Source organism: Pseudomonas sp. NPDC087697 (assembly GCF_044743155.1).
Lineage (GTDB): Bacteria > Pseudomonadota > Gammaproteobacteria > Pseudomonadales > Pseudomonadaceae > Aquipseudomonas.
On the sequence record NZ_JBIUVW010000012.1, the window covers coordinates 61,036 to 118,494 of the forward strand.

The following is a 57,459-nucleotide window of genomic DNA, read 5'->3' on the forward strand; positions in this document are numbered from 1 at the left end:
TGAACCAGTAGCACGCGGGCTCCGCGCCTTCGTCCCCAACGGCACGCAGCGCATTAAATACCCACCCGGCGATGGGCCCCCCCCCGTGCTGACGATCGAAAAGCGGGATGACTTCCTGGTGGTTGATCGCAGTGGCACAGGCAATAACTGCGATGAGCATTTTTTCAAAGAGGATGAGCGTTTGATCCTCGCCCCCCACCAATAAGAGAAGGTCTGATCACTCGACTACAGAGTGACAGGCGAGAGGTAAAGACTGTGGAAGCACATTTGATGGAATGGCTGAACCTGAGCATACGCTGGGTTCATATGATCACTGGCGTGGCCTGGATCGGCGCGTCGTTCTACTTTGTCTGGCTGGAAAACAACCTCAATCGGGTCAACCCGAAAAACGGTCTGGCCGGCGATCTCTGGGCAATTCACGGTGGCGGGATCTACCACCTGGAGAAATACAAACTGGCCCCACCGACCATGCCGGACAACCTGCACTGGTTCAAATGGGAAGCCTATTTCACCTGGATGTCGGGGATCGCGCTGCTGTGCGTGGTGTTCTACTCCAACCCGACGCTGTACCTGCTGGCACCTGGCAGCACCTTGAGCGGACCTGAAGGTGTGGCCATCGGCCTCGGCTCGCTGTTCATCGGCTGGTTCATCTACTCCTTCCTGTGCGACTCGGCCCTGGGCAAACGCCCTGCCCTGCTCGGCTTCATCCTGTTCGTGCTGATCATTGGCGCCGCTTACGGCTTCAGTAAAGTGTTCAGCGGTCGCGGTGCATACCTGCACGTGGGCGCCATCATCGGCACCATCATGGTCGGTAACGTGTTCCGCATCATCATGCCGGCCCAACGGGCACTGGTAGCGGCCATCGCCGAGAACCGCACGCCGGATCCGGCACTGCCAGCCAAAGGCTTGCTGCGTTCGCGTCACAACAACTACTTCACCTTGCCGGTGCTGTTCATCATGATCAGCAACCACTTCCCGAGCACTTATGGCAGCCAGTACAACTGGTTGATCCTGGCCGGGATTGCGGTACTGGCGGTATTGGTGCGTCACTACTTCAACACTCGCCACGAAAGCCACAAGTTCGCCTGGACCCTGCCCGTCGCGGCAGTGGGCATGATCTGCCTGGCCTACGTCACCGGCCCTGCGCCGATGAACACTCCGGAAGTGGCCAAGGCACCGGCGAAGATAGAGTACCAACCGTTGCCGGAAACCGCCCTCGGTGGTGGTGCCAAACCCGCTGAAGCAGCCCCTGCTGCGCCATCCGCCCCTGCTGCACCGGCGCAAGCCTCGACAGCAAGCGGCCCGGACTTCAGCAAGGTACACAGCGTGATTCAGGAACGTTGCGCGGTCTGCCATTCGGCCAAACCGACCAGCCCGCTGTTCAGCGCAGCACCGGCCGGCGTGATGTTCGATACACCAGAACAGATCCGCCAAAACGCCCCGCGTATCCAGGCTCAGGCCGTCGCCAGCCAGATCATGCCGTTGGGCAACATCACGCAGATGACCCAGCAGGAACGCGACCTGATCGGCGCCTGGATCAACCAGGGAGCCCGTACCAACTGAGTCGCCGTTGAAAAGCATCGCGGGCAAGCCTTGCTCCTACGGATCTGTGTCGACTGCATAATTGGTGAACGACACAAAACCTGTAGGAGCAAGGCTTGCCCGCGATCAACCGCGAAGCGGTTGCCATAGAGCTACAAAAACAACTGCCGCCACCGATGCAGCTGTTCAATCACAAGAATAAAAAAGATCCGAGGTGTTGCATGTCCGTGTCATCCGAAGCACGCATCCCCGACGCACCCGCCATTCAACGACTGCCCCTGTTGCAACTGATCCTGGTCGGTCTGCAACACGTTCTGCTGATGTACGGCGGGGCCATCGCGGTGCCGCTGATCATCGGCCAGGCCGCGGGCCTGAGCCGTGAAGAAACCGCCTTCCTGATCAACGCCGACCTGCTGGTCGCCGGCATTGCAACCGTCGTGCAATCGCTGGGCATCGGTCCCATGGGCATTCGCATGCCGGTGATGATGGGCGCCAGTTTCGCGGCGGTCGGCAGTATGGTGGCCATGGCCGGCATGCCTGGCATCGGCCTCCAAGGGATTTTCGGCGCGACCATCGCCGCCGGGTTCTTTGGCATGCTCATCGCGCCGTTCATGTCCAAGGTGGTGCGCTTCTTCCCGCCGCTGGTGACCGGCACCGTCATCACCTCGATCGGTTTATCGCTGTTCCCCGTGGCCGTGAACTGGGCCGGCGGTGGCAACGGCGCTGCACAATTCGGATCCCCTGTTTACCTGACCATCGCCGCTCTGGTGCTGGGTACGATCCTGCTGATCCATCGCTTCATGCGCGGTTTCTGGGTCAACATTTCAGTACTGATCGGCATGGGCCTGGGTTACATCCTCTGCGGCCTGATCGGCATGGTCGACCTCAGCGGCATGGCGCAGGCGCCGTGGGTGCAGATCGTCACCCCGCTGCACTTCGGTATGCCGCAATTCCATCTCGCGCCAATCCTTTCGATGTGCCTGGTGGTGGTGATCATCTTCGTCGAGTCCACCGGAATGTTCCTGGCGCTGGGCAAGATCACCGGCCAGGAAGTCTGCCCACGGATGCTCCGTCGCGGCTTGTTGTGTGATGCCGGCGCATCGTTCTTCGCCGGGTTCTTCAACACCTTCACCCACTCCTCGTTCGCCCAGAATATCGGTCTGGTGCAGATGACCGGCGTGCGCTGCCGCTCGGTGACCATCGTTGCCGGCGGTTTGCTGGTGATGTTGAGCCTGCTGCCCAAAGCGGCATTTCTGGTGGCGTCGATTCCGCCGGCAGTGCTCGGCGGCGCGGCGATTGCGATGTTCGGGATGGTCGCGGCTACCGGGATCAAGATCCTCCAGGAAGCCGACATCGCCGACCGTCGCAACCAGTTGCTGGTAGCGGTGAGTATCGGCATGAGCCTGATCCCGGTGGTTCGCCCGGAATTCTTCGCCCACTTGCCATTGTGGATGAGCCCGATCACCCACAGCGGCATTGCCATGGCGACCCTCAGCGCCCTCTCGTTGAACCTGCTGTTCAATATTCTCGGCGGCGCAGAACGGGCCGCCAACAATGACTGCCACGCTCATCAGCACTGACGGATAACAGGACGGCCCACCCGCCCTTTCATCGTTATCCGGTTTCACCCGTGACACGAAGTACACACATGACAGGCCGACCGGCGATACGACCGGTCGCCGTCAGCGGCTGTCTGCGCCTTAACAATAAGAACAATCGAGGAGCAACACGATGACAGACTTGATAGCGGTGCTCCGTTGCGGGGCGCTTGAGCCATGGCGCGGGAGCCAGTATTTTCCACGGCCGCCTGAATCCGGTCTAAAAAAAAGCCTGGATTTAATTCCTGACCAGACAGCCAACTTACCCCGGCTCTGGACGGTCACAAGGCACATCCCAATAAAAACCGAATGGACGCTTGATCGACTGTTTTCCAGCAGCCGAATGGGCGTTCTTTTGCTTTTTAAAAGCCTTGGCTCAGCTCTTTCTTTGGGATGGCCTGAAAAAGTCCTCACCCTAAAAAGTGCCCCAGTAATTAGGCACATTACAGGCCATTGATTTCATAAAAACCGGGCTTTTTTCAGAGTTTTCCTAGCTGTGACAGGGATGAGTACGCTCTGAATTCGAGTAGGGAAATGGGGGTTTGAACCTACTCAGACTATTTGTACAACTGCGAAATTTTCTCGGCAAATATAAAAACAGTCCCTTTAGCCGAAAGGGACGACTACTCAAGGAAATAGAAGATGCAGAACCGCAAGTTGCTTGTCCGCCAGACCTTTGCCTTCAGTGCTCTGGTATTGAGTGCGGCCACTTCAGTGCAAGCCGCCGATTGGAGCGACAACTCTATTAGTTACTTGTATGGCACCCGCTTCGCTGAGCCGGGTATCGATGGTCCGATAGCCAAGAATATAGTCGAGTTCACGCATGTTGATGGGTACAAATACGGCAGCAACTTCCTCGACGTACAGGTGCTGTTTTCCGATAAACACGATCCGGCCGACGGTGGCGGCAACGGCGCTACCGAGGTGTATGCGATATATCGCCATCAACTTTCACTCAACAAAATTTCCGGCCATGACTTCAAGTGGGGACCCGTTCGGGACTGGTCACTCTCGGGTGGCCTCGACTGGAACACCAAAAACACTGCTTTCGCGCCGGCAAAACGCATGCTCGTCATCGGTCCGACTATCAATTTCGATGTCCCAGGTTTCTGGGACTTGAGTGTGATGTACCGCTCCGAGAGCAACCACAATGGCTTGTCGTTCGCCCAGGAGCACGATGTCCGCTTCAACGACACTTACTACCTGGAAACCGCCTGGGGCATTCCATTCCAGCTCGGTTCGGTACCGCTCAAGTTCAAGGGCTTTGCCAACTTCATCCCCCCCAAGGGTAAGGACGGCTTTGGTAACGACACCGTGAGCGAGACGCTCGTGCACGCCAGCTTACTGGTGGATGTGGGCCAGCTCACTTTCGGCAAGAAAGATACTTTCTTTGCCGGGGTGGGTTACGAATATTGGAATAACAAGTTCGGTAACAACTCTGCATACACACCTGGCACCGAGGCCAATACGCCGTTTCTGAACCTGGAATGGCATCTGTAAGCCTCCAATCAGAAGGCACACTGTCTTACACAGGCAATTGCATACAGCTTATCCACTCCATGGATAATAACCGCACCGATGCGTGGGTCTCCACGCATCGGCATTGCATATGTAAAGTGCGCCAACCTCGAAGTACGCCATCCAGGACACGCAGGACTTCACAACCAATCAGAGCGCCACGAGCTTGCTGCTGAAGTACCACTTCTGATCCAAAGTTAAAAGATCGCAGACCTCGCCAGCACCTACGCAAGCGCATCGAGTGTAGGGCCCGGCGCCATCTGCGATCTTTTGCTTCACCGCAAACACATCGAACAACCCGATCAAACCCTCGAAAAATTCGCAACCATTGATCAATCTGTCTGGCATAGCATGGCGCCATTCCACTCTGATCAAGGAGTTGCACCGATGACTCAATTTCGCAAAGTGCTAAGCCTGCATACCGGCCAACCCGCGTCCGACGGCGCCGGGGTCAAGTTGACCCGCGTATTCGGCGGTGCGGGCGTCGAACGCTTCGACCCGTTCCTGATGCTCGACGAGTTCGGTTCGGAAAATCCCGACGACTACATCGCAGGCTTCCCGCCACACCCGCACCGAGGCTTCGAAACCGTGACCTACATGCTCGAAGGCCGCATGCGCCATGAAGACCATCTGGGTAACGTCGGTTTGCTGGAAGGCGGTGGCGTGCAATGGATGACCGCCGCCAAGGGCATCATCCACAGCGAAATGCCGGAGCAGGAAGAAGGCGTGATGCGCGGCTTCCAGCTGTGGCTGAACCTGCCGGGCAAGCACAAACTCGATCCGGCCAGTTATCGGGACATTCAGCCGGCAGACATTCCACGACTGAAAACCGCGCAAGGCGTCGAGGTGGTGGTGATTGCCGGTCTATTCGACGACGGTGCGGTTAAACAGGTTGGCGCGGTGCAACGGCCGGATACGGAACCGTATTACTTCGACTTCCATCTGCCCGCAGGCACCAGCATCACGCCGAAACTGCCTGATGGGCATCGGGCGCTGCTCTATGTGTATGACGGCAGCGTGGAGTTGCCGGGGCAAATCCAGAGCGTCGGCACCCGCAAACTGGTCCGCCTGTCGGATGAAGGTGAGCTGCAACTGAGCAGCGAGTCCGGGGCCAGGGTGTTGTTGATCGCTGGTAAACCGCTGGGTGAGCCAATCGTGCAGTACGGGCCGTTCGTGATGAACACCCGGGACGAGATCGAACAGGCGCTGCGTGATTTTCGCGATGATCGGTTGACCGCCTGAGTTTTGCGTCGTCTGCAAGGACGCCTTCGCGAGCAAGCCCGCTCCCACACTTGATCGGTGTAACGCCGCTAATAATCGGCACGACATAGATTAAATGTGGGAGCGAGCTTGCTCGCGATGGCCGCGCCGCAGTCCTCAAGCCAGGACTGCAGGCTCCTCCAACCCCAGAAACCGACACAACTCTTCGCGCTTGGCCAACGCATCGCGCCGGCCAAGCTCGATCAATTCGCTGCAATACCCCGCCTCGAACAGCAAATAACTCAACACCCCGGCACCGCTGGTCCTGGTCGCACCCGGCCCGCGCAAGAACAGTCGCAACGCTGCCGGCAGTTCTTGCCGATGCCGTGCGGCAATCTCATCAATCGGCTGACTCGGCGCGATCACCAACACCTCCACCGGCGCTACGCCGAGGCTGCGGGCCGTGGTACTGGCGGGCAACAAGTGACTGAACTGGTTCAAGCGTTGCAACAGCTCGATGTCGCTCTCAAGGCTGTCAATGAAGGTACTGTTGAGCATGTGCCCGCCGATCTGCGCCAACGACGGCTGCTGACCGGTGTAGGTACGCTGCAAAGGATTCTCGGGATCAACGCCGCGCGGGTTGCCGCTGACACCCACCACCAGCACCCTGCTCGCCCCCAAGTGCAGGGCCGGGCTGATCGGCGCCGACTGACGGACCGCACCGTCGCCGAAATACTCGTTGTCGATCTTCACGGGCGCAAACAACAGCGGGATTGCCGAACTGGCGAGCAGATGGTCGACCGTCAATTGAGTCGGCACACCAATACGTCGATGGCGCAGCCAGGCATCAATGCTTCGGCCGCCCTGATAGAACGTCACGGCTTGCCCGGACTCATAACCGAATGCGGTGACGGCCACGGCGTGCAGTTGCTTTTGCGCAATGGCTTCATTGATTCCGGACAGGTGCAGCTTGTCGCTCAACAAATCGCGCAGCGGTGAGCTGTTGAGCAGTGCCACCGGCACTTTTGCGCCAATCCCCAGCAGGCTGTGGCTGACAAAGCGGCTAGCCTGGCTGATCACCCCCGGCCAATCGCTGCGCAGCACCAAATGGCTGCGAAAGCCCTGCCAGAACGCGGTCAGCCGCTCGATGGCCCCGGTAAAGTCCATCGCCCCACTGGCCAGGCTCACCGCATTGATCGCCCCGGCCGAGGTGCCGACGATCACCGGAAACGGATTGGCAGCACCTGCCGGCAGCAGCTCGGCAATCGCCGCCAGCACCCCGACCTGATACGCCGCCCGAGCCCCGCCGCCGGAAAGAATCAAACCTGTAACCGGCTCAGCTGAACTCATCGCAACACTCCATGGTGCTCGGGGGTTTTCAATTCGGCGGGGTGGGTTCAACCGCGCTTGGCATACAGTTTCGGCTCGCCGGGCGGACGGCTCTTGAAGCGTCGATGGGTCCAGAGGTATTGCTCAGGGCAATCACGCACGCAATCTTCGACCCACTGGTTAATCCGGATGCAGTCAACCTCGTCGCTTTCACCCGGAAAATCGCTCAGCGGCGCATGGATCACCAGACGGTAGCCACTGCCATCGGCCAGGCGCTCCTGAGTGAATGGCACCACCAACGCCTTGCCCAACTTGGCAAACTTGCTGGTGGCTGGAACGGTCGCGGCCAGAATGCCGAACAACGGCACGAAGATACTTTGCTTGGCGCCGTAGTCCTGATCCGGTGCATACCAGATCGCCCGGCCTGCGCGCAGCAATTTGAGCATGCCGCGTACGTCGTCGCGCTCCACCGCCAGCGAATCGAGGTTATGCCTTTCACGACCGCGCCGCTGAATGTAATCGAACAGCGGGTTTTTATGTTCGCGGTACATGCCGTCGATGGTGTGCTGCTGGCCGAGCAACGCCGCGCCGATTTCCAGCGTGGTGAAGTGCAACGCCATCAGAATCACGCCCTTGCCGTCGCGCTGAGCCTGTTTGAGGTGCTCCAGCCCTTCGACATGGGCCAGGCGCGCCAGACGCGCCCGGGACCACCACCAGCTCATGGCCATCTCGAAGAAGGCTATGCCGGTCGAGACGAAGTTTTCCTTGAGCAGACGCTTGCGCTCGGCAGGCGTTTTTTCCGGAAAACACAGTTCCAGGTTGAGCTTGGCAATGCGCCGACGGTCGGTGGCGACCTGATACATGCCGCCGCCCAGCAGGCGACCAAGGCGCACCAGCAGCGGATACGGCAGCTGAACGACCAGCCACAGCAGCCCTAGACCGCACCATAGCGGCCAAAAGCGCGGAAGAAAAAATGCAGCTCGAAATTGCGGGCGATCCATTGACGATTCCGGACAGACAACAAGGCCGCGCATTCTACATCGGTTCGACCCGGCTTGCGGCTCGCGGGCGTTCTCGTTATAAGTCTCGGCACTTTTAGTGACAAGCCGTTTTATGCCGACCATGAGCCAAACCGAACCGCTAGACCAAGATCCCGTGTTCCAGTTGAAGGGCAGCATGCTCGCCATTACGGTGCTGGAACTGGCCCGCAATGACCTCGAAAGCCTCGACCGACAACTGGCTGCGAAGGTCGCCCTGGCGCCAAACTTTTTCAGCAATGCGCCGCTGGTGCTGGCCCTGGACAAACTCCCGGCCACTGAAGGCGCTGTCGACCTGCCCGCGCTGATGCGTGTTTGCCGCCATCATGGCTTGCGCACCCTGGCCATCCGCGCCAACCGCATCGAAGACATCGCCGCCGCCATTGCCGTCGATCTGCCGGTACTGCCGCCGTCTGGCGCGCGCGAGCGTGCAATCGATCCGCACGAAGGCGAAGTCAGGAAAAAGCCGGAAAAACCGCCTGAACCGACCATCAAACCGACCCGAATAATCACTTCGCCAGTACGTGGTGGCCAGCAGATTTATGCCCAGGGTGGCGATTTGATAGTGATTTCTTCGGTCAGCCCGGGGGCGGAACTTCTCGCCGATGGCAACATCCATGTATACGGACCGATGCGCGGTCGTGCGTTGGCGGGTGTAAAGGGTGACACCAAGGCACGGATTTTCTGTCAGCAATTGAGCGCTGAACTACTCTCCATCGCCGGTCACTACAAGGTTTCCGAAGATCTGCGCCGCGACCCTCTGTGGGGGGCCGGCGTACAAGTCAGCCTGTCGGGCGACGTGTTGAACATCATTCGGCTTTAACGGATACTGCCGCATTTTCCAAGCATCTCTAAAACGTAGCGAAAACGGCTCAAACGAAGTAGGAAAAAGGCATAAGGCAGCGTTTACCGGAGGTAAACCCCGCCCAAGGCCGGATTCCAGCCAAGGCTGTCCGACTGCAGTAGTTTTCAAGAGATGTTTTTCAGGGGCTAAAAGTCCTTTTTCCTTAGGGGTGAAACACCTTGGCCAAGATTCTCGTGGTTACATCCGGCAAGGGTGGTGTGGGTAAGACCACCACCAGCGCCGCTATCGGTACCGGCCTCGCTTTGCGCGGTCACAAAACAGTCATCGTCGATTTCGACGTCGGCCTGCGTAACCTCGACTTGATCATGGGTTGCGAGCGTCGCGTGGTGTATGACTTCGTCAACGTGGTCAACGGCGAAGCCAACCTGCAGCAAGCCCTGATCAAAGACAAGCGTCTGGAAAACCTCTACGTGCTGGCCGCCAGTCAGACGCGCGACAAAGACGCGCTGACCGTAGAAGGCGTGGAAAAAGTGCTCATGGCACTTAAAGAAGACTTCGAATTCGTGGTCTGCGACTCTCCGGCGGGCATCGAGAAAGGCGCTCACCTGGCCATGTACTTCGCTGACGAAGCGATTGTCGTGACCAACCCGGAAGTGTCCTCGGTACGTGACTCGGACCGCATGCTGGGCCTGCTGGCGAGCAAGTCGCGTCGCGCCGAAAACGGCGAAGACCCGATCAAGGAACACCTGCTGCTGACCCGCTACAACCCAGAGCGCGTGAGCAACGGCGAAATGCTCGGCGTCGAAGACGTCAAAGAGATTCTGGCGGTCACCCTGCTGGGCGTGATTCCGGAATCGCAAGCCGTACTCAAGGCTTCCAACCAAGGCGTGCCGGTGATTCTCGACGACCAGAGCGACGCCGGTCAGGCGTACAGCGATGCCGTCGATCGTCTGCTGGGCAAAACCGTGCAACACCGGTTCCTTGACGTTGAGAAGAAGGGATTCTTCGAGCGCCTGTTTGGAGGTAGATAATGAATCTTTTTGACTTCTTTCGTGCCAACAAAAAAGTAAGCACCGCGTCGGTAGCGAAAGAGCGTCTACAGATCATCGTGGCGCATGAACGCGGCCAGCGCAGTACCCCTGATTACTTGCCAGCCTTGCAAAAGGAACTGGTCGAAGTGATCCGCAAGTACGTCAATATCGGGTCCGATGACGTGCACGTCGCACTGGAAAACCAGGGCAGCTGCTCGATTCTGGAACTCAATATCACCCTGCCTGATCGCTGAGTCGATCCGGCTGGGAACCACGGCAGTCAGAACACCTGCCGGTCTAATGTGGGAGCGGGCTTGCTCGCGAAGGCGTCGGTACAATCAACAGTGATGTTGGATGTTCCGGCCTCTTCGCGAGCAAGCCCGCTCCCACACGTTTGTTACGAGGCTGTTTTAATGCCGCTGTCGAATATCCGCATCATCCATCAGGACGCCGCCGTACTGGTGGTGGACAAGCCTACCCTGCTGCTCTCCGTGCCCGGTCGCGCCGATGACAACAAGGATTGCCTGATCACCCGTCTGCAAGAAAACGGCTACCCGGAAGCACGCATCGTCCATCGACTGGACTGGGAAACCTCCGGGATCATCCTGTTGGCCCGCGACCCGGATACCCATCGCGAACTGTCCCGGCAGTTTCACGACCGCGAAACCGAAAAAGCCTACACCGCACTCTGCTGGGGCCAGCCGGAACTGGACAGCGGCAGCATCGACTTACCGCTGCGCTACGACCCGCCGACCAAACCCCGCCACGTCGTGGACCATGAATTTGGCAAACATGCGCTGACCTTCTGGCGCGTACTGGAACGTTGCGGCGACTGGTGCCGGGTGGAACTGACGCCAATCACCGGTCGCTCGCACCAGCTGCGCGTGCACATGTTGTCCATCGGCCATCCGCTGCTGGGCGACGGGCTTTACGCCCACCCGCAAGCCCTGGCCGCCTGGCCGCGCTTGTGCCTGCACGCCAGCATGCTGAGCTTCACCCACCCACAAAGTGGCGAGCGCCTGCGCTTCGAGTGCCCGGCACCGTTCTGAGCCATCCTCTGTACCTGTAGGAGCTGCCGAAGGCTGCGATCTTTACCCTCAGCACTTCGATTCTCTGTGGCTGCCTGAAAGCGAAAGATCAACAGATCGCAGCCTTCGGCAGCTCCTACAAATTTCCGCACAACGCCAAACCTGCGATCAATACGGTAAACTCCCGGCACTGCTGTCTGGAGCTACTTATGCGCGAAGAGTTGAACCAAGGCCTGATCGACTTCCTCAAGGCCTCCCCTACCCCATTCCATGCCACCGCCAGCCTTGTTCAGCGTCTGGAAGCGGCGGGTTATCAGCGCCTTGACGAGCGCGAGCCCTGGACCACCGAAGCCAACGGTCGTTACTACGTCACCCGCAACGACTCTGCGATCGTCGCCATCAAGATGGGCCGCAATTCCCCGCTACATGACGGTATCCGTCTGGTCGGCGCCCACACCGACAGCCCGTGCCTGCGGGTCAAGCCACAACCTGAACTGCAACGTCAGGGTTTCTGGCAGCTGGGCGTCGAAGTCTATGGCGGCGCACTGCTCGCCCCGTGGTTTGACCGCGACTTGTCGTTGGCCGGCCGCGTGACCTTCCGCCGCGACGGCAAGGTCGAAAGCCAGTTGATCGACTTCAAGGCACCGATCGCCACCATTCCCAACCTGGCCATTCACCTCAACCGTGAAGCCAACATGGGCTGGGCGATCAACGCGCAGACCGAGCTGCCACCAATCCTTGCGCAATTTGCCGGTGACGAGCGTGTGGACTTCCGCGCCGTGCTCACTGATCAGTTGGCCCGGGAACACGGCTTGAACGCCGACGTGGTGCTCGATTACGAGTTGAGTTTCTACGACACCCAAAGCGCCGCCGTCATCGGCCTGCACGGCGACTTCATTGCCGGTGCGCGCCTGGACAATCTGCTGTCGTGCTACGCCGGCCTGCAAGCCTTGCTGACGGCTGAAACCGATGAGACGTGCGTGCTGGTGTGCAACGACCACGAAGAAGTCGGCTCCTGCTCGGCGAGCGGCGCCGACGGCCCGATGCTCGAACAGACCCTGCGTCGTCTGCTGCCTGAAGGTGACGAGTTCGTACGCACCATTCAGAAGTCGCTGCTGGTCTCGGCCGACAACGCCCACGGTGTACACCCCAACTACGCCGACAAGCACGACGCCAACCACGGCCCGAAACTCAATGCCGGCCCGGTAATCAAGGTCAACAGCAACCAGCGCTACGCCACCAATAGCGAAACTGCCGGGTTCTTCCGTCATCTGTGCATGGCCGAAGAAGTCCCGGTACAAAGCTTTGTGGTGCGCAGCGACATGGGCTGTGGCTCGACCATCGGCCCGATCACCGCCAGCCATCTGGGCGTTCGCACCGTGGACATCGGCCTGCCAACATTTGCCATGCACTCGATCCGTGAACTGTGCGGCAGCCATGACCTGGCGCACCTGGTCAAAGTGTTGAGCGCTTTCTACGCGTGCCGCGAGTTGCCGTAACCGCTTTAAAAGATCGCAGGCTTCGCCAGCTCCTACGGGGCTTGTTTTCGTAGGAGCTGCCGCAGGCTGCGATCTTTTCAAAAGCACCACCGGGTCATTTCTGAGACACCACGTCGCACAAAAGCCACCTAGACTTACATCACCTTCTTGGACAGGGCTGTCGCCATGATCTCGATGTCTGTATTCAACTCCATGCTTATTCCCATACTCTCGGGAATGATCCTGCTGGCCATCGGCTTCAACTTTCGCGACAAGAACGCCGGGGTGTTCTCGATGTGGATCGGCATGCTGCTGATCCTCGCCACCGTGATTTACAAAATCCTCGCAAAACTGAACGAATAAAAGCGCTGACTACGCTCGCATTGGTTTTTCCCCGCTCGTACACTCGCTCGACCTGCACCTGTTGAGGTTGACCGCCTAGTGTTCGCTCGTCTTTTCGCCCTGCCGTCTACGTTGTTCATCTGCCTGTTGATGCTGCTTCCCTTGGCCCCTGCTCAGGCCGTCGGCCTGCCGAGCCTGCTCAACGGCTCACCAAAAGCCCAGCCGGAAGCGACCGAACCGCTGGGGCAATCGCTGGACGAAGTGATCAAATCGCTGGAAAACGATCAGCAACGAGGCAGGTTGCTGGCCGATCTGAAGAAACTGCGCGACGTCAGCAAAAAAGCCCAGACACCCACCGAAGAAGGCGTGCTCGGCTTGATCGGCGGCACCCTGGCCAGCCTCGAACAACAGTTTTCAGGTGCCGACAGCCCGCTCACTCGCTGGTCCGACGAGTTCGACCTGGCCAAGGACGAACTGCGCGCGCTGATGCTGCCGGCCAGCGAATGGCTGCCGATGCTCTTTGCCTTCGCCTTGATTCTGATGCTCTGGAGCCTGCTCGCCGCCGCGCTGATCTGGCTCGGTCATCGCGTACGAACGCGCTTCGGCCTTACTGAAGAATTGCCGCAACACCCCAAGACCTGGGACATGCTGCGCTTTGCCCTGCGCAAACTCGGCCCCTGGCTGATCGCCCTGCTGATTACCGTCTACATGAGCTATGCCCTGCCGTCATCGCTGGGTAAATACCTGGCCATGGTGCTGGCTTATGCACTGGTGGTCGGCACCTGTTTCTCGGCGATCTGCGTGATCGCATTTTCCGTGCTCGACGGTCCGCATCGGCATCGCGCCCTGTACATCCTGCGGCACCAGGCCTTCCGCCCGCTGTGGCTGATCGGCAGTTTTGCAGCCTTCGGTGAAGGCTTGAACGACCCACGACTGGTCACCGGTCTCGGCATTCACCTGGCCCACACCACCGCGACCATCGCCAATGTGCTGGCAGCGATTTTCACCGGTCTGTTCATCCTGCGATTCCGTCGGCCCATCGCCCACCTGATCCGCAACCAGCCATTGTCACGGCGTCTGACCCGTCGTGCACTGAGCGACACCATCGAAATTCTCGGGACTTTCTGGTACCTGCCCGCGCTGGTGCTGGTAGCGATCTCGCTGTTCGCCACCTTCGTCTCCGCCGGCGACACCAGCACCGCACTGCGCCAATCGCTGATCTGCACCGTGCTGCTGGTGTTGTGCATGGTCATCAACGGACTGGTCCGCCGCCATGCACTCAAGCCACAACGCGGGGCAAAGCGTCACGCGCTGTATTCGGATCGCCTCAAAAGCTTCTTCTATACTCTTGCGCATTTGATGGTGTGGCTGACCTTCATCGAGCTCGGCTTGCGGGTCTGGGGCATGTCGATGATCCGCTTCACCGAGGGCGAAGGCCATGAAGTCAGTGTCAAACTGTTCAGCCTGGGCGGCACGCTGATCTTCGCCTGGTTGATCTGGATCCTCAGCGACACCGCCGTGCACCATGCCCTCACCCGCTCGCGCAAAGGCTTGGCCAACGCACGCGCGCAGACCATGATGCCGCTGATCCGCAACGTGCTGTTCGTGACGATTTTCATCATTGCGCTGATCGTCGCCTTGGCCAACATGGGCATGAACGTCACGCCGCTGCTGGCTGGTGCCGGTGTGATCGGTCTGGCCATCGGTTTTGGCGCCCAGTCGCTGGTATCCGACCTGATCACCGGACTGTTCATCATCATCGAAGACTCCCTGGCCATCGACGACTACGTAGATGTCGGCGGCCACCTCGGCACCGTCGAAGGCCTGACCATCCGCACCGTGCGACTACGGGACATCGACGGCATCGTACACACCATCCCGTTCAGTGAAATCAAAAGCATCAAGAACTACTCGCGGGAATTCGGCTATGCGATCTTCCGGGTGGCGGTGCCTTACAACATGGAAATCGACGACGCGATCAAACTGATGCGCGAAGTCGGCCATAAAATGCGCACCGACCCGCTGCAACGCCGCAACATCTGGTCGCCGCTGGAGATCCAGGGTGTCGAGAGTTTCGAGTCCGGCAGCGCAATCCTGCGCGCACGGTTCAAGACCGCACCGATCAAACAATGGGAAGTGTCGCGCGCATTCAACCTGTCACTCAAACGCCATCTGGATGAAGCGGGGCTGGATCTGGCGACACCACGCATGAGCATTCAGGTGGTGACGGCAGGTGGCGGTCTAGAAAAGGAATAACGCACCGCACACTCAAAAGCAGACGCGGAGCCTCCGGGGCGGCACTCCGTTACCGCGCGTGGGAACGACGCCCCAACCACTCAGGCCGGCCGGTAGGCCGCCGTGCTGTTGCTGTTGATCTTGACCCACCCGCCCCTTCGGGAGGCCGAGTGGAGGTGTTCATCAGGGGGTTGGCGCGCAGCGCCGTACGGCGCAGCCGGACACATCGAGAGGAGGTCGTCGCGCAGCAGACCGTAGGCGATGCCCCCTGATGAATGCCGGAGCGAGGGGACGCCGAGCCTAGGCGAGGTGCCGTACGCTCGGGGCGAGACCTTTTGGTTCCTTTTGTGGCGTCTGACAAAAGGGACTCGCCGTAAGGGCGAAACCCTAAGCCGCCGTGACCGCAGCAACAGATATGTACACCAACAAGCAAGCTCAGCGCCTACAAGACATCCACCCCGACATGAATCGCATCATGCCGCCAGAACTCCAGATCACAATCAATCAACCGCTGATGCTGATCATAATTGACCCGCGCAATCCGTAACCCCGGACTCCCCACAGACACCCGAAGTGCCGCCGCCGCGTCCACCGACAACGCGGTCGGCACAATCTCGAATCGCACCCGCCCATAGTGCAAATCGTAATGCCGCGCATACAACTCGGTGATCGACTGATTCAGATCGAACTCCAGAATCCCCGGAAAGAACTGCGGATTCAAATAGTGCTCAACATACAAAACCAACCGCCCATCAATGCGCCGCGAACGGCATATCTGAATCACACTCGACAACGCCGGCAACTGCAGCCAGGCACACACCGCCGCTGACGCCGGTTGCAACCGCGCCGAAATCACTTCCGTCGACGGCACCCGCCCCTGGGCGCTGACCATCGCGTGAAAGTGGCTACGCTGCATCAGGTTGTAGGCCAGACGCGGTGGCGAAACGAACCAGCCGCGCCGCTCCTCGCGATAAATCTGCCCCTGCGCCTCCAACTGCAACAACGCCTCACGCACAGTGATCCGCGTGGTCCCGAACAACTCACTGAGTTTGCGCTCGGCCGGCAGCTTGCTCGCAGGCGCCAGCAGACCGTGATCGATCTGCTCCTGCAACACCTGACCGATGGCTGTCACCGCTTTCGTTGCCTCTTCGCGCATCAACGTTACCTATCTGGACTAGGCCAGCACTGTTTCTGGGCAGGACCGCGCCAAAAAGCGCGTCCTGAAACGTATTGCAAGCCTAGGCAATACATATGACTGATCGATGACAAAGCCGTCGAACGGTTGATCAAGAGCGCTGCAAATTAGCGGCCAAGTCCTTGCAAACCGGCCATCTGCTCATGGTCTACGCTTATCTCGCAGCCCTCACTACCGAGCGAAATAAATGCGAGCGCGCCTGATGCCGACATCAAAGTGTCATCCAGCTCACCTAAATTGGCTCAGGTATTGCTGACCTAGACCAACAAACCGCAAAACGCAGCGTTGAATACGCCCAAAGGAGCTTCGGATGAAACAGCTTTTCCTGGCATCACTGTTAGGCTCGACCATTGCCATGTGCACCGCAGCGATGGCGGCTGACACCGACTTGAAAACCCTGGAAGCCGCTGCGAAAGCGGAAGGCGCCGTCAACAGCGTCGGCATGCCCGATGACTGGGCCAACTGGAAAGGTACCTGGGAAGACCTGGCCAAGAACTACGGCCTCAAGCACATCGACACCGACATGAGCTCGGCCCAGGAAGTGGCCAAGTTCGCCGCCGAAAAAGACAACGCCAGCGCTGATATCGGTGACGTCGGTGCCGCCTTCGGCCCGATCGCGGTCAAGCAAGGTGTGGTTCAACCGTACAAGCCAAGCACTTGGGCGCAGGTCCCGGACTGGGCCAAGGACAAGGACGGTAACTGGGCACTGGCCTACACCGGCACCATCGCTTTCATCGTCAACAAGAAGCTGCTGCACGGTTCTGAAGCACCCACCAAGTGGGCTGACCTCAAGACCGGAAAATACAAGGTGTCCATCGGTGACGTGAGCACCGCCGCACAAGCCGCCAACGGTGTACTGGCCGCCGCCATCGCCAACGGTGGTGATGAAAAGAACATTCAGCCGGCACTGCTGATGTTCGCCGAAATCGCCAAGCAAGGTCGCCTGTCGCTGGCCAACCCGACGATTTCCACCATGGAAAAGGGTGAAGTCGAAGTCGGTGTGGTCTGGGACTTCAACGGACTGAGCTATAAAGCCAAGATGGCAAACCCGGATGACTACGTCGTGCTGATCCCGTCCGATGGTTCGGTGAAGTCCGGTTACACCACCATCATCAACAAATACGCCAAGCACCCGAACGCCGCCAAACTGGCGCGTGAGTACATCTTCAGCGATGCCGGTCAAATCAACCTGGCGCGCGGTAACGCCCGTCCGATTCGTGCTGAAACAGGCCTGAAACTGCCTGCTGATGTAGCGAAAAACCTGATCCCTGCAGCGCAATACGAAGCAGCCAAGCCTAAACCGATCAAAGACGCCGACGCTTGGGAAAAAACCTCCAAGGCCCTGCCGCAGAAGTGGCAGGAAGAAGTCATCATTAACATGCAATAACGCTGTAGCTCCACAGCTGGAAATCTAATGTGGGAGCGGGCTTGCTCGCGAAGACGGCGGCACATTCAACATCAATGTGGCCGACAGTCCGCTTTCGCGAGCAAGCCCGCTCCCACACTGGTCCGAGTCGAGTCTGTGTTTTTTCGAATACCTGGTACGCGGAGTCCCCTCCCCCATGAAGCACAACGTCATCCTTGTGGTGCTCGACGGCCTGAATTACGAGGTCGCCCGCCACGCCATGGGGCATCTTCAGGCTTACGTCGGTGCAGAACGTGCCGCACTCTACAAACTCGAATGCGAACTGCCGTCCCTGTCGCGCCCGCTCTACGAATGTATTCTGACTGGCGTTACGCCGATCGACAGCGGCATCGTCCACAACAACGTGTCGCGCCTGTCCAACCAGCGCAGTGTGTTCCACTACGCCACCGCCGCCGGGCTCAGCACCGCCGCTGCGGCCTACCACTGGGTCAGCGAGCTGTATAACCGTTCGCCGTTCATGGCTGCCCGCGACCGTCACACCGACAACACCGAACTGCCGATCCAGCACGCGCATTTCTACTGGTCCGATCACTACCCCGATTCGCACCTGTTCGCCGACGCCGAGAACCTGCGTCTGCGCCATGCGCCGAACTTTCTGCTGGTTCACCCCATGAACATCGACGACGCCGGGCACAAGCACGGCCTCGACACCGCGCAATACCGCAACAGCGCCCGCTCGGCCGACATCATCCTCGCCGACTACCTGCAAGGCTGGCTCGACGCCGGCTATCAGGTGCTGGTGACCGCCGACCACGGCATGAACAACGACCGTTCCCACAACGGCCTGCTCGCCGAAGAACGCGAAGTACCGCTGTTCGTCATCGGTGATGCCTTCAGCTTCAATCCCGACGCGACCCCCAAACAAACCGAACTCTGCGGCACCGTCTGCGAGTTGCTGGGTGTTGCCCATGACAAACCCGTGTGCCGGGAGCTGCTCAAGTGAATTCAATCACCCGTGGCAAATGGCTGGCGGCGTTGTGCCTGGTGCCCTTCGCCCTGTTCTTCATCGTGTTCCAGATCGCTCCGCTGGGCTGGGTACTGATCAACAGCGTGCAATCGGAAGAGTTCGGTTGGGGTCTGGCCAACTTCAGCAAGATCTTCAACTCGAAGTTCTATATGCAGGCGATCCAGTACAGCCTCGAGATCAGCTTCTGGTCCAGCGTGTTCGGCATCGTCATCGCGATCCTCGGCAGCTATTCGCTGCGCCGGGTCGATTCGAAGCTGCGCAACTTCGTCAACGCCTTCGCCAACATGACCAGCAACTTCGCCGGCGTACCGCTGGCCTTTGCGTTCATCATCCTGCTGGGGTTCAACGGCAGCTTCACCATCATGCTCAAGCAGGCGGGACTCATTCAGGACTTCAACCTGTACTCGAAAACCGGACTGATCATCCTCTACACCTACTTCCAGATTCCCCTTGGCGTGCTGCTGCTGTACCCGGCCTTCGACGCCCTGCGTGAAGACTGGCGCGAATCGGCGGCCCTGCTCGGCGCCAACGGCTGGCAGTTCTGGCGGCACATCGGCTTGCCGGTGCTGACCCCGGCCTTGCTCGGCACCTTCGTGATCCTGCTGGCCAACGCCCTCGGCGCCTACGCCACGGTTTACGCCCTGACCACCGGCAACTTCAACGTGCTGCCGATCCGCATCGCGGCGATGGTCTCAGGCGACATTTCCCTGGACCCGAACATGGCCAGCGCCCTGGCCGTTGTGCTGGTGGCGTTGATGACCCTGGTGACCGTGGTCCATCAGTTGCTGTTGAAGAGGAGCTACCATGTCTCGCGCTGAACTGGGACCCGTCGGTGTCTACCACCGGGTGGTCGTTTATCTGCTGTTTGCCATTCTGTTGCTGCCGCTGGCCGGGACGCTGATCTACTCGATTGCCAGCAGTTGGTCGGCAACCGTTCTGCCCAGCGGTTTTACCTTCAAGTGGTACATCCAGCTGTGGAGCGACCCGCGTTTCCTCAATGCCTTTGGTCAGTCGCTGCTGGTCTGCGTGGGCGCACTGATTTTGTCGGTGGTATTGATCCTGCCGTTGCTGTTCGTGGTGCATTACCATTTCCCGAAACTCGACGCGCTGATGAACATCCTGATCCTGCTGCCCTTCGCGGTGCCGCCGGTGGTGTCTTCGGTGGGGCTGTTGCAGCTCTACGGTTCGGGGCCGTTTGCGATGGTCGGCACGCCGTGGATTCTGGTCGGTTGCTACTTCACCGTGGCGCTGCCGTTCATGTACCGGGCGATCACCAACAACCTGCAAGCGATCAACCTGCGCGACCTGATGGACTCTGCCCAACTGCTCGGCGCCAGCACCTGGCAAGCGGCGTTCCTGGTGGTGCTGCCAAACCTGCGCAAAGGCTTGATGGTGGCGTTGCTGCTGTCGTTCTCGTTCCTCTTCGGTGAGTTCGTGTTCGCCAACATCCTTGTCGGCACCCGCTACGAAACCCTGCAGGTCTACCTCAACAACATGCGTAACAGCAGCGGTCACTTCACCAGCGCGCTGGTGATTTCCTATTTCTTCTTTGTGCTGGTTCTGACCTGGGCGGCCAATATCTTGAACAAGGACAAAAGCCAATGAGCTATGTCAGCGTCCAACACCTGCAAAAAAGCTACTCACAAACAGGCTCCGCCGGCACCCCGGTGTTCAGCGATATCAACTGCGAAATCCAGAAAGGCGAGTTCGTCACCCTGCTCGGCCCCTCCGGTTGTGGCAAGTCGACCCTGCTGCGCTGCATCGCCGGACTGACCGCGGTGGATGGCGGCAAGATCCTGCTCGACGGCCAGGACCTGGTGCCGCTGAGCCCGCAAAAGCGCGGGATCGGCATGGTGTTCCAGAGCTACGCGCTGTTCCCCAACATGACCGTGGAGCAGAACGTCGCCTTCGGTTTGCGCATGCAAAAGGTCAACGCCGACGACAGCCGCAAGCGCGTGCTCGAAGTGTTGCAACTGGTGGAACTGAACGACTTCGCCAGCCGTTACCCACATCAACTGTCTGGCGGCCAATGCCAGCGCGTGGCCCTCGCCCGCTCGCTGGTGACCCGACCACGCTTGCTGCTGCTCGATGAACCGCTGTCGGCACTCGATGCACGAATCCGCAAACACCTGCGTGAGCAGATCCGGCAGATCCAGCGCGAACTGGGGCTGACCACCATTTTCGTGACTCACGATCAGGAAGAAGCCCTGACCATGTCGGACCGGATCTTCCTGATGAACCAGGGCAAGATCGTTCAGAGCGGCGACGCTGAAACCCTCTACACCGCGCCGGTCGATGTGTTTGCCGCGGGCTTCATCGGCAACTACAACCTGCTCGACGCCGCCAGCGCCAGCAAACTGCTGCAACGGCCGATCAACGGCCGCATTGCGATTCGCCCGGAAGCCATAGAACTGAGCCGCAATGGCGAGCCGGATGCGCTGATCCGCAGTCACAGCCTGCTGGGCAACGTGATCCGCTATCGGGTCGAGGCTCGCGGCGTGGAATTGGTGGTGGATGTGCTGAACCGTTCGGCGGCCGACTTGCATGCCGATGGTCAACGGCTGGCACTTTCCATCGATCCGACGGCCTTGTGTGAGGTAGCCTGATGCCTTTGCTGCGCACACTGATGTTAAAGAGAGAGCTGCACTGATGGCTTTGGCAATTTTTGATCTGGACGAAACCCTCATCCATGGCGACTGCGCCTCGCTGTGGAGCGAGCAAATGGTCCGCCTCGGCTGGGTCGACGGCGAATCCTTCCTGCGTCGCGACAAGGAATTGATGGATTCCTACGGCAAGGGCCACCTGGCCATGGAGGATTACATGGCCTTCAGCCTGGAACCTATGGCCGGACGCACTCCGGAAGAAGTCGAGCACCTTGTGGCACCGTGGGTCGAGGACGTGATCGAACCGATCATCTTCAGCGAGGCCTGCAAAGCCATCGCCGAACACCGCAAGGCTGGCGATCGGATTCTGGTGATCTCCGCTTCGGGCACGCACCTGGTCAAACCGATTGCCGAACGCCTGGGCATCGACGAGATCCTCGGTATAGAGCTGGAAGTGACTCACGGGGTCTACAGCGGCAATACGGTCGGCACCCTGACCTACCGCGAAGGCAAAATCACTCGTTTGCTGGAGTGGCTCGACGCCGAAGAGGAAAACCTTGAAGGCGCGAGTTTCTATTCGGACTCACGTAACGATCTGCCGTTGCTGCTGAAAGTCGACCACCCGCATGTGGTCAACCCGGATCCGATATTGCGCGAACACGCCGAAAAGGCCGGCTGGCCGATTCACACCTGGAAGTAACCGAGAACCTGTGTGGGAGCGGGCTTGCTCGCGAAGGCGGTTAATCATTCAACATTCATGTCGACTGACACACCGCCTTCGCGAGCAAGCCCGCTCCCACAAGGGTCAAACCAGGCTTTCGTCGATCACCAGCACCAACTTGCCCGACACCTGATTGGTCGCAAGCTCGGCAAACGCCGCTTCAGCGTCCTTGATCGGGAAGGTCCTGGCCAGTTGCGGACTCAGGCGCCCTTCGGCGAACAGCGGCCAGACATGTTGGCGTAGATCACTGAACAGATCCGCCTTGAACTGCTCATCACGGCTGCGCAGGGTCGAACCCAACAACTGGATCCGCTTGGCCAGCATTTGCACCAGATCCAACTGCGCTTCACGACCGCCCATCAGGCCGATCAACACCCAGCGACCGTCGCGCGCCAGCAACTTCAGGTTCAACGCGGCATAGTTGCCGCCGACCGGATCGAGGATCACATCGAACGGCCCCAAATCACTCAAACCCTCCAGCCCATCGGTGCGTATCACCCCGCCTTGCGCACCCAGCGCCTCGCAGTAGGCCAGCCGTTCCGCCGAACCGACGCTGACCCAGCACGGGTTACCGAACGCCTTGCACAGCTGAATGGCAGCTGAACCAACTCCACTTGCCCCGGCGTGCAGGAGAACTTTCTCACCCGGTTTGAGCGCGGCCAGTTGAAACAGATTCAGCCAGGCGGTGCTGTAGACCTCTGGCAACGCGGCCGCTTCGACCAGCGACAAGCCGTCGGGCACCGGCAATACGTGACGGCCGTCGACCACGACCTCTTCGGCCATCCCGCCGCCGGCCAGCAGCGCGCAAACGCGATCACCAATCTGCCAGGACGACCCCGCGCCGACCTCGCTGATCACGCCTGAACACTCCAGACCCAGCACCTGACTGGCCCCCGGTGGCGGCGGATAGAGCCCCGCCTTCTGCAACAAATCGGCTCTATTGAGGCCCGCTGCCGCCACTCGAATGCGAACTTGTCCTACGTCACACGTCGGACGCGGCTCTTCAACCCACTCCACTTGACCCTCAACGCCTTGCAATGCCTTCACAGTGCCTCCATAGTGAGTCTGGACTGAGCCCGTTGCTGTAGCGCCGGGCTTTTTGCATTATGCGACCGGCCCGAGGGTCGTACGAAAACCCGCCGAGTGGCGATCAGCCTGTTTTTAACACAGCATGATCGACACGCAGGCAGTTTGCGTAGAACCTTGTGGAACCGGCGACTTTAAAGACGGCCTAATATGCGTTATCAATTGCCCCCGCGTCGAATCAGCATGAAGCATTTGTTCCCCAGCACCGCACTCGCTCTTTTCATTGGCCTGGGCAGCTTGTCGCTGTCGCCCACAACGTTCGCAGCCAATAGCTGGGACAACCTTCAGCCCGATCGTGACGAGGTGATTGCCAGCCTGAACGTCGTCGAGTTGCTCAAGCGCCACCATTACAGCAAGCCGCCGCTCGATAATGCGCGCTCCGTGATCATCTACGACAGCTACCTGAAGCTGCTGGATCCGGCGCGCAGTTATTTTCTGGCCAGCGACATTGCCGAATTCGACAAATGGAAAACCCAATTTGACGAGTTCCTCAAAAGTGGCGACCTGAACGCCGGGTTCACCATCTACAAGCGTTACCTGGACCGTGTCAAAGCGCGCCTGGACTTCGCCTTGGTCGAGCTGAACAAAGGCGTCGACAAGATGGACTTCACCACCAAGGAAACCTTGCTGATTGATCGCAAGGACGCCCCGTGGCTCAAGACCAGTGCAGAGCTCGATGACCTGTGGCGCAAACGCGTCAAGGACGAAGTGCTGCGCCTGAAGATCGCCGGCAAGGAACCCAAGGCCATTCAAGAGCTGCTGACCAAGCGCTACAAGAATCAGTTGTCGCGTCTGGACCAGACCCGTCCGGAAGACATTTTCCAGGCGTACATCAACAACTTCGCCATGTCCTACGACCCGCACACCAATTATCTGTCGCCGGATAGCGCGGAAAACTTCGACATCAACATGAGCCTGTCGCTGGAAGGTATCGGCGCCGTGTTGCAGAGCGATAACGACCAGGTGAAAGTTGTGCGTCTGGTGCCGGCAGGCCCGGCGGACAAGACCAAACAGGTTGCACCGGCCGACAAGATCATCGGCGTTGCCCAGGGCAATAAAGAGATGGTCGATGTGGTCGGCTGGCGTCTGGACGAAGTGGTCAAGCTGATTCGTGGCCCGAAAGGCACCGTGGTGCGCCTGGAAGTGATCCCGGCCAGCAATGCGCCAAACGACCAGACCACCAAGATCGTGCAGATCACCCGCGAAGCGGTGAAGCTTGAAGATCAGGCGGTGAAGAAGTCGATCCTCAACCTGAAACAGGATGGCAAGGACTACAAGCTCGGGGTGATTGAGATCCCGGCCTTCTACCTTGACTTCAAGGCCTTCCGCGCCGGTGATCCGGATTACAAGAGCACCACCCGCGACGTCAAGAAGCTGCTGACCGAACTGCAAAAAGACAAGGTCGACGGCGTGGTCATCGACTTGCGCAACAACGGCGGCGGCTCCCTGCAGGAAGCCACCGAGCTGACCAGTCTGTTCATCGACAAAGGTCCGACCGTGCTGGTACGTAACGCTGACGGCCGGGTCGATGTACTGGAAGACGAAAGCCCGGGCGCCTTCTACAAAGGCCCGATGGCGTTGCTGGTCAACCGCCTGTCTGCCTCGGCTTCGGAGATTTTTGCCGGCGCCATGCAGGACTACCACCGCGCGCTGATCATCGGCGGCCAGACCTTCGGTAAAGGCACTGTGCAGACCATCCAGCCGCTGAACCATGGCGAGCTGAAACTGACGCTGGCCAAGTTCTACCGGGTTTCCGGGCAGAGCACCCAGCATCAGGGCGTGCTGCCGGATGTCGATTTCCCGTCGATCATCGATACCAAGGAAATCGGCGAGAGCGCCCTGCCGGAATCCATGCCGTGGGACACCATTCGCGCGGCTATCAAGCCGGCAGTCGACCCGTTCAAACCGTATCTGGCACAGCTCAAGTCCGAGCATGACGCCCGCTCGGCCAAGGACGCGGAGTTTGTGTTCATTCGCGACAAGCTGGCGCTGGCCCAGAAGCTGATGGCGGAAAAAACCGTCAGCCTCAACGAAGCCGAACGTCGCGCGCAACACGCCGACATTGAAGCCAAGCAGCTGGTGATGGAAAACATCCGCCGCAAGGCCAAGGGCGAAGATCCGCTCAAAGAGCTGAAGAAAGAAGACGAAGACGCTATCGCGGCCGAGCCAGAAAAGACCAAACCGGAAGACGATGCCTACCTGAGCGAAACCGGGCGGATTCTGCTGGATTACTTGAAACTGAACACCGCGGTCGCCAGCAACAAAAAGTGATGGCAATTTAATGCTGACGCTCCCGGATCGTCATCAAACAGTCATCATTCTGTCGTGAAATACAGGACTGGGCGCACTCTCTAATCAAGAGCGCGCCCAGTCCTTTTTTTATCGCCAGAGATCGCCATGACCACGACCGAACAGCTGAGTGCCTTGAGTTCAATCCTGGCTCAAAGTGGTTTGCACAGTCTGTTCCAGCCGATCGTTTCCCTCTCAGAACGACGCATCCTCGGTTACGAGGCCCTCAGTCGCGGTCCCTCCAACAGCCCTCTGCATTCGCCCATCGCGTTGTTCGCCGTGGCCCGCCAGGCTGGCCGTCTCAGCGAACTGGAAATGGCCTGCCGACACAGCGCCTGTCGTCGTTTCAATGAACAACAGTTACCGGGCAAGCTCTTTCTCAACGTCTCCCCCGAATCGTTGCTCGAAGCCGGCCACCAACCCGGTAGAACCCTACAAATGCTCCAGGACTTCGGCATCCCGCCAAGTCAGGTGGTGATCGAGCTTACCGAGCAAACCCCGACCGACGATTTTCAGTTGCTGCAAAACGCATTGCATCACTATCGGGCCATGGGCTTTTCGATTGCATTGGATGACCTGGGGGCCGGTTATTCGAGCCTGCGACTCTGGTCGGAGTTGCGTCCGGAATATGTGAAGATCGACCGGCATTTCATCGACGGTATTCATCAGGACGCGCTCAAGCGCGAATTCGTCGGCTCGATCCTGCAGATCGCCAAAGCCTCTCGGGCGAAAGTCATCGCCGAAGGTATCGAACTGCCGGAAGAGCTCGCGGTGTTGACCGAGATGGGGGTCGACCTGGTGCAGGGCTATCTGTTGTGCCGTCCGCAAGAGCATCCGCCACGGGATGCCCGGACGATGATGCCCAAGCACGACAGCAGCGCAGTGGTGCTCAACGATGAAGGCAGTGACCTCAGCGCCCTGCTCAACGAACATCCGGCGGTGGGCCGCGATACACCTACCGCTGACGTGCTGGAAGCCTTCCGTCGTCAAGCCAACCTGAACTCGCTGGCAGTGCTCGACGAACTCGGTCAGCCCTGCGGCATCGTCCACCGTCATTCGCTGTCTGACGCGTTGCTCAAGCCGTTTGCCACCGACCTGTTCGCACGCAAGCCGATCAGCCGTCTGATGAGCGACGACTTCCTCGCCGTCGAGCTCAGCCAGTCGCTGCAACAGGTCAGCCGGCTGATCACCAGCCGCGCCCGGCAGCGCATCGAAGAGGACTTCATCATCACCCTCAACGGCGGTTATTTGGGCCTCGGCCGAGTAATCGACGTGCTCAAACTGATTACCGAACTGAAAATCCAGCAAGCCCGCTACGCCAACCCGCTGACCCTGTTACCGGGCAACGTACCGATCCAGCAGTGCTTGACCCGACTGTTGCAACAGAGCCGCGAGTCAGTGATCTGCTATGTCGACATCGACAGCTTCAAGCCTTTCAACGATATCTACGGCTACGGCCGCGGCGACGAAGTCCTGCTGTGTCTGGCGCAATGCCTGAACGACCGCATCGACCCCAGCCGCGACTTCGTCGGCCATATCGGCGGCGATGATTTCTTGCTGGTCCTCGGCCCGGAAGACTGGCGCAAACGCCTGAACCAACTGCTCGACGACTTCCACAGCCAAAGCCGACGCTTCTACCGCAGCGAACACCTGGAAGCCGGCTGCTTCATCGCCCCCAACCGCCAGGGCGTCCGTCAGGAATTCCCGCTGCTGTCGCTGTCGATTGGTGTGGTGCATTTACACCCGCAGGCCTGTGGACAACTCGACGCCAGTCAACTCGCGGAAATGGCCTCACAGGCCAAGCATCATGCGAAGAATGTGCAGGGGCATAGTATTCATGTGATTGATAGTTTGGGGATGAGCCCCCAACTTCATACCCCGTAGGTGTTGATGTCATCCCTAAAATGACTCTAGCCATCGCTTATAGAAATCAAACTGTTCTTTTGGATCAGATACGATATCGGAATCTTCATAGTCAAAAGTATGAACTATCTGTTCAAAAGTCGCCGACTTACCCATCGTTAGTTCGTAAGCCACAAGCCCCATACTCATTTGAGAGCACATTCTTGAGGGCATAACATTAAGTTTTGCGCCTTTACACAGAAACTTTACCTGTGGGTGATCTTCCCTAATCTTTGCCAAGCACAAATAAAAATCCTGATGTTCATATTTTTTACTTACTCCATCGGACATTAAAAAATCAATGATGGCTGTGGATCTAGCACGATCAAACCGAAGTACCGCAGTTTCTCTTTTGCCGTTGACGACAATACAAACTTCAACCCTTTCCATTACTTTCTCCTGTTCGGGTTTGGAATGGAATATCCGACATTGCTACCATCCTTCTTGAGAGGAGTCACTCCCAAAATATCTCCGCTATCAATTTTCTTGGGTATGGCTATTTCCGTCTCATCTCCAAATGGAGTGTAGTTTCTTAGTTCTTTGTTCACATCAATGCCTAGAATCTTCCTTAGCGTATACAAATACCCTTTCTGGGTTTCAAATCGAGTTCCGAACTGAACTGCCGTAAACCGCGACGGTGATGTGCTCACAAAGTTACTCGGAGGATTATCGCTGTCCATTGCGTGCAGTAGTAAATCAGTGCTATCACCTTTGCTCTTAAACCCTTTTGCAAATATTTCGTTTGGATGTTTTGCATCCCCACGATACAGATAATCACCTTCGCCCTTTGGCGTCGGCAGCTTCCCCCCCTCTTCATCAACCCCCGCCCTCCCCGCCGGATTTTCCGCCTCCCCCGGCGTCTTGCACTTACCTGCGCCTGGGCAGTCATTCAACCCTAGCGGATCCACCCACCCCGTTGGGTTCCGGGTGTACTGATACCCGTTAATCCCTCCGGCGAGCTTGCTCGGATCCGGCGTCAGGTAGCGGCCGATATCCGGATTGTAGTAGCGATGCCGGTTGTAATGCAGACCTGATTCAGCGTCGAAATACTGCCCCTGAAACCGCAACGGCTGCTCAAGCTGTTCTTCGCCAAAGCGCTGGAGGCTGGCGAGTTTGCCGTAGGCCTTGTAGGTCACGGACCAGACAATCTCGCCGCTGTAGTCGGTGAGCTCTTGCGGTGTACCGAGGTGATCGAGTTGGTAGTAGAACGGGCAAGCTTTGCGCGGGCCGTAGCCATCAAGCATGGCCAACGGGCGAAAGCTGCCAGGCTCGTAGACGTAGCTGCGGTGATGCTCGCAGCTGTTTTCGGCGATCAGTTGTTCGCCTTGCCAGAAGAATTCGGTGGTGTTGCCGGCGATGGTTTTTGCGGTGCGGCGGCCGAAGGCGTCGTAGCGGTAGGTGGCGCTGCTGCCGTCGGGCAGGGTCACAGTGATTAAGCGGTGCTGACAGTCGTAGCGGTATTCGGTGACCAGTTTGTGCGCAGTGCCGCGACGTTCGCGGATCAGGTTGCCGAAGGCGTCGTAGTCGTAGTGGCGGTCGCCTTGCAGCAGCAGGCGATTGCCTTTGATCGTCGCCAGTCCGGGGCGATCCTGCATCTGCAGGTTGCCGGCCGGATCATGGCCGAAGCTTTCCGGCTGGGGATCGCGGGAGTGGCGCACACGCACCAGGCGGTTCAGCGGATCGTAGTGATAGTTACGCTGGCCGTGGCGACTGTCGGCGATGAAGTCGAGGCTGCCGTTGGCGCTGTAGGCGTAATCGCGGCGATAGCGTGGTTGTTCAGCGTGGGAGACGGCGTGGGCGTGCAACCGACCCTGTTCGTCGTAGCGGTACTGGCTGAGCAGTTGGCCTTGTTGACGCTGCTGCTCACGGCCGTGCGTAAAGGTGTGAGTGGTGAGCCGCGTGCCGTTGAGGTCAATGGCGGTCAACGCGCCGCCCTTGGCGTGGTGGTAGTCGAGTTTGCTGTTGTCCGGCAGGCGCAGGTGATTGAGCTGACCGCAGGTGTCGTAGCCGTAGCGCAGGGTGCCCCAGCCTTGATGCTCGGTGATCAACCGGTCTTGCGCGTCGTACTCGAACTCCAGCGGCCAGTCATTACCGTCGTCGACGCAGACCAGACGACCCAATGCGTCGTAGTGATAATTGACCTTGCTGCCGTCGGCCAGGGTTTTGACCAACAGACGTCCGGCGGTATCGCGTTGATAACCGGTAATCAGCCGCGAACCATCATCACCAAACTCGGTTTTTTCCAGCAGATGGCCGGTGAGGTCATAGGCGTACGCGGTGCGCCGACCGTCAAAACCGGTCTCCTGACGGATCAGCCCACTCGGGCCGTACTCCAGCTGGTACTTCTCACCAGATTCGTTTTCGATCTCGCTAAGCAGCAACCGTACGTTGTCGTAGCGATAGCGCAGTTGGGTGCCGTCGGCGTTGATCCGACGGCTGATCAGGTGCAAGTCATCGTCATATTCGTAGCGCGTGACCCGACCCAACTCATCACGTTCGGCAGTGACCTTACCGTAGGCGTTGTAGCTGAAGGCACGAGTGGCACCGCCGGGCAAGGTGGTCTGGATCAGCCGGCCGACGACATCCCATTGGTACAGGGTTATCGCGCCATATTCATCCTGACGACGGATCTGCCGACCTAACGCATCGTAAGCAAAATACCGCCGACCACCGTCCGGCAGCTGCTCCTCAGTCAGTTGCCCGAGGCTGTTCCAGGTGAGGACGTGACAACTGTTATCCGGGTAGCGGATCGACAGCAGTCGACCCCGATCATCGTAGTGGTAATGGGTGATGTGGCCATCAGGATCGATCTGTTCGGTGATGTCGCCTTGAGTGTTTCGCTGGTACTTCCAACGCGCCCGGCCCCGACGCATCACCCGAACAAAACCGTTGTGATACTCGTAGTGGGTCGGTTCGTCCTCTGGCGGGATGACCGCAAGCAACCGCCCGGCTTCGTTATAGATGTATTGGGTGACGCCACCGAGGGGATTTTTCTCGGCCACCAGTTGACCGTTATCGTCGTAAGCCTTCAGGTATACAGCACCGCCCGGCTCGACCTTGCGTACCAGGCGTGCCTGCTGGTCGTGGACGTAAACCTCTTCGCTGCCATCGGCGTTATGCACCGTGACGCTGCCGTTATCGTCCCAAACGTAACGCGAATCCATCTGCGCAAAACTGGCCCAATGGCGCACGCATCGAGCGGCCTTGCCTTCATGCTCCCATTCCCAGAAAAAGCTCGCGCCGCCGGCCAGTTGCCGCTGGAGAATCACCGCCTGATCGTCGTAGTCGTAACGCTCGCTCTCGCCCGCCGCGTTGGTGGCTTCGATCAAGCGATTGCGTTCGTCATAGCGGTAGGTGACCAGGATTTGCTCGGTCTGCCAGGCTTCATTGGGACTCGCAGTCGCGCGATAGACCTGATAGTCGACAGCGATCAGATGTCGTCGGTCGTAACGCAATAGCAAGGCGCGACCAGCGCCGTTATCGAGTCGTTTGATGCGCTCGGAACGGTCACGGCTGATGTGCAGACGGTTGTCGTACGCGTCACTGATGGCCGTGAGGTGGCCGTCGCGGAAGTGATAAAACCGTGGTGTTTCACCGGCCTGGGCGAGGATCAGCTCATCGGCGTCGTCGCCCAGATGAATCGCTGCACGGGAAAGGCGGTTGTGAATGGCCGGACGTTCGGCGCTGGGCTTTGGAAAGCGCGTGCGACGGTTTTCGTGGTCGATCCAGACGACGTCATCGCCGTCGATTTCCAGGCGATGCGCCAGCGAATGGCTCCAGCCAAAGCCCAGTCCGCTATCGAGCTCCACCGCACTGGTGCGATACAACCGGGTGAAGGCAAATGACAGCACGCCACACAGTTCGCCGTCGGTAAGGGTCAGTAGTTCTTCGCCGGTGACCATCGACACCGGACAGTTGTGGGTGGCAGTTTTGTCTGTGGTGTCGGCGCTGGCGCCATTGGGGTTTTTCGCCTGATCCGGGGCGTTGTCGTGATGCTCCTGTTTGCTCAGGCGGGTCTTGGGCCCAGACTTGTCACGGGCGATGGCCGCTGGATTTTTCACGTAAAGGGTTGGCGCTTCACCAGGACTGATCTTCAACGGCACACGGGGTGTCGGCGAGACTGGCGCCTTGTGCGCGCTCACCATCAGCGGCTTGAGTGCATCGGCATGACTGTTGAAACGCTGGTTGCTCGATACTTGCGCCAGCCGGACGCTCAAGGCTGCCAGCCACTTTCGAGCGCGCTCCGACTTGACCTTCCCCAATACTTTGGCGCCCGCACCCGCCCCAAGGCCCATCGGCCCGGTCACGCAGGCCAGCAGCAATCCGATCAACACGCCAGTGCGAATCTCGGCCATCACCTCAGCTTCGTACTGCGGCGGCAGCATCCGCAGCCAACTGGTGATGGCCGACAGATAGATGAACAGCAACGGTTCATCGCTGAGCACCAGTAATCCATTGGCAATAGCTTCCGTGGAAGCGGTGAGCAGGGTTTCGAGTTCGACCTGGGTCAGGTACTCGAGGAGTTTTTCACTGTTGGCTTGCAGGTCGGCCAGCAGTTGATAGAGCTGCTGAACGTCATCCCAAAGGTCGAGCAAGGCGCGTTCAACGCCCCGTTGATCAGCCTGCTGCAAGGCGTGGTAGCGCTCGATAAAGCCGCTTTGCGAAAAGCTCTCCCACAACGGCTGGAACTCGTTCGTCCACTCGCTTTGCAGCCAGTCTTCAAGCTCTGCAATCGTGGTTTGATAAGAGGTGTAGAGCGCCTTGACGTGGTCTTGAGAGACGTTGGGGTAAAAGGTGATTCGGTGACGCTGGCCACGCCAGCATTCGGGGACTTCAAGGATGCCGCTGGGGCCGATAGTTGCGTGAATCGGCTCGCCGTCCACCTCATCCCCACCAGGCCCATCGATCAATGCTTCGAGCATCACCGGGGTATTTCCGATCGGCACGAAACGCGCAGCCTCGAACATGTGCACCAGAGTCAGCGATCCACCGGCCGGACAGGACGCAACGGTGGCGCTGATCGGCGTGGTCGAGTTCTTCGGTGCGCTGAGGCTGACTTCGTTGCCGACCTTGAACACCTGCTCGACATCCAGTGCTGCGCCCGTCCAGAAACTTTCTGCCCAGGACTCGTAGTCACTGAGGCAATTGCGGAAATCATTGAAGACGGCCGCAATGTCCGGGCTTTTCGGGTTCAGCGCTGCGATGACCAGATGGCCGATCGCGGTGTTCAGGGCCTGAAGTTTTTTTGGATCGAGCATTCGCAATCCTTCGCGCGGTCGCTGTGGGGCGCGAGACTTTGCGGGGATTACGCGGGGAAAGAAGTCAGGACAATATGAGGATGATGTAGGGCGTTTCGTTAAAACGAAGGGAATGAGTCAATCAATTAGAACGGGCACTGCTTCATAGGCGAATACTTCACAAACGCCTGTAGGAAAGTGGCTTACCCGCGATCGCGGGCAAACCAGCGGCCGTTAAGCGTTGCGCGACTCCAGCTCCTTGAGCTTGATCTCGGCCAACGGATGTCCGGCCTTGGCCGCCATCTGCCACCAGCGCGCCGCCTCCGCAGCGTCAGGGGCCTTGCTCGGCGTGCCGGCAAGGCTGATCACACCGACCTGATAGGCGGCTTTGCCGTCCCCCGCCAACGCTGCAAGACGCAACAACCGTACGCCCTCTTCGCGGGCACCAAGGCCTTGGCCACGGAACGTCAGGATGTGGCCATAGAAGCTTTGTGCACCGACATCACCGAGGTTCGCCATGCGCGCAAACTGGCCTTCAAGCCAGCTCCAGCCGCGTGGCTGGCGGACAAACCATGACCAATGAAACAGCCGGCGTGCCAGCCAGTAACTGGCACGGGCTTTAAGTCGCCAGAGCATTCAGGCCTCCGCTGATTCGGGGTATTCGTACTCAAACACCCGCACCACTTCCGACGCATGCCACGACGCAGCAGCTACGCCATCGGATGGACCTGAGAATCGCCCCAGTCGCTCGACACATTCGAAGAACCCGGTGCGCGGCAAACGACTTGCCCCCTGACTGATCACCAGCGAGCTGCGCAGCGGCTGTTCGGCCTTCGCGTCCAGCGCGGCCAGATGTTCAAGTGCAGCGGTCAGGGTTTGCATAGCCGGCGTAGGCAGCTGCAAACGCTCAAGCAAAGCGCGATAAGTCAGAAGATGACGCTGCCGGCGGGCCTGATCCAGCTCGCCGAGTAAACCGTCCCAATGTTGACGACTGATGCGTACGCTCACGATTCATCCCTCCATCCCGGCACCGTTAATTCCCAGGCCAGACTGCGGCGAATCGCAGCGTCAGGTTGACGCTCGCCACTTTCGATCAAGGCCAGGTAAGACGGGCTGATGCCTACCGTGCGGGCCAGCGCCTCGATGGCGATGCCCTTCCCTTCGCGCAAACTGCGTAGTTGGTCCAGACCCGGCAGAACCTGGTCTGCTGCGGCCGCGTGACGGACTGTAGCTTCACGCGGTGGTTGTTCAGTGACGCCTGCTGCTTTCAATAACGCTTGATACTGAGCCCACGGCAAAACCGCGTATTCGGGTTCCCCATCGCGTGCAATTATCTGAATATCCATGACTACCCCGTAGGACAACAACACTTAGCGAGTCGGCACTTTTCCTTAGAAGTGTAATCCTAACAGCCGCCAAGGTCGCGAGGGGGGATCAATCTGTGGGGGAACCTGAATCAACTCAGGTTTTTTTTCGGGCCTTGCAGTTGCAATTGCTCCAGCGTATCGGGGAGACGCTCAACGATTGCGAGTTTTTCCGGAGATTGACGGTCGCGCCAGGCACGGAAAGCGCTCAGTTCGTCATCGAGGGTTTTCATCACCCAGGCCAGCACCGCGATGTCATCGAGCATGCCAAATACCGGAATGAAATCCGGAATGGCATCGAGCGGGCTGAGGAAGTACATCAGCCCCGCCACCACCGTCAGCATCGACTTGCGACTGATGTCCCGATACTCGCCGCGCCAGTACGCCAGGCACAATGCCTGCAGCAATCGCAGGTCGTCTTTAAGCTTACCCAAACGGTTGCCCTGGCTCGCACCTTTTCTGGCTACGGCGAACAACAGGGCCGGTAAACGCCCACGACTGAGCAACCTTCCAGCCAGGGGTAAAAATCGAGCAAAATTCCAGGGTGCTTTCATCATCCCTCCCGCTGAAATGTTATCCACACAAATTGTGGATAACCTTGTGAACAGAGCCGCTTTTCACGCCTTAAAGCCCCGTTTTACAAGGGCTCAACTCAGATCGGGCGTTTTTTACTCACATAAAAAAACCTAACATTTCATTGACTTGGCAACCCACTGCGTTTAGCTGCAGCACCATCAATGCCATGACTCCACTCCACGGCGTCCGTTCGCCTGGATTGTCGGCCACTGAACGCCAGATGCAACAACGCCCCGGATGAACGGGGCGTTGTTTTTATACCAGACGCTGATTACTTGGCGGCGCCTTGTTTTGCCGGATCTTTGATCGCCAGCAGTTCCAGGTCGAACACCAGCACCGAGTTGGCTGGGATTGCCGGGCTAGGGCTTTGTGCGCCGTAAGCCAGATCGCTAGGGATGTACAGTTTGTACTTCTCGCCTACGTGCATCAGTTGCAGACCTTCAACCCAACCCGGGATCACGCCGCTAACCGGCAGATCGATCGGGCTGCCGCGCTCGACGGAACTGTCGAAAACGGTGCCGTTGGTCAGAGTGCCGGTGTAGTGAACAGTCACTACGTCGGTCGGCTTAGGCTGAGGGCCGTCGGCCTTCTTGATCACTTCGTACTGCAGGCCGGAAGCGGTGGTAGTCACACCGGCTTTCTTGGCGTTGTCTTCGAGGAATTTCTTGCCGGCAGCCGCCGACTCTTCGCTCATTTTGGCCAGACGCTCTTCAGCGCGCTTTTGCAGCGCAGCGAAAGCTTCGACCAGTTCGTCATCCTTCAGCTTCTGATCTTTCTTGCCGATGGCATCTTCGATGCCTTGGGCTACGGCTTTGGAATCCAGGTCATCCATACCTTCCTGAGCCAGGCTCTTGCCCATGTTCAGGCCGATACCGTAGGAAGCTTTTTGCGCCGGGGTTTTCAGCTCAACGCTGGTCTGCGAGTCACAACCCGCGAGTACCAGGCTAACCAGGGCCACCGCCGCCGCCAACCGATGCTGTTTCATGCTATTTCCTTGTTCATGCGCCTAAAGGGCAATCGAGTAAAGCCGCGAGCTTATCAGGCCGCCACGACCAATGGCTACCGGCATGAGAGCAGGAAACCTCTGATAAGTTCAGGTCTTTTAACGCATTTTGCGAGCGGTGGTCGTGAAGCTTCTGTCAGCTTCTTCTCAGTACAGCAAATGCCCGTTCCTACAACGTCTGGCGTAATGGCCACTTGCCGTGAAATCAGGGCTGAGGCATAACAAGGCTACAAATCGACAAGGATGTTTATCTTGCGCCTTTTACTCCGTGTTCTGTATCTGGTACTCGCCCTGCTGGCAGTCGCTCTGGCGGTAGTCCTGTATTACGTCGCCAACCCGAAACTGCCGGTCTATGCGCCAGTCGAGCAGGTGCATTACCTCGAGCAGTGGGACGCCGCCGACCGCCAGACCTACTACTTCACGCCACAGGGCACGCAGGTCAAAGGCCTGCGCTACAACTGGTTCACAGCACTTGAATTGCCGTTCTCGGAGCAACGTTTTGCAGCGCCCGAATACCTGGCACGTTTCGGCTTTCTGGTGGATCCCGCCCAAAAAGCCACGCCAAACAACCCAGGCAACCTGCCAGTGGGTTTCGCCCGCCATCAGAATCCAGGCAGCAAAGAAGAGTTTCTGGATGTTACCTGCGCCGCCTGCCACACCGGCGAACTGCGATTCAAAGGCCAGGCGGTACGCATCGATGGCGGCTCGGCACAGCACGTATTGCCTTCCAGCGTACCGACTCTGCGCGGCGGCAGTTTCGGTCAGGCACTGGTCGCAAGCCTCGCCTCGACCTACTACAACCCCTGGAAATTCGAACGCTTCGCACGCAACGTGCTGGGTCAGGACTACGACACCCAACACTCACAACTGCGCCTGGACTTCAAATCCTCACTGGATACCTTCCTGCGCGCTGCCTGGAACGACACCCACCGCGGCCTCTATCCCACGGAGGAAGGTCCCGGCCGTACCGACGCTTTCGGACGTATCGCCAACGCCAGCTTCGGCGACGCTATCTCGCCAGAAAACTACCGAGTAGCCAATGCCCCGGTGGACTACCCGCAGTTGTGGGATATCTGGACCTTCGACTGGGTGCAGTGGAACGGCTCAGCCCAGCAACCCATGGCGCGCAACATCGGTGAAGCCCTGGGTGTCGGCGCGACGCTAAACTTCTTCGATGCCGCTGGCCAGCCGCTCAAGGGGGATGATCGTTACCCTTCCAGCGTTCGCGTACGTGATCTGCAACTGATCGAAGAAACCCTGAAGAGACTCAAGCCACCCGCCTGGCCCGAAGCGTTGCTCGGCAGCATCGACAAGCCTCTGGCCGCCAAGGGGCGCACGCTGTTCGTCGAAAACTGCGCCGGGTGCCATGTACCGAGCGTGGCCGAAGTCAACGGTCGACCTGAGCAGAAATTGAAGATGTTGCCGGTGGAAGTCATTGGCACCGACCCGGGTGCCGCCAACAACATCGCCGACCACCGTTTCAACCTGAGCGCGCTCAAGTGGGACTTGGGCGAGCTGGCGAAACTGGACGTCAAACTGCACCCCACACCCAAGGCGCCACTGGACCTGAGCAAGCTCTCGGTCGCCAAAGGGCTGGCCTACGTGACCGCTTTCGTTGAAAACCGCGCGTACCGTGACGCCAATGTCACACCTGAAGAACGCCCGAGCATGGATGGATTTGGCCTGCCGATTGGCGTGCGTGAGCTACGCGCCTACAAAGCGCGACCGCTGGCAGGCGTCTGGGCGACGCCACCCTTTCTGCACAACGGTTCAGTACCGAACCTCTACCAACTGCTCTCGCCGCAGGATGAGCGTGCAACTACCTTCTATAGAGGCACGTTTGAATATGACCCGCAGCACCTGGGTTATCGCACTGAAGCCTTCACCAACGGTTTTGTGTTCGATACGAGCATCACTGGCAACCACAACAGTGGTCACGAATTTCGTGCCGGCGAACGTGGCAATGGGGTCATTGGCCGCTTGCTGCAACCACAAGAGCGCTGGGCGTTACTCGAATACCTGAAGGTGCTGGGTGGCCCCTTGGAATCACAACTGCCATGACCATCGCCTCTGCAAAAAGGACTCGAGCATGTTGATCACTCTTTGGCTGCGCATCGGCGTATTGCTCGGCAAGACCCTGCTGATTTTGTTGGGCCTCGGTTTGCTGGGCTGGGCAGTGGCGACGGCCTGGTTCGCCTGGCATTACAGCGGCCCGGTCTCTGCCAAAGAGCACATTCCGGCCGGTGAAGCGGCAATGACGCAGGACATCATCCAGACCGCCGTGCGCATCGTCGACCAGCATCGCGAAAACACTCGCTACCTGCGTGATGCACATGCCAAGGCTCATGGCTGTGTGAAAGCCGAGGTCCAGGTGCTGGCAGATTTGACGCCTGAACTGCGCCAGGGTGTTTTTGCTGAAGCCGGCAAGACCTGGCAAGCCACCCTGCGACTGTCCAACGGTAACGCCTATCCACAATTCGACAGTGTCCGCGATGCCCGAGGCATGGCGATTAAATTGCTTGATGTGCCGGGGACGCAGTTGCTCAAGGATCAGCAAAGCCGTGGCGAGCAGGATTTCGTGATGTTCAGCCATCCCAACTTCTTCGTCAGCAATGTCGCCGAGTACCGTCAGAACATTGCCGCCCAAGCCGATGGCAAGCAGGTCACGGCATTCTTCCCGAGTTGGGATCCGCGTAGCTGGCAGGTTCGTCACCTGTTCATTGCCTTGGCGACGCTGGCGCCAGCACCGGCCAGCCCGACCCAGTCCACCTACTTCTCCGTCTCACCGTATAAATTCGGTACGGCCAACGCCAAGTTCCGCGTCGCTCCCGATCCGGACAGCTGCCCAACCTACGACTTGCCTGAGCAGAATCAAGCGCTGCCAAACTTCTTGCGCAGTGCACTCAATCAACAGCTGTCGACGGATCGGGTACCGGCGTGTTTTGTCTTGCAGATCCAGCGCCAGGACCCGACCAAGTACATGCCGATCGAAGACACCAGCATCGAATGGCGTGAAAGCGATGCACCGTTCGAAACCGTGGCACGGATCAAGATCCCCGCCCAGGACTTCGACACGCCAGCGCTGAACCTGCAATGCGACAATCAGTCCTTCAATCCCTGGTTTGGCCTGGAAGCTCATCGCCCTATCGGCGGCATCAATCGGCTACGCAAAGCGGTGTACGAAGCGGTCAGTGATTACCGTCACGCACGCAATGCCGAGCAATAGCCCATAAACGAAAAAAGCGACCCGAAGGTCGCTTTTCTATTAGAGGCAATGACTTAACAAAACCCCAGACAGCAAAAAGCCCGCATTAAGCGGGCTTTCTGTGGTGACCTGGCGTTCAGCGTTCCAGATTACCGAATATGGCGCAGCGGACGGGACTCGAACCCGCGACCCCCGGCGTGACAGGCCGGTATTCTAACCGACTGAACTACCGCTGCGCGTAGCGTTGAAAGTAAGTGGTGGGTGATGACGGGATCGAACCGCCGACATTCTGCTTGTAAGGCAGACGCTCTCCCAGCTGAGCTAATCACCCTTTACCTTCGTTGCGGGGCGCATTGTGCCACAAAAATTCATAACGTGCTGATTTAATTAAGAAAATTATTAAAAAAGCTGAATTTCAATGAAACAGTGCACTTCGCGTGGAACTCTTAAAGCAAAAAGCCCGCGTTAGCGGGCTTCCTGTGGTGACCTGGCGTTCAGCGTTCCAGATTACCGAATATGGCGCAGCGGACGGGACTCGAACCCGCGACCCCCGGCGTGACAGGCCGGTATTCTAACCGACTGAACTACCGCTGCGCGTAACACTGAATGCGAATGGTGGGTGATGACGGGATCGAACCGCCGACATTCTGCTTGTAAGGCAGACGCTCTCCCAGCTGAGCTAATCACCCTTCACGTTCGGTGTGGCGCGCATTCTACGGAGCAGTCCTACCTCTGGCAAGTACTTTTTAAAATAATTTTTTCAGGCCTTCCAAAGGCTTAGCTGAGGGTTGGCCTATGGCGCTGCGCGGAGAATAATGCCCCCCTTTGTATAAAGGAGAGACTCACCCCATGTGGTTCAAAAACCTGCTTATCTATCGCCTGACCCAAGATCTGCCTTTTGATGCTGAGGCGTTGGAAACTGCACTGGCCACCAAACTGGCGCGTCCATGTGCAAGCCAGGAGTTGACCACCTACGGTTTCGTCGCGCCGTTTGGCAAAGGCGAAGATGCACCGCTGGTGCATGTCAGCGGAGACTTCCTGCTGATCGCCGCGCGTAAGGAAGAACGCATTCTACCGGGCAGCGTCGTACGTGACGCACTCAAGGAGAAGGTCGAAGAGATCGAAGCCGAGCAGATGCGCAAGGTTTACAAAAAGGAACGGGACCAGATCAAGGATGAAATCATCCAGGCTTTCCTGCCTCGTGCCTTTATCCGTCGCTCGTCGACCTTTGCCGCCATCGCACCGAAACAGGGGCTGATCCTGGTCAACTCCGCGAGCCCGAAACGCGCCGAAGACCTGCTCTCCACCCTGCGTGAAGTGATCGGCACACTGCCGGTACGTCCGCTGACGGTAAAAATGTCCCCGACCGCCACCATGACTGAGTGGGTCACCACCCAGAAAGCCGCCGACGACTTCTTCGTCCTCGACGAATGCGAACTGCGCGACACTCACGAAGACGGCGGCATCGTTCGTTGCAAGCGTCAGGACCTGACCAGCGAAGAAATTCAGTTGCACCTGAGCACTGGCAAAGTGGTCACTCAGCTGTCCCTGGCCTGGCAAGACAAACTGTCTTTCGTCCTCGACGACAAGATGGTGGTCAAGCGCCTGAAGTTCGAAGACCTGCTGCAGGATCAGGCAGAACAGGACGGTGGCGATGAAGCCCTCGGCCAACTGGATGCCAGCTTCACGCTGATGATGCTGACCTTCGGCGAATTCCTTCCGGCGCTGGTTGAAGCCTTGGGTGGCGAAGAGACTCCGCAAGGTATCTAAGCCGTCGTGTGATTCTCAATGTGGGAGCGGGCTTGCTCGCGAAGAGGGACTGACATTCAACGATGATGTTGACTGACACTCCGCCTTCGCAAGCAAGCCCGCTCCCACATTGGAACTGCACTATTTTCGAAGACGAATAACAAGGAACAGGTCATGCGTGCATTGGCAGCACTGAGTCGTTTTGTCGGCAACACTTTCGCTTACTGGGTCTTGATCTTCGCCGTGGTGGCCTTCCTGCAACCCGCGTGGTTCATCGGCTTGAAAGGCGCGATCGTGCCGTTGCTGGGGCTGGTGATGTTCGGCATGGGCCTGACCCTCAAACTTGAAGACTTCGCTGAGGTCGCCCGCCATCCATGGCGCGTGGCACTCGGCGTGGTCGCACACTTCGTAATCATGCCCTGCGTGGCGTGGTTGCTCTGCCAGGCGTTCCACCTGCCGCCAGAAATTGCCGTCGGGGTGATTCTGGTCGGTTGCTGCCCGAGCGGCACCTCGTCGAACGTGATGACCTGGCTGGCCCGCGGTGACCTGGCACTGTCGGTGGCGATCGCCGCCGTCACCACCCTGCTCGCTCCATTGCTGACGCCGGCCCTGATCTGGCTGCTGGCTTCGGCCTGGTTGCCGGTCTCGTTCATGGACCTGTTCTGGTCGATCCTGCAAGTTGTGCTGTTGCCGATCGTGCTCGGTGTGGTCGCCCAGCGCCTGCTGGGTGATCGGGTTCGTCACGCGGTGGAGGTGCTGCCGCTGGTTTCGGTGGTGAGCATCGTGATCATCGTCGCCGCCGTTGTCGCCGCGAGTCAGGCCAAGATTGCCGAATCTGGCCTGCTGATCATGGCCGTGGTGATGCTGCATAACAGCTTCGGCTTCCTGCTGGGTTACTTCACCGGACGCGTGTTCAAGCTGCCGCTGGCGCAACGCAAATCCCTGGCACTGGAAGTCGGTATGCAGAACTCGGGGCTGGGCGCGGCGCTGGCCAGCGCACACTTCTCGCCGCTGGCGGCGGTGCCGAGTGCGCTGTTCAGCGTTTGGCACAACATTTCCGGGGCGTTGCTCTCGACGTATTTCCGCCGGATGAGCGAGAAACAGGACCGCGAACTCGCCACCCAACAAGTAACCGACTGACCCTGAAACTTGATCCCCAGGTTAATAATGGGCACTATAGTGCGCATCGCGAGGACGACCTTGCGGCTCGATCGAGTTACTAATCTGGGGACGACCCCGTCAATCGATGGAGGTTTTCATGCCTTGGATCATTCTGTTTTTCGCGGGTCTGTTTGAAGTCGGCTGGGCCGTTGGCCTGAAATACACCGACGGCTTCAGCCGCCCTCTTCCCACCGTCCTGACTGTCGGCGCCATGGTGATTAGCCTGGGGCTGCTGGGTCTGGCCATGAAGGATCTGCCGCTGGGCACCGCCTACGCCATCTGGACTGGCGTCGGCGCAGTCGGCACGGTCATCGCCGGGATCATCCTGTTTGGGGAATCCATGGCGCTGTTCCGCCTGGCCAGCGTCGCGCTGATCATTGCCGGGTTGGTCGGATTGAAAGTCAGCGCTTAGGCCTCTACCGCCATCGCGAGCAGGCTCGCTCCCACAATTGATCTGTGAACGACACAGAACCAATGTGGGAGCGAGCTTGCTCCGGGCGGCGTTCCGACGATGAGGCCGGCCAAAACATCAACTATCTAACGGTGCCACGCAATTCGCCGACCAACACTTGCAACTGCGCCGGCTGCGCGATCTCAACCGCCACCGCCGGCCCGGCCACCACGGTCACCCGCGACCAGAGTCGGTGGAACAAACCCTTGTTCGGATCGCGACTGAAGAAGCTGCCCCACAACCCTTGCAAGGCCAATGGAATCACCGGCACCGGCGTCTCTTCCAATATCCGCGTCAGCCCGCCCTTGAACTCATTGATCTCGCCATCCGCGGTCAACTTGCCTTCCGGGAAGATGCACACCAGCTCACCGTCCTTCAGGTACTGGGCGATACGTTTGAAAGCCCTTTCGTAAATCTGGATGTCTTCCTGGCGCCCGGCAATCGGAATCGTCCCGGCGGTACGGAAGATGAAGTTCAGTACCGGCAGGTTGTAGATCTTGTAATACATCACAAAGCGAATCGGCCGACGCACCGCGCCGCCAATCAGCAAGGCGTCGACGAACGACACGTGGTTGCAGACCAGCAATGCCGCGCCTTCATCAGGAATCAATTCGAGGTTGCGGTGCTGAACGCGGTACATGGAATGGCTGAGCAGCCAGATCATGAAACGCATGCTGAATTCGGGAACGATGCTGAAGATATAGGCGTTCACACCGATGTTCAGCAGCGACACCACCAGGAACAGCTGGGGAATGGACAGCTTGACGATGCTCAGCAGCACAATCGAGACAATCGCCGAGACCACCATGAACAGAGCGTTGAGGATGTTGTTGGCCGCGATCACCCGCGCCCGCTCGTTTTCGGCGGTGCGCGACTGAATCAATGCGTACAGCGGCACGATGTAGAAACCGCCGAAGATCCCCAGCCCGAGAATATCGAACAGCACCCACCATGTATGGCCAAAACCAAGCACTTCGATCCAGCCATGGCCTTGAATACTTTCCGGAATACCGCCGGAGTGCCACCAGAGCAGCAAGCCAAACACCGTCAGACCAAAGGAGCCAAACGGCACCAGACCGATCTCGACTTTGCGTCCGGAAAGTTTCTCGCAGAGCATCGAACCCAGTGCGATACCGACCGAGAACACCGTCAGAATCAGCGTCACCACGGTCTCGTCGCCGTGCATCCACTCTTTGGCGTAGGCCGGGATCTGCGTCAGGTAAATCGCCCCGACGAACCAGAACCACGAGTTGCCGACAATCGAACGTGAGACTGCGGGCGTTTGCCCCAGGCCCAGACGCAAGGTCGCCCAGGACTGACTGAAGATATTCCAGTTCAGTCGCAATTCAGGAGTGGACGCCGCAGCGCGCGGAATGCCGCGACTGGCGAGATAACCCAGCACCGCGACACCGATGATCGCCGTGGAGACAATCGGTGCGTAGTGACTGGACGACATCATGATCCCGGCACCGATGGTTCCGGCCAGAATCGCCAGGAAGGTGCCCATTTCCACCAGACCGTTACCGCCTACCAGTTCTTCTTCACGCAAGGCCTGCGGCAGGATCGAGTACTTCACCGGGCCGAACAGCGCCGAGTGAGTGCCCATGGCGAACAGTGCCACCAGCATCAGCGACAGGTGATCGAACAGGAAACCGACTGCGCCGACCGCCATGATCGCTATTTCACCGAGCTTGATCAGACGGATCAGCGCGTCCTTGGCGAACTTTTCGCCAAACTGCCCGGCCAGCGCCGAGAACAGAAAGAACGGCAGGATGAACAGCAGCGCACAAAGATTGACCCAGATCGAGCGGTCACCCTCGATCGTCAGCTTGTACAAAATGGCGAGGATCAGCGACTGCTTGAAGATGTTGTCGTTGAACGCCCCGAGGGACTGCGTAACAAAAAACGGCAGAAACCGCCGCTTGCGAAGCAAGGTGAACTGCGAAGGGTGGCTCATCTTCCATGTCCCTGTGTGGCTTGGATGCTCTTATTGGAATGTCGTACAGCGATCCAGGCCACAACCTTACCTAAACTTTGCGAATTATTTCGCTAATCCGGCAATACATGGCGAAACAAACAACTCACCGCGCCAGGCGCCTTGAACGGTGCGCTTGGAAACGATCAGCCACATAATCGCCAGCGCGACGACCAGTACGCAGCCAAAGATGCTGAAAAAGCTCAGGTTCAAGGTACTTGCCAACTTCAAAGTGGCCAGCGAGTAGACGCCCAGCGGGAAGGTAAACCCCCACCAGCCGAGGTTGAAGGGAATCCCGGCACGCAGGTAACGCAGGGTGATCAGTACCGCGATCAACATCCACCACAAACCGAAGCCCCACAGCGTAATCCCGGCGACCAAACCCAGCCCGGCGGCAATTTCACCGATACCCGGCAAACCGTTGGCGGCGAAGATCGCGGGGGCGTCGCTGCCCAGCAGCAACATGCCCAGCGCCCCGGTGCCGATCGGCCCCAGTGCCAGCCAGCTCGACGCCGCCATGTTTTCGTGGGGTAGTTTGTGCAGGGCCATGCGCAACAACAGGATGGTCAGGATGCTGAATGCCACCGGCAGCGAGAATGCCCACAACACATAGCTGGTTACCAACATCACCAGTTGCGAGTGGGCGTCAGCCAGATGCGGTGCAAGCAAACCGCCACTGGCCGCCGCGACTTCCGCGGCCACTACTGGCAGCAGCCAGACAGCGGTCATCTGGTCGATGCTGTGTTCCTGACGGGTAAACATCATGTATGGAATCAATACGCCGCAGGCCAGCGACATGGCGACATCCAGCCACCACAGCACCTCGGCCACGTGCACAACGCCCTCCCCCCAGCGCGGCAGACCGAACAGCAGGAAGCCATTGATGATGGTCGCCAGGCCCATGGGAATGGTGCCGAAAAACATCGAAACCGTGGAGTGGCCAAAAATCCGTCGCGCTTCATCGAAGAAAAACGCCCAGCGTGCGGCATACAACCCGCTGAACAACAGAAACAGGAAAATGTTGAACATCCACAGGCCTTCGGCGAAGGCATGCAGGCCAGGTATCGACACCGGCAATTGGGCGAGTGCCAGGGCCAGAACCCCGGTGCCCATGGTCGCGGCGAACCAGTTGGGGGTGAACTGGCGAATCGCTTCGCGAGGATGCTGCAAATGGCTCAAAGGCCGGTTAACGGGTTTGTTGCTGCTGGGGCATTGCATGGCGAACTCCTGTCCTCGGGTGAGGTGGAACTCATGGTAGAACCAAATAGAATATCTATATAACGGGTAATATCTCTAACTGTTATCTGTTTTGCAGATATAGACATTAAGCACTCCATTCCGTCTCAATCACCAATACTCGCGCCACGCCTTGCGGATGGGCGACGTGTTCGGTGCCAACCGCTGCATAAAAGATGTCACCAACCTCCAACAGCGTAACCTGCTCGACGCCATTCTCCCGATAGCGCATCTGCACCTGACCATCGAGCACGACGAACACTTCCTGGCCGTCGTTGACGTGCCATTTGTAGGGCTGATCGGTCCAGTGCAACCGGGTGGTGATGCCGTTCATGTTGGCGATATCCAGCGCCGCCCAGGCACGGTCACCGGTGAAGGATTTGCTGCGAATGATCTTCATGAGGGTTCAATCCTTCGAATGAGAACAGAGCCAAGGCTAACGCATGAGCGCGAAGACGTCTCGACCCAGCTAGGCCTCGCACAGTTCGGCCTGACGCTGGCGCATCAACCCAAACAAGGCGCCGAGCGAAAGCACGATCAATACCGCGCCATAGCCATCGGTGGTGGCGATCAGGCCGAAGGTCCGGGTCAGGTTGCCTGCCAACAGCGACGGCAGGCAGAACGCCAGGTAACTCAGCACATAGAACGCCGACATCAAACCCGCGCGCTCATGGGGCAAGGCCAGCGGCACCACGCTGCGCAAGGCACCGAGAAAACCGGCGCCAAAACCACTGCCGGCCACCAGGGTCGCGAAGAAGAACAGCGGCAGACTGGCGCTGTGCACGGCCGTCAGAATCAGGGCGATGCCGATCGCTAATAAGCTCGCGCCCAAGCGCAGGACTTTGTCTGCCGGGCGATTGCGCAACGAGAAGATCATCAGTGCGCCGCTGACCGTCAACACGGCCACCAGACTTCCGCCAATCAGGTTCGAGGTCGAACCGGTTGCCGCACGCACCAGCGATGGTGCCAACGACAGGAAGAATCCACCCACTGCCCAGACCGCCACATCCACCGGCAGCGCCAGCCACAGCGCCTGTCGCGCCTGAGGTGGCACATGCAAGGTGGGACGCAGCGACGCCCAGGCGCCGGGTTGCCGACTGACGCTTTCGGGCAGACGCCAAACATACAGCGCTTGCATCAGGAACAGCCCGAACAGAATCCAGTAGGCCAACCGCAACGGTTGCGGCGCGTATTCCGCCAGCAACCCGCTACCCAATGCTCCGCACGCCATGCCCAGCAGCGGTGCGACGCTGTTCACCAGAGGTCCTTGCTGCCGGTCAGTATCGAGCAAGGCTGCGCCGAGTACGCTGGTGGCCATGCCGGTGGCGAAACCCTGAAGCACACGCGCGGCAATCAGCCAGGCCACGCTGTCGGCGTTGATAAACAGCAGCATCGCCAGCATATCCAGCAGTAACGCAGCGAAGATCACCGGTTTGCGCCCCAGATGATCCGACAGCGAGCCGACCGTCAGCAGCGCCGCCAGCAGGCTCAAGGCATACACCCCGAAAATCAGCGTCAGGGTCGCCGGAGAAAACTGCAGCGCCTCCTGGTACAGGTGATAAAGCGGCGTTGGCGCACTGGAAGCGGCGAGAAAACTCAGTAAGGTGATCGCCAGGAACACCAGACTGGAACGGTTTGAGACAGAACTGGACATGGACACACTCCGCAAAAGCTAAGTTTTTGCTTTTGTTTTTGCTTTTGCTTTTGCTTTTGCTTTTGCTTTTGCTTTTGCTTTTGCTTTTGCTTTTGCTTTTGCTTTTGCTTTTGCTTTTGCTTTTGCTTTTGCGGAGTGTGCGACTGGCTTCGACTTAAAGCAAATTCTTTGTGTTAAGGTCTGCTGCATGGCTATTAAAGAAGCGTTACGCCCCGGCGGCCGAAGTGCCCGGGTGCAGGAATCAATTCATTCGGCAGTGCGCGAACTCCTCGAAGAGCAGGAACGTTCAACCGTGACCGTGCCGCAAATCGCCGCCCGCGCTGGCGTTACACCGTCGACGATCTACCGACGTTGGGGCGATTTGTCGGCACTGTTGGCCGACGTCGCGCTGGCACGCATGCGCCCTGACAGCGAACCGGCCAACACTGGCAGCCTGCGTAGCGATCTGCGCGCCTGGGCCGAGCAGTATCTGGACGAAATGAGTTCGGAGCCCGGCCGCAACATGATGCGCGACGTGCAATCGAGCGCCACGCCGGGGTATTGCGTGAGCATTCTCAGCGGGCAGTTGCAGACGATTCTGGATCGTTATCCGGATGAGCCGAAGCCAAGTGTCGACCGACTGATCAACATGGTGGTGGCGCCGACGGTGTTCCGCATCCTGTTCGCATCGGCAGCGCTTGAGGTTGAAGAGTTGCATCGGTTGATCGATATTGCACTGGCCCCGTAGGAGCTGCCGAAGGCTGCGATCTTTGCAATCGTCGCAACCGCAAGATCAAAAGATCGCAGCCTTCGGCAGCTCCTACGGGGGAGATTACGATCTACCGCGAAAACACGGTCTGTATCCACCCTGCGACACCCCGCCACGCCACGACCTTGGTCGACGCTGACTAACCGTGAAGCTCGTGCGAGACTGTCAGACCGGGCTTGCCTCCCGGGTGTCTTTTGCCTGGAGTTCCCATGTCGCTGTCCAGCGGGCTGATTGCCACCGTCGCCCTGGCCTATATGGCCGTCATGTTCGCCATCGCCTTTTACGGCGACCGCCGCCGCGCGCCTCTGCCGCCGCGAATGCGTGCCTGGGTGTACAGTCTGTCGCTGGCGGTCTATTGCACCAGTTGGACATTCTTTGGCGCTGTCGGTCAGGCGGCCGAACAACTCTGGTCGTTTTTGCCGATTTATCTGGGACCGATCCTGCTGCTGGTGTGCGCGCCCTGGGTCCTGCAAAAAATGGTGATGATCAGCAAGCAGGAAAACATCACCTCGATTGCCGACTTTATCGCCGCCCGCTACGGCAAATCACAATCGCTGGCGGTGGTGGTGGCGCTGATCTGTCTGGTGGGCGTGCTGCCCTACATCGCCCTGCAGCTTAAAGGCATCGTCCTCGGGGTAAACCTGTTGATCGGCGCAGGCCCCGACGCCATGGGCACCCGCGCCCAGGACACCGCGCTGATCGTGTCGCTGATTCTGGCGCTGTTCACCATCGTCTTCGGCACCCGCAACCTTGATGCTACGGAACACCACCGAGGCATGGTGCTGGCGATTGCCTTCGAAGCGCTGGTCAAGCTGTTCGCCTTCCTCGCGGTCGGCGCCTTCGTCACTTATGGTTTGTACGACGGTTTCGACGACCTGTTCGATCAGGCCATGCTCGCACCGCGCCTGGAGGAATACTGGAAAGAAACCATCAACTGGCCATCGATGGTGGTGCAGACCGGCGTGGCGATGATGGCGATCATCTGCCTGCCCCGACAGTTCCATGTGACCGTGGTGGAGAACATCGAACCACAGGATTTGCGCCTGGCGAAATGGGTGTTCCCGGCTTATCTGGCACTGGCCGCACTGTTCGTGGTGCCGATTGCGCTGGCCGGGCAAATGATACTGCCAAGCTCGGTACTGCCCGACTCCTTCGTGATCAGCCTGCCACTGGCCCAGGCCCATCCGGCACTGGCGCTGCTGGCGTTTATCGGTGGCGCGTCCGCCGCCACCGGCATGGTCATCGTCGCCAGCGTGGCACTGTCGACCATGGTCTCCAACGACATGCTGCTGCCGTGGTTGCTGCGCCGGAAAAACGCCGAGCGGCCGTTCGAGGTGTTCCGCTATTGGATGCTCTCAGTGCGGCGGGTGAGCATCGTGGCGATTCTGCTGCTGGCCTATGTTTCCTATCGCCTGCTCGGTTCGACCGCCAGTCTGGCCACCATCGGGCAGATCGCTTTCGCCGCCGTGACCCAACTGGCGCCGGCAATGCTCGGCGCGCTGTACTGGAAACAGGCTAACCGCCGCGGGGTGTTCGCCGGTCTCGCCGCCGGGACGTTCCTCTGGTTCTACACTTTGATTCTGCCGATCGCCGCCAACAGCCTGGGCTGGTCGCTGCACAGCTTCCCGGGGCTGGGCTGGCTGCACGGCAATCCGCTGAACCTGCCGATTACCCCGCTGACCCAGGGCGTGGTGCTGTCGCTGGCCGGTAACTTCACCTTGTTCGCCTGGGTTTCGGTGCTGTCCCGTACACGGGTCTCGGAACACTGGCAGGCCGGGCGTTTCATTGGTCAGGAGATCAGCGCACGACCGAGCGCCCGTTCGATGCTGGCGGTGCAAATCGACGATCTGCTGCAACTCGCGGCGCGTTTTGTCGGCGAAGAACGGGCACAGCAGAGCTTCATCCGCTTCGCCTATCGTCAGGGCAAAGGCTTCAACCCGAATCAGAATGCCGACGGTGAATGGATCGCTCACACCGAGCGTTTGCTCGCCGGTGTACTGGGCGCTTCATCGACCCGTGCAGTAGTAAAAGCGGCCATTGAAGGTCGGGAAATGCAGCTCGAGGACGTGGTGCGAATCGCCGACGAAGCCTCGGAAGTTCTGCAATTCAACCGTGCCTTGCTGCAGGGCGCGATCGAGAACATCACCCAAGGCATCAGCGTGGTCGACCAGTCGCTCAAACTGGTGGCCTGGAATCGTCGCTACCTGGAACTGTTCAACTACCCGGACGGCTTGATCAGCGTCGGCCGGCCGATTGCCGACATCATTCGCTACAACGCCGAACGTGGTCTGTGCGGCCCCGGCGAAGCGGAAGTCCACGTTGCCCGGCGTCTGCACTGGATGCGTCAGGGGCGCGCTCACACCTCGGAGCGGTTGTTCCCCAACGGTCGGGTGATCGAGCTGATCGGCAATCCAATGCCGGGTGGCGGGTTTGTCATGAGTTTCACCGACATCACCGCGTTCCGCGAGGCCGAGCAGGCGCTGACCGAGGCCAACGAGGGCCTGGAGCGGCGCGTCACCGAGCGCACCCATGAACTGTCGCAACTGAACGTCGCGCTGACCGAAGCCAAAGGTACCGCCGAGTCAGCCAACCAGTCGAAAACCCGTTTCCTCGCGGCGGTCAGTCACGACCTGATGCAGCCTTTGAACGCCGCACGACTGTTCTCGGCCGCCCTCTCCCACCGGGACGACGACCTCTCCAGCGAGGCCCGGCAACTGGTGCAGCATCTGGACAGTTCATTGCGCTCGGCCGAGGACTTGATCAGCGACCTGCTCGACATCTCGCGCCTGGAAAACGGCAAGATCAATCCGGATCGCAAACCGTTTGTGCTCAACGATTTGTTCGACGCCCTCGGCGCCGAATTCAAGGCTTTGGCGCAGGAGCAAGGGCTGAAATTTCGCCTTCGTGGCAGTCGCTTGCGGGTCGACAGCGATATCAAACTGCTGCGACGGATTCTGCAAAACTTCCTGACCAACGCCTTCCGCTACGCCAAAGGCCCGGTGCTGCTGGGTGCGCGGCGCAGGGGCGATCACCTGTGCCTGGAGGTCTGGGACCGAGGCCCGGGGATTCCGGAAGACAAGCGCCAAGTGATTTTCGAAGAGTTCAAGCGCCTCGACAGCCACCAGACCCGCGCCGAAAAAGGCCTGGGCCTGGGCCTGGCGATTGCCGACGGCTTGTGCCGTGTGCTCGGCCATCAACTGCAAGTGCGTTCCTGGCCAGGCAAAGGCAGCGTGTTCAGCGTCAGCGTGCCACTGGCCCACGCGCAAACCAGCGCGCCGAGTAAAATTGCCAAGCTCAATGGCCGACTACCGACAGGCGCGCAGGTGCTGTGTATCGATAACGAAGACAGCATTCTGATTGGCATGAACAGCCTGCTCTCGCGCTGGGGGTGTCAGGTGTATACCGCACGCAATCGCGATGAGTGTGCGGCACTGCTCAGCGACGGCATGCGCCCACAACTGGCGCTGGTCGATTACCACCTCGACAATGGCGAAACCGGCACCGAGTTGATGGCCTGGCTACGCACCCAACTGGGTAAGCCGGTGCCAGGTGTGGTGATCAGTGCTGACGGGCGACCGGAGATGGTTGCCCAGGTGCATGCTGCGGGTCTGGAATACCTGCCGAAACCGGTGAAACCGGCGGCATTGCGGGCGTTGTTGAGTCGGCATTTGCCGTTGTAATGAAGACGAGATCGCAGCCTGCGGCAGCTCCTACGCCACCTGATTCAGATTTGTAGGAGCTGCCGCAGGCTGCGATCTTTTGATTTATTCCGGCAACTCGACCAACCCATCGACATCGGTCATCGCCCGCTCCAGCAGATCCGCCGGCAAGCTTTTGCTGGCCCGTGCGCCGAGCAATTTGAGCTGCTCGCTGCGGCTGACCAGATTGCCGCGGCCTTCCGTCAGCTTGTTACGTGCGGCGCTGTAGGCTTTGTCCAACTGCTGCAAGCGACTGCCGACCTCGTCCAGATCCTGAATAAACAGCACGAACTTGTCGTACAGCCAACCCGCGCGCTCGGCGATTTCCCGGGCGTTCTGGCTCTGACGCTCCTGCTTCCACAGGCTGTCGATGACGCGCAACGTGGCCAGTAAGGTGGTCGGACTGACGATGACGATATGGCGATCGAAGGCTTCCTGAAACAGATTCGGCTCAGCCTGCAATGCTGCGGAAAAAGCTGCCTCGATGGGCACGAAGAGCAACACGAAATCCAGGCTGTGCAGACCGTCCAGCCGCTTATAGTCCTTATCGGACAGGCCTTTGACGTGATTACGCAGCGACAGAACATGTTGTTTCAGCGCCGCTTGGCCAATCGCGTCGTCGTCAGCCGCCACGTATTGCTGATAGGCCGTCAGGCTGACTTTGGAGTCGACCACCACCTGCTTGTCGCCCGGTAGGTAAATCAGCACGTCGGGCTGGAAGCGCTCGCCATCCGGCCCCTTGAGGCTGACTTGAGTCTGGTACTCGCGCCCCTTCTCCAGACCCGCGTGTTCCAGCACTCGCTCGAGAATCAACTCGCCCCAATTGCCCTGGGTTTTCTGTCCCTTGAGCGCTCGCGTGAGGTTGGTCGCCTCGTCGCTCAGGCGCAGGTTCAGTTGTTGCAGACGCTCCAGCTCCTTTGCCAGCGAGAAGCGCTCGCGGGCTTCAGCCTGATAGCTTTCCTCGACGCGTTTCTCGAAGGATTGAATGCGTTCTTTCAACGGGTCGAGCAACTGCCCCAAACGCTGCTGGCTGGTTTCGGCAAAGCGCTGCTCGCGCTCATCGAAAATCTTCCCGGCCAGCTCGGCAAACTGCGCCCGCAGCTCGTCCCGCGAGCCTTGCAGGTCGCTCAGGCGCTGCTGATGGCTTTCTTGCTGCTCACGCAGCTCGGCATTCAGTGACGCAGCCTGAGCGTCCAGCCGCCGCAACTCGGTTTCTTTACTGCTGCGTTCAAGGTTCCAGGCATGGGCCGCGTCACGGGCGTTGTCGCGCTCGATCTGCAACAGCTCGACTTCACGGCGCACAGCAGCCAGATCGGCTTGCTTGGCGGCGTTGGCCTGGCTCAGATCACTGATTTCATCGCGGCAGGCATCGAGTTGCGCATTAAGACCGTCCTGCGCCAATTGCGCAGTACTCAAGCGCTCTTCAAGCAGCGAGAGCTCGGACTGCCCGGTGCTCAGGCGCCGCTGCAGTTGCCACGCCAACACCAACAACGGCAGCGCAGCACCCGCCAGGCCGAGCAATACACTGGTCAAGTCCATAGCCATGACGACTCCTGCCATTGAATTAAAGCTCGAAGGTTAACCAAGCCATCAGGGCTTGGACAGCTCAGTCTTCGATCTGACCTAGTTCCCGCTGGGCGCGCCGGTCGCCGGCACGCGCGGCCTGGCGCAGCAGGTCCTGGCCAATACGACGATCGCGGGCATTACCGCATTCGCGGCACATCAATTGCCCCAGACGACTTTGCGCAGCCACTACCCCTTCACGGGCAGGAGCCTTGAGCAAACGCCCGGCGAAATGTTTGACGTTGGAGTTATTGTCCAGGCGAGGACTGTCGAGAAGCCATTCGGCGACTCGCATCGAAAAACGCTTGGGAGGAGTAACACCCGAGGGTGCAGAGGTAACGGAGGTTGATACTGAGCGAAACTTCATAAAGCACTGTGGGACAGATCGGAAGGCGCGCCACTCTACTCTTTTTTTCGTACGGGTAAAGTCGAAAAAAAGCCGGTACGCCCGTCCTAGAGCAAGCGCTCGGGACAATCCACAGAAGCTGTGGATAACTCAGTGGACAACCCTCTTTGAACTCGCCAGAAGCCCTGTGGAATGGGGCCCGCAGTCAAACTGACGATTTTTTCACCAGTAAAAAAAAGCGATGTTTTTCATTGACTTAAATTTCCACTACAGGCACCCACTGCGCTTGAAGGTGAAATGACAGGCGGGTGACAGCCCGCGCAACTAATGTGCACAAGTACCTTTGGGGTGGTTATATCGCCGCCCTTTTTTTGTGCGTTTTGTAGGAAATCAGTAGCAACCAGCCTCACTGCACCTGCGTTTCAAGGGAGATGATGGCTGACGCCGCCGGGCACTTAGCGACCCAATTGTGTGCTTTACTGTTGCCGCGATGTTTTACCCGCGACTGCAGATGCTCCAGGTACGGCAAATTCCCGCCTGCGAGCAGAGCGGTTCAAGCATGTGCAAAAGTTTTTTCGCCTAACACACTTCCTTTCTTGAATTCAATCCGTTAGTATCCGCGGCGTTAGTACCAAGCTGAAAGTCAATTCTGGTCGAACAACTCCTGCGGTATACCTTCCTTAAAGAGAAGCCTCTACCGACATCACGGGATCGACCACCTCGATGGTTTCCAGGTAACGCTTGCGACAACACTGCCTTTGAATCGAATGCAAAGGGTGTTGCGAAGCTCACTTACTCTGACCGAACCAACCTGCAAATTGATCAGGATCTTCACCCCGGGCCCAGAACCTTTGCCCTTGATGTGCTGCCTGCCCTCCTAAGTACCTACCTGCCGGCCCAAGCGCGCAAAAATCATAGCGCTTCAACTGGCTGCTTTGTTCCAGTCAGGTTCTTCGTTCGATCAATGGTGATCAACGTTACTGGAACGTTTTAACGTTGCACGGTTCTTATCCGTGTCATTTGTAGGAACACCCAATAACCATGTCTACTCAAATCCATACTCAGGATGCCATTCGCACCCTAACCAACGCTTTTGCACCAATGAACTGCCTGATCATGGCTGCTCGCAAAGGCTGCTTCAGCTTCACTCTGGTCAACGAACACGGCATCGCTCGTCACAGCGAACGCCTGTACCCCGATCAATACTCCAGCGCCGAACCGCTGCAGGCCGTGATCGAGCGTACCCGTCAGGCACTGGTTGCCTGAAACGCCAGAAAAGCTGAAAACCTCAAGAGCCCTGCCCAAAAAGCAGGGCTTTTTATTGCCTGATATTTCTCCATTCGTTGCACCGGCTTAAGCACCAAGCGATATAACGGTTATAACTCGATGCCGGAAATATTTTAAAAACAGTCCTTTACGGCAGGAATATGACACTACACTTCAACTCAAGCGGCTTGATCCGCTTTCGGCGATCCTGAACCGATCCAGCGCTGCCAAGCTCCCTTTCAGGAATCGCCCCCACTTCAAGTTTCGAGGGCTTTATGGGTATCGCCGCCAGCGAACTGTGCCGTTATGTGATCCGTCCGACATTGATCTACCTCGGGCGCCACAGCACGACAGCCGAATCCCTGCTATTGGGCGTTGCTGCCAGTCAGTCCGCTCTCGGTTCCGCCCTGCATGACCGCCGCGGGCATGGCCTGTACCGGATTGCCGAACCTCGCCACCAGGCGCTTTGGGACCACTACCTGGCGCTGGACCCGGAACGCGCGAGCCTGGTTCGGGGCCTCGCCAGTCAGCATGCATTTCTCAGCGGCCCGCACCTGGAACTGACCGTCAACCTGCGCTACGCCACCGCCATCGCCTGGCTATTAATAGAAGAACAAAACACCCCGCTCCCCGAGGCTGATGACCTGCTGGGTATGGCCCGAATCTGGCGCCAGACCTTCCAGCCGCAAGGTCGTCTTCGCGACTTCACCTGTGCCTGGCAAACCTGTGTGTCACCTCTGAATCAGATCGCCTGTTAACCGCGCAATTTGCAAGATCGCGCATATAGACGCGAACCTGGTCTGATTGTCCTACAAAAGCGCTCTATCTCAAGCCATACAGCCTATGGCGCTGGAACGAAAATGTTGGTAATTTTCGCCCCGGTGATCACCAGGAGTTCTAATAATGAAAAAAGTAATGCTCAAAACCACCCTTAGCCTCGCCGTTGCCTTGGCATCCACCCAGATCTTCGCAAGTGGCTTTGCCCTCAACGAACAGAGCATCAGTGGGATGGGGACTGGTTATGCGGGACGCTCTTCATCTGCCGATGATGCAAGTACTGTATTTGGCAACCCTGCCGGCATGTCGCGTATCAAGCGCCAGGAAGTCACTGGCGGGCTGGCAGCCATCGATGCTTCGAGCGATATCAAAGACGCCCAGGGCGCCCATCCGGGTACCAACAAGGGCGACATGGTGCCATTCACAGCCGTTCCGATGGGCTATTACGTCAAGCCGATTGATGATCACTGGGCATTCGGCCTCGGTGTCTATGCACCTTTTGGTCTGATTACCAACTATGAAAGTGGCTTCCAGGGTGGCGGCTTCGGCAGCAAGAGTGAAGTCAAGGTTGTAACCTTCCAACCTACCGTCAGCTACGCCTTTAACGACATCGTATCGATCGGTTTCGGCCCGACCATTAACCGCATAGGCGGCACTCTCGAGTCGGATGTACCTCTTTTTGGCGATACCCACGTCAAAATCAAAGGGGACGATACCGCTCTGGGCTACAACTTCGGGGTCCTGGTACAAGCCACCGACACAACTCGCGTCGGCCTGACCTATCACTCGAAAGTGAAATACAATCTCGAAGGTCACACCGATATCACCGCAGGCGCAAATGCTCCTTCCGCCTTCCTGCAAAGCAATCGGTACGATGCTTCGCTGAAAATCGAAACACCTGAATCGGTCGACTTTTCCGTGACACAACAGCTGACGGATGCGTGGACCCTGTATGCAGGTTCCACCTGGACTCGCTGGAGCCGTCTGAAAAACATCACCGTCAACAACGATGGTGTAACTGCGGCACAAGGCGGTGCATTGTCCCCTGCCCTGTTCGGCACGATCACCGAAGAGCAGAACTGGCGCAATACCTGGGCCTACGCCATCGGTACTTCCTACCAGCTGAACAAGCAGTGGGTATTGCGCACTGGTCTGACCTTCGACCAGTCGCCTACCAACAATACTGACCGTTCCCCACGTATTCCTACGGGTGACCGCACGGTCTTCAGCCTTGGCGCTGGCTACAACGTCACCGATGATCTGACTATCGACGTCGCCTACTCCTACCTCAAGGAAAAAGCTGTCACGGTGAATAACTCCAATCAGGTAGACAGTTACAGAGCCAAGTACGAAAACAGCGCCAATGGTTTTGGTGTCGGCGCGACCTACCGCTTCTGATTCACGGCGAGCCCGAACAGCTCACCCGCTGAATTGAAAAAGCCCCGCACTCTTGTACAGAGGCGGGGCTTTTTAGTGGACGCTCAGCAGGTCCCCATACCCAACTGCATCAGTGCCAGACCACCCTGATGCCAGCCCCACCAGGCCAGCGCCAACAACAGCGCGCCAGCACCGGCTGCGGCGAACCATGCTCCGACATTGTTCATGCCGCACTCGCCTGCACTTGCAACCGCGCCACCGGGCGCTCGCGCACGGGCCAGTTCAAGGCTGCCGCCAACAGACTCAGAAGAATCGCCACTTGCCAGATCAAGTCATAGTTTCCTGTTCGATCGTAAACCACCCCACCCAACCAGCCTCCGAGGAACGAGCCCAACTGGTGAAAGAGGAAAACGATACCACCGAGCATAGAGAGGTTTCGCACACCAAACAGCGTCGCTACCGTGCCGTTGGTCAAAGGCACCGTCGATAACCAGAGAAACCCCATGGCCATGCCGAACAGATAAGCCGTGGTTTGCGTCACGGGAACCCAGATGAACAGACCGATCACCACCGCACGCAGCAAGTAGAGACCAGTCAAAAGACGCGGTTTGGACATGCGCCCGCCGAGCCAGCCTGCGGTGTAAGTACCGAAGATATTGAACAGGCCAATCAACGCCAGCACCGTGGTGCCGACGCTGGCGGGCAGATGCTGATCGACCAGATAGGCCGGCAAATGCACGC

50 protein-coding genes and 4 tRNA genes (1 of these 54 only partly in view) are annotated in these 57,459 nt (G+C 58.8%); 30 read left to right on the plus strand and 24 right to left on the minus strand.

Going from position 1 to position 57,459, the window contains the following annotated elements; translation table 11 throughout:
- The 5 genes from ACIPIN_RS11585 to ACIPIN_RS11605 form a co-directional block, all read left to right on the plus strand.
- Positions 1-205, plus strand: a 205-nt coding sequence (locus ACIPIN_RS11585; protein ID WP_401118559.1) for an ureidoglycolate lyase, incomplete at its 5' end; no start/stop codon positions are given.
- Positions 206-255: 50 nt separating this feature from the next.
- The gene (locus tag ACIPIN_RS11590; protein WP_401118562.1) at positions 256-1,563 is read left to right on the plus strand and encodes a urate hydroxylase PuuD; all 1,308 of its coding nucleotides are present in this window, start codon (positions 256-258) and stop codon (positions 1,561-1,563) included.
- A gap of 200 nt (positions 1,564-1,763) precedes the next feature.
- Positions 1,764-3,122 carry a nucleobase:cation symporter-2 family protein gene (locus ACIPIN_RS11595; RefSeq protein ID WP_401118564.1) on the plus strand — a complete coding sequence of 453 codons (1,359 nt, stop codon included), beginning with the start codon at positions 1,764-1,766 and terminating at the stop codon, positions 3,120-3,122.
- Positions 3,123-3,782: 660 nt separating this feature from the next.
- Positions 3,783-4,640, plus strand: a complete 858-nt coding sequence (locus tag ACIPIN_RS11600) for a hypothetical protein (RefSeq protein WP_401118567.1) — start codon at positions 3,783-3,785, stop codon at positions 4,638-4,640.
- A 405-nt stretch (positions 4,641-5,045) separates the two neighbouring features.
- Entirely contained in the window at positions 5,046-5,900 is an 855-nt protein-coding gene (locus ACIPIN_RS11605; RefSeq protein ID WP_401118570.1) for a pirin family protein, read from the plus strand.
- A gap of 135 nt (positions 5,901-6,035) precedes the next feature.
- Here ACIPIN_RS11605 and ACIPIN_RS11610 read toward each other — a convergent pair whose 3' ends face one another.
- Together ACIPIN_RS11610 and ACIPIN_RS11615 are read right to left on the minus strand one after the other, a co-directional pair.
- Positions 6,036-7,208 (minus strand): patatin-like phospholipase family protein, encoded by a 1,173-nt coding sequence (locus ACIPIN_RS11610; RefSeq protein ID WP_401118572.1) that lies wholly within the window; start codon positions 7,206-7,208, stop codon positions 6,036-6,038.
- Between the two features lie 47 nt (positions 7,209-7,255).
- A complete protein-coding gene (locus ACIPIN_RS11615; protein ID WP_401118575.1) occupies positions 7,256-8,188 on the minus strand; it encodes a lipid A biosynthesis lauroyl acyltransferase in 933 nt (310 codons plus the stop codon).
- Positions 8,189-8,309: 121 nt separating this feature from the next.
- On the opposite strand from ACIPIN_RS11615, the gene minC reads away from it, so the two are divergent.
- From minC to ACIPIN_RS11650, 7 genes are all read left to right on the plus strand, one after another.
- Complete coding sequence (gene minC, locus ACIPIN_RS11620) at positions 8,310-9,047, plus strand: septum site-determining protein MinC (protein WP_401118690.1); 738 nt, start codon at positions 8,310-8,312, stop codon at positions 9,045-9,047.
- 200 nt (positions 9,048-9,247) lie between these two features.
- Positions 9,248-10,060, plus strand: coding sequence for a septum site-determining protein MinD (gene minD / locus ACIPIN_RS11625; RefSeq protein ID WP_054593514.1), 813 nt, complete (start codon positions 9,248-9,250; stop codon positions 10,058-10,060).
- Entirely contained in the window at positions 10,060-10,314 is a 255-nt protein-coding gene (gene minE, locus ACIPIN_RS11630) for a cell division topological specificity factor MinE (protein WP_019693048.1), read from the plus strand. Before minD ends, minE begins: the two co-directional genes overlap by 1 nt.
- Positions 10,315-10,473: 159 nt before the next feature.
- The gene (locus ACIPIN_RS11635; RefSeq protein ID WP_007940846.1) at positions 10,474-11,109 is read left to right on the plus strand and encodes an RluA family pseudouridine synthase; all 636 of its coding nucleotides are present in this window, start codon (positions 10,474-10,476) and stop codon (positions 11,107-11,109) included.
- Positions 11,110-11,297: 188 nt separating this feature from the next.
- A complete protein-coding gene (locus ACIPIN_RS11640; protein ID WP_401118579.1) occupies positions 11,298-12,587 on the plus strand; it encodes a M18 family aminopeptidase in 1,290 nt (429 codons plus the stop codon).
- 165 nt (positions 12,588-12,752) lie between these two features.
- The gene (locus tag ACIPIN_RS11645; protein WP_167368545.1) at positions 12,753-12,929 is read left to right on the plus strand and encodes a hypothetical protein; all 177 of its coding nucleotides are present in this window, start codon (positions 12,753-12,755) and stop codon (positions 12,927-12,929) included.
- A 78-nt stretch (positions 12,930-13,007) separates the two neighbouring features.
- Complete coding sequence (locus tag ACIPIN_RS11650) at positions 13,008-15,164, plus strand: mechanosensitive ion channel family protein (RefSeq protein ID WP_401118582.1); 2,157 nt, start codon at positions 13,008-13,010, stop codon at positions 15,162-15,164.
- Positions 15,165-15,585: 421 nt separating this feature from the next.
- Here the strand turns inward: ACIPIN_RS11650 and phnR are convergent, their stop codons facing one another.
- Positions 15,586-16,299 (minus strand): phosphonate utilization transcriptional regulator PhnR, encoded by a 714-nt coding sequence (gene phnR / locus ACIPIN_RS11655; protein ID WP_401118583.1) that lies wholly within the window; start codon positions 16,297-16,299, stop codon positions 15,586-15,588.
- Between the two features lie 349 nt (positions 16,300-16,648).
- On the opposite strand from phnR, the gene ACIPIN_RS11660 reads away from it, so the two are divergent.
- From ACIPIN_RS11660 to ACIPIN_RS11685, 6 genes are all read left to right on the plus strand, one after another.
- Positions 16,649-17,725, plus strand: a complete 1,077-nt coding sequence (locus ACIPIN_RS11660; RefSeq protein WP_401118586.1) for an ABC transporter substrate-binding protein — start codon at positions 16,649-16,651, stop codon at positions 17,723-17,725.
- Positions 17,726-17,900: 175 nt separating this feature from the next.
- Positions 17,901-18,707 (plus strand): alkaline phosphatase family protein, encoded by an 807-nt coding sequence (locus tag ACIPIN_RS11665; protein WP_401118588.1) that lies wholly within the window; start codon positions 17,901-17,903, stop codon positions 18,705-18,707.
- A complete protein-coding gene (locus ACIPIN_RS11670) occupies positions 18,704-19,549 on the plus strand; it encodes an ABC transporter permease (RefSeq protein WP_401118591.1) in 846 nt (281 codons plus the stop codon). The genes ACIPIN_RS11665 and ACIPIN_RS11670 overlap by 4 nt, the downstream gene beginning before the upstream one ends.
- Positions 19,536-20,336, plus strand: coding sequence for an ABC transporter permease (locus ACIPIN_RS11675; protein WP_054593521.1), 801 nt, complete (start codon positions 19,536-19,538; stop codon positions 20,334-20,336). Before ACIPIN_RS11670 ends, ACIPIN_RS11675 begins: the two co-directional genes overlap by 14 nt.
- Positions 20,333-21,337: an ABC transporter ATP-binding protein gene (locus ACIPIN_RS11680; protein ID WP_401118594.1), complete on the plus strand. Its 1,005-nt coding sequence runs from the start codon at positions 20,333-20,335 to the stop codon at positions 21,335-21,337. The genes ACIPIN_RS11675 and ACIPIN_RS11680 overlap by 4 nt, the downstream gene beginning before the upstream one ends.
- A gap of 43 nt (positions 21,338-21,380) precedes the next feature.
- Positions 21,381-22,034 carry an HAD family hydrolase gene (locus ACIPIN_RS11685; protein WP_401118596.1) on the plus strand — a complete coding sequence of 218 codons (654 nt, stop codon included), beginning with the start codon at positions 21,381-21,383 and terminating at the stop codon, positions 22,032-22,034.
- Positions 22,035-22,139: 105 nt separating this feature from the next.
- On the opposite strand, the gene ACIPIN_RS11690 is transcribed toward ACIPIN_RS11685, so the two are convergent.
- On the minus strand, positions 22,140-23,102 hold the full coding sequence (locus ACIPIN_RS11690) for a zinc-binding dehydrogenase (protein ID WP_401118599.1): 963 nt from the start codon (positions 23,100-23,102) through the stop codon (positions 22,140-22,142).
- Between the two features lie 222 nt (positions 23,103-23,324).
- Between ACIPIN_RS11690 and ACIPIN_RS11695 the strand changes: the two genes are divergently transcribed.
- Together ACIPIN_RS11695 and ACIPIN_RS11700 are read left to right on the plus strand one after the other, a co-directional pair.
- Positions 23,325-25,412, plus strand: coding sequence for a carboxy terminal-processing peptidase (locus ACIPIN_RS11695; protein ID WP_401118601.1), 2,088 nt, complete (start codon positions 23,325-23,327; stop codon positions 25,410-25,412).
- A gap of 126 nt (positions 25,413-25,538) precedes the next feature.
- The gene (locus ACIPIN_RS11700) at positions 25,539-27,314 is read left to right on the plus strand and encodes a bifunctional diguanylate cyclase/phosphodiesterase (protein ID WP_401118604.1); all 1,776 of its coding nucleotides are present in this window, start codon (positions 25,539-25,541) and stop codon (positions 27,312-27,314) included.
- Positions 27,315-27,329: 15 nt separating this feature from the next.
- On the opposite strand, the gene ACIPIN_RS11705 is transcribed toward ACIPIN_RS11700, so the two are convergent.
- The 7 genes from ACIPIN_RS11705 to ACIPIN_RS11735 form a co-directional block, all read right to left on the minus strand.
- A complete protein-coding gene (locus ACIPIN_RS11705) occupies positions 27,330-27,722 on the minus strand; it encodes a hypothetical protein (RefSeq protein ID WP_401118607.1) in 393 nt (130 codons plus the stop codon).
- Entirely contained in the window at positions 27,722-32,590 is a 4,869-nt protein-coding gene (locus ACIPIN_RS11710) for an RHS repeat-associated core domain-containing protein (RefSeq protein WP_401118609.1), read from the minus strand. Before ACIPIN_RS11710 ends, ACIPIN_RS11705 begins: the two co-directional genes overlap by 1 nt.
- A gap of 213 nt (positions 32,591-32,803) precedes the next feature.
- The gene (locus ACIPIN_RS11715; protein WP_401118611.1) at positions 32,804-33,205 is read right to left on the minus strand and encodes a sel1 repeat family protein; all 402 of its coding nucleotides are present in this window, start codon (positions 33,203-33,205) and stop codon (positions 32,804-32,806) included.
- Positions 33,206-33,577, minus strand: coding sequence for a hypothetical protein (locus tag ACIPIN_RS11720; protein ID WP_003223109.1), 372 nt, complete (start codon positions 33,575-33,577; stop codon positions 33,206-33,208).
- Complete coding sequence (locus ACIPIN_RS11725) at positions 33,574-33,915, minus strand: helix-turn-helix domain-containing protein (protein ID WP_019693067.1); 342 nt, start codon at positions 33,913-33,915, stop codon at positions 33,574-33,576. Before ACIPIN_RS11725 ends, ACIPIN_RS11720 begins: the two co-directional genes overlap by 4 nt.
- 110 nt (positions 33,916-34,025) lie before the next feature.
- The gene (locus ACIPIN_RS11730; protein WP_401118612.1) at positions 34,026-34,487 is read right to left on the minus strand and encodes a YkvA family protein; all 462 of its coding nucleotides are present in this window, start codon (positions 34,485-34,487) and stop codon (positions 34,026-34,028) included.
- A 293-nt stretch (positions 34,488-34,780) separates the two neighbouring features.
- Positions 34,781-35,494 (minus strand): FKBP-type peptidyl-prolyl cis-trans isomerase, encoded by a 714-nt coding sequence (locus tag ACIPIN_RS11735; RefSeq protein ID WP_401118614.1) that lies wholly within the window; start codon positions 35,492-35,494, stop codon positions 34,781-34,783.
- A 270-nt stretch (positions 35,495-35,764) separates the two neighbouring features.
- Here ACIPIN_RS11735 and ACIPIN_RS11740 point away from each other — a divergent pair, with 270 nt between their 5' ends.
- Positions 35,765-37,573 carry a di-heme-cytochrome C peroxidase gene (locus tag ACIPIN_RS11740; RefSeq protein WP_401118616.1) on the plus strand — a complete coding sequence of 603 codons (1,809 nt, stop codon included), beginning with the start codon at positions 35,765-35,767 and terminating at the stop codon, positions 37,571-37,573.
- Positions 37,574-37,601: 28 nt separating this feature from the next.
- Positions 37,602-38,738, plus strand: a complete 1,137-nt coding sequence (locus ACIPIN_RS11745) for a catalase family protein (protein WP_401118618.1) — start codon at positions 37,602-37,604, stop codon at positions 38,736-38,738.
- A gap of 138 nt (positions 38,739-38,876) precedes the next feature.
- Here ACIPIN_RS11745 and ACIPIN_RS11750 read toward each other — a convergent pair.
- From ACIPIN_RS11750 to ACIPIN_RS11765, 4 genes are all read right to left on the minus strand, one after another.
- Positions 38,877-38,953, minus strand: a tRNA-Asp gene (locus ACIPIN_RS11750).
- A 19-nt stretch (positions 38,954-38,972) separates the two neighbouring features.
- A tRNA-Val gene (locus ACIPIN_RS11755) sits at positions 38,973-39,048 on the minus strand.
- A gap of 186 nt (positions 39,049-39,234) precedes the next feature.
- Positions 39,235-39,311 (minus strand) — tRNA-Asp (locus ACIPIN_RS11760).
- A gap of 19 nt (positions 39,312-39,330) precedes the next feature.
- Positions 39,331-39,406: transfer RNA gene (locus tag ACIPIN_RS11765), tRNA-Val, on the minus strand.
- A gap of 160 nt (positions 39,407-39,566) precedes the next feature.
- Between ACIPIN_RS11765 and rdgC the strand changes: the two genes are divergently transcribed.
- The 3 genes from rdgC (at position 39,567) to sugE (ending at position 42,039) form a co-directional block, all read left to right on the plus strand.
- Positions 39,567-40,487: a recombination-associated protein RdgC gene (gene rdgC, locus ACIPIN_RS11770; protein ID WP_401118621.1), complete on the plus strand. Its 921-nt coding sequence runs from the start codon at positions 39,567-39,569 to the stop codon at positions 40,485-40,487.
- Positions 40,488-40,640: 153 nt separating this feature from the next.
- Positions 40,641-41,606 (plus strand): bile acid:sodium symporter family protein, encoded by a 966-nt coding sequence (locus ACIPIN_RS11775; protein ID WP_401118623.1) that lies wholly within the window; start codon positions 40,641-40,643, stop codon positions 41,604-41,606.
- A gap of 118 nt (positions 41,607-41,724) precedes the next feature.
- A complete protein-coding gene (sugE, locus tag ACIPIN_RS11780) occupies positions 41,725-42,039 on the plus strand; it encodes a quaternary ammonium compound efflux SMR transporter SugE (protein WP_123426861.1) in 315 nt (104 codons plus the stop codon).
- Between the two features lie 121 nt (positions 42,040-42,160).
- Here the strand turns inward: sugE and ACIPIN_RS11785 are convergent, their stop codons facing one another.
- The 5 genes from ACIPIN_RS11785 to ACIPIN_RS11805 all read right to left on the minus strand — a co-directional run bounded on the left by ACIPIN_RS11785 (position 42,161) and on the right by ACIPIN_RS11805 (position 47,132).
- Positions 42,161-44,035 carry an MFS transporter gene (locus ACIPIN_RS11785; RefSeq protein WP_401118625.1) on the minus strand — a complete coding sequence of 625 codons (1,875 nt, stop codon included), beginning with the start codon at positions 44,033-44,035 and terminating at the stop codon, positions 42,161-42,163.
- 84 nt (positions 44,036-44,119) lie between these two features.
- Positions 44,120-45,271, minus strand: coding sequence for a TDT family transporter (locus ACIPIN_RS11790; RefSeq protein WP_401118627.1), 1,152 nt, complete (start codon positions 45,269-45,271; stop codon positions 44,120-44,122).
- Positions 45,272-45,377: 106 nt separating this feature from the next.
- A complete protein-coding gene (locus tag ACIPIN_RS11795) occupies positions 45,378-45,689 on the minus strand; it encodes a cupin (RefSeq protein WP_401118629.1) in 312 nt (103 codons plus the stop codon).
- 69 nt (positions 45,690-45,758) lie between these two features.
- The gene (locus ACIPIN_RS11800) at positions 45,759-46,943 is read right to left on the minus strand and encodes an MFS transporter (RefSeq protein ID WP_401118631.1); all 1,185 of its coding nucleotides are present in this window, start codon (positions 46,941-46,943) and stop codon (positions 45,759-45,761) included.
- Between the two features lie 18 nt (positions 46,944-46,961).
- The gene (locus ACIPIN_RS11805; RefSeq protein WP_401118632.1) at positions 46,962-47,132 is read right to left on the minus strand and encodes a hypothetical protein; all 171 of its coding nucleotides are present in this window, start codon (positions 47,130-47,132) and stop codon (positions 46,962-46,964) included.
- On the opposite strand from ACIPIN_RS11805, the gene ACIPIN_RS11810 reads away from it, so the two are divergent.
- Both ACIPIN_RS11810 and ACIPIN_RS11815 read left to right on the plus strand, forming a co-directional pair.
- On the plus strand, positions 47,131-47,670 hold the full coding sequence (locus tag ACIPIN_RS11810) for a TetR/AcrR family transcriptional regulator (RefSeq protein ID WP_401118635.1): 540 nt from the start codon (positions 47,131-47,133) through the stop codon (positions 47,668-47,670). The genes ACIPIN_RS11805 and ACIPIN_RS11810 overlap by 2 nt on opposite strands.
- 230 nt (positions 47,671-47,900) lie before the next feature.
- A complete protein-coding gene (locus ACIPIN_RS11815) occupies positions 47,901-51,371 on the plus strand; it encodes a NahK/ErcS family hybrid sensor histidine kinase/response regulator (RefSeq protein ID WP_401118637.1) in 3,471 nt (1,156 codons plus the stop codon).
- A gap of 84 nt (positions 51,372-51,455) precedes the next feature.
- Here the strand turns inward: ACIPIN_RS11815 and rmuC are convergent, their stop codons facing one another.
- Both rmuC and ACIPIN_RS11825 read right to left on the minus strand, forming a co-directional pair.
- Complete coding sequence (gene rmuC / locus ACIPIN_RS11820) at positions 51,456-52,820, minus strand: DNA recombination protein RmuC (protein ID WP_401118693.1); 1,365 nt, start codon at positions 52,818-52,820, stop codon at positions 51,456-51,458.
- A gap of 175 nt (positions 52,821-52,995) precedes the next feature.
- Positions 52,996-53,319, minus strand: coding sequence for a sel1 repeat family protein (locus tag ACIPIN_RS11825; protein ID WP_401118639.1), 324 nt, complete (start codon positions 53,317-53,319; stop codon positions 52,996-52,998).
- A 1,020-nt stretch (positions 53,320-54,339) separates the two neighbouring features.
- Between ACIPIN_RS11825 and ACIPIN_RS11830 the strand changes: the two genes are divergently transcribed.
- The 3 genes from ACIPIN_RS11830 to ACIPIN_RS11840 all read left to right on the plus strand — a co-directional run bounded on the left by ACIPIN_RS11830 (position 54,340) and on the right by ACIPIN_RS11840 (position 56,739).
- Complete coding sequence (locus tag ACIPIN_RS11830) at positions 54,340-54,564, plus strand: hypothetical protein (protein ID WP_007898912.1); 225 nt, start codon at positions 54,340-54,342, stop codon at positions 54,562-54,564.
- A 275-nt stretch (positions 54,565-54,839) separates the two neighbouring features.
- Positions 54,840-55,322, plus strand: a complete 483-nt coding sequence (locus ACIPIN_RS11835) for a hypothetical protein (protein ID WP_071553927.1) — start codon at positions 54,840-54,842, stop codon at positions 55,320-55,322.
- 145 nt (positions 55,323-55,467) lie between these two features.
- A complete protein-coding gene (locus ACIPIN_RS11840) occupies positions 55,468-56,739 on the plus strand; it encodes an OmpP1/FadL family transporter (protein ID WP_401118641.1) in 1,272 nt (423 codons plus the stop codon).
- Positions 56,740-56,822: 83 nt separating this feature from the next.
- Here ACIPIN_RS11840 and ACIPIN_RS11845 read toward each other — a convergent pair whose 3' ends face one another.
- Both ACIPIN_RS11845 and ACIPIN_RS11850 read right to left on the minus strand, forming a co-directional pair.
- On the minus strand, positions 56,823-56,945 hold the full coding sequence (locus tag ACIPIN_RS11845; RefSeq protein ID WP_401118643.1) for a hypothetical protein: 123 nt from the start codon (positions 56,943-56,945) through the stop codon (positions 56,823-56,825).
- Positions 56,942-57,459, minus strand: partial view of an MFS transporter gene (locus ACIPIN_RS11850; protein WP_401118646.1) — the 3' end only. Its footprint extends 691 nt past the window's final position; 518 of the gene's 1,209 nt are visible here — the last part of the coding sequence; its start codon lies beyond the right edge, outside the window; its stop codon occupies positions 56,942-56,944. The genes ACIPIN_RS11845 and ACIPIN_RS11850 overlap by 4 nt, the downstream gene beginning before the upstream one ends.

What these genes read in the sequence shown, in the direction of transcription:
- ACIPIN_RS11795 (WP_401118629.1), bottom strand. Translation starts at nt 45,689, where the DNA reads ATGAAGATCATTCGCAGCAAATCCTTCACCGGTGACCGTGCCTGGGCG.
- ACIPIN_RS11715 (WP_401118611.1), bottom strand. Translation starts at nt 33,205, where the DNA reads ATGCTCTGGCGACTTAAAGCCCGTGCCAGTTACTGGCTGGCACGCCGG.
- ACIPIN_RS11745 (WP_401118618.1), top strand. Translation starts at nt 37,602, where the DNA reads ATGTTGATCACTCTTTGGCTGCGCATCGGCGTATTGCTCGGCAAGACC.
- ACIPIN_RS11830 (WP_007898912.1), top strand. Translation starts at nt 54,340, where the DNA reads ATGTCTACTCAAATCCATACTCAGGATGCCATTCGCACCCTAACCAAC.
- ACIPIN_RS11710 (WP_401118609.1), bottom strand. Translation starts at nt 32,590, where the DNA reads ATGCTCGATCCAAAAAAACTTCAGGCCCTGAACACCGCGATCGGCCAT.
- sugE (WP_123426861.1), top strand. Translation starts at nt 41,725, where the DNA reads ATGCCTTGGATCATTCTGTTTTTCGCGGGTCTGTTTGAAGTCGGCTGG.
- ACIPIN_RS11825 (WP_401118639.1), bottom strand. Translation starts at nt 53,319, where the DNA reads ATGAAGTTTCGCTCAGTATCAACCTCCGTTACCTCTGCACCCTCGGGT.
- ACIPIN_RS11695 (WP_401118601.1), top strand. Translation starts at nt 23,325, where the DNA reads ATGAAGCATTTGTTCCCCAGCACCGCACTCGCTCTTTTCATTGGCCTG.
- ACIPIN_RS11605 (WP_401118570.1), top strand. Translation starts at nt 5,046, where the DNA reads ATGACTCAATTTCGCAAAGTGCTAAGCCTGCATACCGGCCAACCCGCG.
- ACIPIN_RS11845 (WP_401118643.1), bottom strand. Translation starts at nt 56,945, where the DNA reads ATGAACAATGTCGGAGCATGGTTCGCCGCAGCCGGTGCTGGCGCGCTG.
- ACIPIN_RS11680 (WP_401118594.1), top strand. Translation starts at nt 20,333, where the DNA reads ATGAGCTATGTCAGCGTCCAACACCTGCAAAAAAGCTACTCACAAACA.
- ACIPIN_RS11725 (WP_019693067.1), bottom strand. Translation starts at nt 33,915, where the DNA reads ATGGATATTCAGATAATTGCACGCGATGGGGAACCCGAATACGCGGTT.
- ACIPIN_RS11805 (WP_401118632.1), bottom strand. Translation starts at nt 47,132, where the DNA reads ATGCAGCAGACCTTAACACAAAGAATTTGCTTTAAGTCGAAGCCAGTC.
- ACIPIN_RS11675 (WP_054593521.1), top strand. Translation starts at nt 19,536, where the DNA reads ATGTCTCGCGCTGAACTGGGACCCGTCGGTGTCTACCACCGGGTGGTC.
- phnR (WP_401118583.1), bottom strand. Translation starts at nt 16,299, where the DNA reads ATGCGCGAAGAGGCAACGAAAGCGGTGACAGCCATCGGTCAGGTGTTG.
- ACIPIN_RS11700 (WP_401118604.1), top strand. Translation starts at nt 25,539, where the DNA reads ATGACCACGACCGAACAGCTGAGTGCCTTGAGTTCAATCCTGGCTCAA.
- ACIPIN_RS11685 (WP_401118596.1), top strand. Translation starts at nt 21,381, where the DNA reads ATGGCTTTGGCAATTTTTGATCTGGACGAAACCCTCATCCATGGCGAC.
- ACIPIN_RS11790 (WP_401118627.1), bottom strand. Translation starts at nt 45,271, where the DNA reads ATGCAATGCCCCAGCAGCAACAAACCCGTTAACCGGCCTTTGAGCCAT.
- ACIPIN_RS11730 (WP_401118612.1), bottom strand. Translation starts at nt 34,487, where the DNA reads ATGAAAGCACCCTGGAATTTTGCTCGATTTTTACCCCTGGCTGGAAGG.
- ACIPIN_RS11595 (WP_401118564.1), top strand. Translation starts at nt 1,764, where the DNA reads ATGTCCGTGTCATCCGAAGCACGCATCCCCGACGCACCCGCCATTCAA.
- minE (WP_019693048.1), top strand. Translation starts at nt 10,060, where the DNA reads ATGAATCTTTTTGACTTCTTTCGTGCCAACAAAAAAGTAAGCACCGCG.
- ACIPIN_RS11610 (WP_401118572.1), bottom strand. Translation starts at nt 7,208, where the DNA reads ATGAGTTCAGCTGAGCCGGTTACAGGTTTGATTCTTTCCGGCGGCGGG.
- ACIPIN_RS11835 (WP_071553927.1), top strand. Translation starts at nt 54,840, where the DNA reads ATGGGTATCGCCGCCAGCGAACTGTGCCGTTATGTGATCCGTCCGACA.
- ACIPIN_RS11600 (WP_401118567.1), top strand. Translation starts at nt 3,783, where the DNA reads ATGCAGAACCGCAAGTTGCTTGTCCGCCAGACCTTTGCCTTCAGTGCT.
- ACIPIN_RS11840 (WP_401118641.1), top strand. Translation starts at nt 55,468, where the DNA reads ATGAAAAAAGTAATGCTCAAAACCACCCTTAGCCTCGCCGTTGCCTTG.
- minC (WP_401118690.1), top strand. Translation starts at nt 8,310, where the DNA reads ATGAGCCAAACCGAACCGCTAGACCAAGATCCCGTGTTCCAGTTGAAG.
- ACIPIN_RS11660 (WP_401118586.1), top strand. Translation starts at nt 16,649, where the DNA reads ATGAAACAGCTTTTCCTGGCATCACTGTTAGGCTCGACCATTGCCATG.
- ACIPIN_RS11645 (WP_167368545.1), top strand. Translation starts at nt 12,753, where the DNA reads ATGATCTCGATGTCTGTATTCAACTCCATGCTTATTCCCATACTCTCG.
- ACIPIN_RS11665 (WP_401118588.1), top strand. Translation starts at nt 17,901, where the DNA reads ATGAAGCACAACGTCATCCTTGTGGTGCTCGACGGCCTGAATTACGAG.
- ACIPIN_RS11735 (WP_401118614.1), bottom strand. Translation starts at nt 35,494, where the DNA reads ATGAAACAGCATCGGTTGGCGGCGGCGGTGGCCCTGGTTAGCCTGGTA.
- ACIPIN_RS11815 (WP_401118637.1), top strand. Translation starts at nt 47,901, where the DNA reads ATGTCGCTGTCCAGCGGGCTGATTGCCACCGTCGCCCTGGCCTATATG.
- ACIPIN_RS11800 (WP_401118631.1), bottom strand. Translation starts at nt 46,943, where the DNA reads ATGTCCAGTTCTGTCTCAAACCGTTCCAGTCTGGTGTTCCTGGCGATC.
- ACIPIN_RS11810 (WP_401118635.1), top strand. Translation starts at nt 47,131, where the DNA reads ATGGCTATTAAAGAAGCGTTACGCCCCGGCGGCCGAAGTGCCCGGGTG.
- rdgC (WP_401118621.1), top strand. Translation starts at nt 39,567, where the DNA reads ATGTGGTTCAAAAACCTGCTTATCTATCGCCTGACCCAAGATCTGCCT.
- ACIPIN_RS11705 (WP_401118607.1), bottom strand. Translation starts at nt 27,722, where the DNA reads ATGGAAAGGGTTGAAGTTTGTATTGTCGTCAACGGCAAAAGAGAAACT.
- ACIPIN_RS11615 (WP_401118575.1), bottom strand. Translation starts at nt 8,188, where the DNA reads ATGGATCGCCCGCAATTTCGAGCTGCATTTTTTCTTCCGCGCTTTTGG.
- ACIPIN_RS11785 (WP_401118625.1), bottom strand. Translation starts at nt 44,035, where the DNA reads ATGAGCCACCCTTCGCAGTTCACCTTGCTTCGCAAGCGGCGGTTTCTG.
- ACIPIN_RS11635 (WP_007940846.1), top strand. Translation starts at nt 10,474, where the DNA reads ATGCCGCTGTCGAATATCCGCATCATCCATCAGGACGCCGCCGTACTG.
- ACIPIN_RS11775 (WP_401118623.1), top strand. Translation starts at nt 40,641, where the DNA reads ATGCGTGCATTGGCAGCACTGAGTCGTTTTGTCGGCAACACTTTCGCT.
- ACIPIN_RS11640 (WP_401118579.1), top strand. Translation starts at nt 11,298, where the DNA reads ATGCGCGAAGAGTTGAACCAAGGCCTGATCGACTTCCTCAAGGCCTCC.